Source organism: Benzoatithermus flavus, from assembly GCF_037908215.1.
Classification (GTDB): Bacteria; Pseudomonadota; Alphaproteobacteria; order Geminicoccales; family Geminicoccaceae; genus Benzoatithermus; species Benzoatithermus flavus.
Genome location: NZ_JBBLZC010000022.1, coordinates 1 through 55,956 on the forward strand (window position 1 = coordinate 1; position 55,956 = coordinate 55,956).

54 protein-coding genes and 1 pseudogene (1 of these 55 only partly in view) are annotated in these 55,956 nt (G+C 68.8%); 40 read left to right on the plus strand and 15 right to left on the minus strand.

All coding sequences use genetic code 11. The features are described from left to right. Nucleotides 1-424 precede the first annotated feature (424 nt). Nucleotides 425-1,438: a glycosyl transferase family protein gene (locus U1T56_RS18420; protein ID WP_418160959.1), complete on the minus strand. Its 1,014-nt coding sequence runs from the start codon at nucleotides 1,436-1,438 to the stop codon at nucleotides 425-427. Continuing rightward, complete coding sequence (locus U1T56_RS18425) at nucleotides 1,428-2,429, minus strand: TRAP transporter substrate-binding protein (RefSeq protein ID WP_418160960.1); 1,002 nt, start codon at nucleotides 2,427-2,429, stop codon at nucleotides 1,428-1,430. Before U1T56_RS18425 ends, U1T56_RS18420 begins: the two co-directional genes overlap by 11 nt. A gap of 153 nt (nucleotides 2,430-2,582) precedes the next feature. On the opposite strand from U1T56_RS18425, the gene U1T56_RS18430 reads away from it, so the two are divergent. From U1T56_RS18430 to U1T56_RS18450, 5 genes are read left to right on the plus strand one after another with little or no spacing between them, the layout of a single operon-like run. Further along, complete coding sequence (locus U1T56_RS18430; protein WP_418160961.1) at nucleotides 2,583-3,035, plus strand: c-type cytochrome; 453 nt, start codon at nucleotides 2,583-2,585, stop codon at nucleotides 3,033-3,035. 31 nt (nucleotides 3,036-3,066) lie between these two features. After that, entirely contained in the window at nucleotides 3,067-4,425 is a 1,359-nt protein-coding gene (locus U1T56_RS18435; protein WP_418160962.1) for a cbb3-type cytochrome c oxidase subunit I, read from the plus strand. 24 nt (nucleotides 4,426-4,449) lie between these two features. Continuing rightward, a complete protein-coding gene (locus tag U1T56_RS18440; protein ID WP_418160963.1) occupies nucleotides 4,450-5,259 on the plus strand; it encodes a CbbQ/NirQ/NorQ/GpvN family protein in 810 nt (269 codons plus the stop codon). Nucleotides 5,260-5,269: 10 nt separating this feature from the next. After that, nucleotides 5,270-7,183 carry a nitric oxide reductase activation protein NorD gene (locus U1T56_RS18445; RefSeq protein ID WP_418160964.1) on the plus strand — a complete coding sequence of 638 codons (1,914 nt, stop codon included), beginning with the start codon at nucleotides 5,270-5,272 and terminating at the stop codon, nucleotides 7,181-7,183. 26 nt (nucleotides 7,184-7,209) lie between these two features. Next, nucleotides 7,210-7,575 (plus strand): c-type cytochrome, encoded by a 366-nt coding sequence (locus U1T56_RS18450; protein ID WP_418160965.1) that lies wholly within the window; start codon nucleotides 7,210-7,212, stop codon nucleotides 7,573-7,575. Nucleotides 7,576-7,583: 8 nt separating this feature from the next. Here the strand turns inward: U1T56_RS18450 and U1T56_RS18455 are convergent, their stop codons facing one another. Continuing rightward, on the minus strand, nucleotides 7,584-8,513 hold the full coding sequence (locus U1T56_RS18455; protein ID WP_418160966.1) for an L-lactate dehydrogenase: 930 nt from the start codon (nucleotides 8,511-8,513) through the stop codon (nucleotides 7,584-7,586). Between the two features lie 167 nt (nucleotides 8,514-8,680). On the opposite strand from U1T56_RS18455, the gene U1T56_RS18460 reads away from it, so the two are divergent. From U1T56_RS18460 to U1T56_RS18560, 21 genes and pseudogenes are all read left to right on the plus strand, one after another. Next, nucleotides 8,681-8,893 (plus strand): hypothetical protein, encoded by a 213-nt coding sequence (locus U1T56_RS18460; RefSeq protein ID WP_418160967.1) that lies wholly within the window; start codon nucleotides 8,681-8,683, stop codon nucleotides 8,891-8,893. A gap of 87 nt (nucleotides 8,894-8,980) precedes the next feature. Continuing rightward, complete coding sequence (locus U1T56_RS18465) at nucleotides 8,981-13,870, plus strand: NAD-glutamate dehydrogenase (RefSeq protein WP_418160968.1); 4,890 nt, start codon at nucleotides 8,981-8,983, stop codon at nucleotides 13,868-13,870. A gap of 203 nt (nucleotides 13,871-14,073) precedes the next feature. After that, nucleotides 14,074-14,658: a class I SAM-dependent methyltransferase gene (locus tag U1T56_RS18470; protein ID WP_418160969.1), complete on the plus strand. Its 585-nt coding sequence runs from the start codon at nucleotides 14,074-14,076 to the stop codon at nucleotides 14,656-14,658. Nucleotides 14,659-14,982: 324 nt separating this feature from the next. After that, entirely contained in the window at nucleotides 14,983-16,911 is a 1,929-nt protein-coding gene (locus U1T56_RS18475) for an AMP-binding protein (RefSeq protein WP_418160970.1), read from the plus strand. Next, entirely contained in the window at nucleotides 16,911-17,726 is an 816-nt protein-coding gene (locus tag U1T56_RS18480; protein WP_418160971.1) for an ABC transporter ATP-binding protein, read from the plus strand. Before U1T56_RS18475 ends, U1T56_RS18480 begins: the two co-directional genes overlap by 1 nt. Nucleotides 17,727-17,737: 11 nt before the next feature. Continuing rightward, nucleotides 17,738-18,694, plus strand: a complete 957-nt coding sequence (locus tag U1T56_RS18485; protein ID WP_418160972.1) for a branched-chain amino acid ABC transporter permease — start codon at nucleotides 17,738-17,740, stop codon at nucleotides 18,692-18,694. Between the two features lie 8 nt (nucleotides 18,695-18,702). Further along, nucleotides 18,703-19,792 (plus strand): annotated as a pseudogene (locus U1T56_RS18490) (branched-chain amino acid ABC transporter permease). Nucleotides 19,793-19,826: 34 nt separating this feature from the next. Then, nucleotides 19,827-21,152: an ABC transporter substrate-binding protein gene (locus tag U1T56_RS18495; RefSeq protein WP_418160973.1), complete on the plus strand. Its 1,326-nt coding sequence runs from the start codon at nucleotides 19,827-19,829 to the stop codon at nucleotides 21,150-21,152. Nucleotides 21,153-21,233: 81 nt separating this feature from the next. Beyond that, a complete protein-coding gene (locus U1T56_RS18500) occupies nucleotides 21,234-22,052 on the plus strand; it encodes an ABC transporter ATP-binding protein (protein ID WP_418160974.1) in 819 nt (272 codons plus the stop codon). Between the two features lie 93 nt (nucleotides 22,053-22,145). Further along, complete coding sequence (locus U1T56_RS18505) at nucleotides 22,146-22,919, plus strand: hypothetical protein (RefSeq protein ID WP_418160975.1); 774 nt, start codon at nucleotides 22,146-22,148, stop codon at nucleotides 22,917-22,919. A 58-nt stretch (nucleotides 22,920-22,977) separates the two neighbouring features. After that, nucleotides 22,978-24,219 carry a phenylacetate--CoA ligase family protein gene (locus tag U1T56_RS18510; protein ID WP_418160976.1) on the plus strand — a complete coding sequence of 414 codons (1,242 nt, stop codon included), beginning with the start codon at nucleotides 22,978-22,980 and terminating at the stop codon, nucleotides 24,217-24,219. A gap of 19 nt (nucleotides 24,220-24,238) precedes the next feature. Then, nucleotides 24,239-24,844 carry a heme ABC exporter ATP-binding protein CcmA gene (gene ccmA / locus U1T56_RS18515; protein WP_418161026.1) on the plus strand — a complete coding sequence of 202 codons (606 nt, stop codon included), beginning with the start codon at nucleotides 24,239-24,241 and terminating at the stop codon, nucleotides 24,842-24,844. Between the two features lie 6 nt (nucleotides 24,845-24,850). Continuing rightward, nucleotides 24,851-25,516 (plus strand): heme exporter protein CcmB, encoded by a 666-nt coding sequence (ccmB, locus tag U1T56_RS18520; protein ID WP_418160977.1) that lies wholly within the window; start codon nucleotides 24,851-24,853, stop codon nucleotides 25,514-25,516. Between the two features lie 68 nt (nucleotides 25,517-25,584). After that, nucleotides 25,585-26,304, plus strand: a complete 720-nt coding sequence (locus U1T56_RS18525; RefSeq protein WP_418160978.1) for a heme ABC transporter permease — start codon at nucleotides 25,585-25,587, stop codon at nucleotides 26,302-26,304. A 220-nt stretch (nucleotides 26,305-26,524) separates the two neighbouring features. Next, on the plus strand, nucleotides 26,525-29,236 hold the full coding sequence (gene acnA / locus U1T56_RS18530; protein ID WP_418160979.1) for an aconitate hydratase AcnA: 2,712 nt from the start codon (nucleotides 26,525-26,527) through the stop codon (nucleotides 29,234-29,236). Nucleotides 29,237-29,441: 205 nt separating this feature from the next. Continuing rightward, nucleotides 29,442-30,026: a lipid-binding SYLF domain-containing protein gene (locus tag U1T56_RS18535; RefSeq protein WP_418160980.1), complete on the plus strand. Its 585-nt coding sequence runs from the start codon at nucleotides 29,442-29,444 to the stop codon at nucleotides 30,024-30,026. A gap of 294 nt (nucleotides 30,027-30,320) precedes the next feature. Next, nucleotides 30,321-30,488, plus strand: coding sequence for a NepR family anti-sigma factor (locus U1T56_RS18540; RefSeq protein WP_418160981.1), 168 nt, complete (start codon nucleotides 30,321-30,323; stop codon nucleotides 30,486-30,488). Nucleotides 30,489-30,551: 63 nt separating this feature from the next. Then, complete coding sequence (locus U1T56_RS18545) at nucleotides 30,552-31,343, plus strand: response regulator (RefSeq protein ID WP_418160982.1); 792 nt, start codon at nucleotides 30,552-30,554, stop codon at nucleotides 31,341-31,343. Between the two features lie 24 nt (nucleotides 31,344-31,367). After that, nucleotides 31,368-33,137 carry a sensor histidine kinase gene (locus U1T56_RS18550; RefSeq protein WP_418160983.1) on the plus strand — a complete coding sequence of 590 codons (1,770 nt, stop codon included), beginning with the start codon at nucleotides 31,368-31,370 and terminating at the stop codon, nucleotides 33,135-33,137. Nucleotides 33,138-33,377: 240 nt separating this feature from the next. After that, complete coding sequence (locus U1T56_RS18555) at nucleotides 33,378-33,578, plus strand: PLDc N-terminal domain-containing protein (protein WP_418160984.1); 201 nt, start codon at nucleotides 33,378-33,380, stop codon at nucleotides 33,576-33,578. A 93-nt stretch (nucleotides 33,579-33,671) separates the two neighbouring features. Beyond that, nucleotides 33,672-34,313, plus strand: a complete 642-nt coding sequence (locus U1T56_RS18560) for a sigma-70 family RNA polymerase sigma factor (protein ID WP_418160985.1) — start codon at nucleotides 33,672-33,674, stop codon at nucleotides 34,311-34,313. Nucleotides 34,314-34,435: 122 nt separating this feature from the next. On the opposite strand, the gene U1T56_RS18565 is transcribed toward U1T56_RS18560, so the two are convergent. The 3 genes from U1T56_RS18565 to U1T56_RS18575 all read right to left on the minus strand — a co-directional run bounded on the left by U1T56_RS18565 (nucleotide 34,436) and on the right by U1T56_RS18575 (nucleotide 36,704). After that, nucleotides 34,436-35,308, minus strand: a complete 873-nt coding sequence (locus tag U1T56_RS18565) for a lipid kinase (protein WP_418160986.1) — start codon at nucleotides 35,306-35,308, stop codon at nucleotides 34,436-34,438. Between the two features lie 172 nt (nucleotides 35,309-35,480). Next, entirely contained in the window at nucleotides 35,481-36,392 is a 912-nt protein-coding gene (locus U1T56_RS18570; protein WP_418160987.1) for a bifunctional 5,10-methylenetetrahydrofolate dehydrogenase/5,10-methenyltetrahydrofolate cyclohydrolase, read from the minus strand. Between the two features lie 120 nt (nucleotides 36,393-36,512). Further along, nucleotides 36,513-36,704 carry a hypothetical protein gene (locus U1T56_RS18575; RefSeq protein ID WP_418160988.1) on the minus strand — a complete coding sequence of 64 codons (192 nt, stop codon included), beginning with the start codon at nucleotides 36,702-36,704 and terminating at the stop codon, nucleotides 36,513-36,515. Nucleotides 36,705-37,172: 468 nt separating this feature from the next. Here U1T56_RS18575 and U1T56_RS18580 point away from each other — a divergent pair, with 468 nt between their 5' ends. The 11 genes from U1T56_RS18580 to otnC all read left to right on the plus strand — a co-directional run bounded on the left by U1T56_RS18580 (nucleotide 37,173) and on the right by otnC (nucleotide 47,601). Then, a complete protein-coding gene (locus U1T56_RS18580; protein WP_418160989.1) occupies nucleotides 37,173-37,919 on the plus strand; it encodes a transcriptional regulator NanR in 747 nt (248 codons plus the stop codon). A gap of 41 nt (nucleotides 37,920-37,960) precedes the next feature. Then, complete coding sequence (locus U1T56_RS18585; RefSeq protein ID WP_418160990.1) at nucleotides 37,961-38,257, plus strand: hypothetical protein; 297 nt, start codon at nucleotides 37,961-37,963, stop codon at nucleotides 38,255-38,257. Between the two features lie 117 nt (nucleotides 38,258-38,374). Beyond that, a complete protein-coding gene (locus tag U1T56_RS18590; RefSeq protein ID WP_418160991.1) occupies nucleotides 38,375-38,674 on the plus strand; it encodes a putative quinol monooxygenase in 300 nt (99 codons plus the stop codon). 33 nt (nucleotides 38,675-38,707) lie between these two features. After that, a complete protein-coding gene (locus U1T56_RS18595) occupies nucleotides 38,708-39,493 on the plus strand; it encodes an HpcH/HpaI aldolase family protein (protein WP_418160992.1) in 786 nt (261 codons plus the stop codon). After that, the gene (locus U1T56_RS18600) at nucleotides 39,490-40,539 is read left to right on the plus strand and encodes an NAD(P)-dependent oxidoreductase (protein ID WP_418160993.1); all 1,050 of its coding nucleotides are present in this window, start codon (nucleotides 39,490-39,492) and stop codon (nucleotides 40,537-40,539) included. Before U1T56_RS18595 ends, U1T56_RS18600 begins: the two co-directional genes overlap by 4 nt. Before the next feature lie 44 nt (nucleotides 40,540-40,583). Beyond that, on the plus strand, nucleotides 40,584-42,038 hold the full coding sequence (locus U1T56_RS18605) for an ABC transporter substrate-binding protein (RefSeq protein ID WP_418160994.1): 1,455 nt from the start codon (nucleotides 40,584-40,586) through the stop codon (nucleotides 42,036-42,038). A 37-nt stretch (nucleotides 42,039-42,075) separates the two neighbouring features. After that, nucleotides 42,076-43,005 (plus strand): carbohydrate ABC transporter permease, encoded by a 930-nt coding sequence (locus U1T56_RS18610; protein ID WP_418160995.1) that lies wholly within the window; start codon nucleotides 42,076-42,078, stop codon nucleotides 43,003-43,005. Continuing rightward, complete coding sequence (locus tag U1T56_RS18615; protein WP_418160996.1) at nucleotides 43,002-43,826, plus strand: carbohydrate ABC transporter permease; 825 nt, start codon at nucleotides 43,002-43,004, stop codon at nucleotides 43,824-43,826. The genes U1T56_RS18610 and U1T56_RS18615 overlap by 4 nt, the downstream gene beginning before the upstream one ends. A gap of 3 nt (nucleotides 43,827-43,829) precedes the next feature. Further along, complete coding sequence (locus U1T56_RS18620; protein WP_418160997.1) at nucleotides 43,830-44,930, plus strand: ABC transporter ATP-binding protein; 1,101 nt, start codon at nucleotides 43,830-43,832, stop codon at nucleotides 44,928-44,930. Nucleotides 44,931-44,950: 20 nt separating this feature from the next. Next, a complete protein-coding gene (locus U1T56_RS18625) occupies nucleotides 44,951-46,966 on the plus strand; it encodes a D-apionate lactonase family protein (protein ID WP_418160998.1) in 2,016 nt (671 codons plus the stop codon). Continuing rightward, nucleotides 46,963-47,601 (plus strand): 3-oxo-tetronate 4-phosphate decarboxylase, encoded by a 639-nt coding sequence (gene otnC / locus U1T56_RS18630; RefSeq protein WP_418160999.1) that lies wholly within the window; start codon nucleotides 46,963-46,965, stop codon nucleotides 47,599-47,601. The genes U1T56_RS18625 and otnC overlap by 4 nt, the downstream gene beginning before the upstream one ends. A gap of 113 nt (nucleotides 47,602-47,714) precedes the next feature. Here otnC and U1T56_RS18635 read toward each other — a convergent pair whose 3' ends face one another. The 6 genes from U1T56_RS18635 to U1T56_RS18660 form a co-directional block, all read right to left on the minus strand. Beyond that, complete coding sequence (locus U1T56_RS18635; RefSeq protein WP_418161000.1) at nucleotides 47,715-48,113, minus strand: single-stranded DNA-binding protein; 399 nt, start codon at nucleotides 48,111-48,113, stop codon at nucleotides 47,715-47,717. Beyond that, on the minus strand, nucleotides 48,110-48,922 hold the full coding sequence (locus U1T56_RS18640; RefSeq protein ID WP_418161001.1) for a hypothetical protein: 813 nt from the start codon (nucleotides 48,920-48,922) through the stop codon (nucleotides 48,110-48,112). The genes U1T56_RS18635 and U1T56_RS18640 overlap by 4 nt, the downstream gene beginning before the upstream one ends. Next, nucleotides 48,891-49,211 carry a hypothetical protein gene (locus U1T56_RS18645; protein WP_418161002.1) on the minus strand — a complete coding sequence of 107 codons (321 nt, stop codon included), beginning with the start codon at nucleotides 49,209-49,211 and terminating at the stop codon, nucleotides 48,891-48,893. Before U1T56_RS18645 ends, U1T56_RS18640 begins: the two co-directional genes overlap by 32 nt. Next, nucleotides 49,208-49,849 carry a hypothetical protein gene (locus U1T56_RS18650; protein ID WP_418161003.1) on the minus strand — a complete coding sequence of 214 codons (642 nt, stop codon included), beginning with the start codon at nucleotides 49,847-49,849 and terminating at the stop codon, nucleotides 49,208-49,210. Before U1T56_RS18650 ends, U1T56_RS18645 begins: the two co-directional genes overlap by 4 nt. A gap of 162 nt (nucleotides 49,850-50,011) precedes the next feature. Further along, a complete protein-coding gene (locus U1T56_RS18655; RefSeq protein WP_418161004.1) occupies nucleotides 50,012-50,155 on the minus strand; it encodes a hypothetical protein in 144 nt (47 codons plus the stop codon). A gap of 43 nt (nucleotides 50,156-50,198) precedes the next feature. Continuing rightward, nucleotides 50,199-51,011, minus strand: coding sequence for an oxygen-binding di-iron domain-containing protein (locus tag U1T56_RS18660; protein WP_418161005.1), 813 nt, complete (start codon nucleotides 51,009-51,011; stop codon nucleotides 50,199-50,201). Nucleotides 51,012-51,342: 331 nt separating this feature from the next. Here U1T56_RS18660 and U1T56_RS18665 point away from each other — a divergent pair, with 331 nt between their 5' ends. The 3 genes from U1T56_RS18665 to otnK all read left to right on the plus strand — a co-directional run bounded on the left by U1T56_RS18665 (nucleotide 51,343) and on the right by otnK (nucleotide 53,814). Then, complete coding sequence (locus U1T56_RS18665; RefSeq protein WP_418161006.1) at nucleotides 51,343-51,519, plus strand: PH domain-containing protein; 177 nt, start codon at nucleotides 51,343-51,345, stop codon at nucleotides 51,517-51,519. Nucleotides 51,520-51,633: 114 nt separating this feature from the next. Further along, nucleotides 51,634-52,533, plus strand: a complete 900-nt coding sequence (locus tag U1T56_RS18670; protein ID WP_418161007.1) for a dihydrodipicolinate synthase family protein — start codon at nucleotides 51,634-51,636, stop codon at nucleotides 52,531-52,533. A 12-nt stretch (nucleotides 52,534-52,545) separates the two neighbouring features. After that, nucleotides 52,546-53,814, plus strand: coding sequence for a 3-oxo-tetronate kinase (gene otnK, locus U1T56_RS18675; RefSeq protein ID WP_418161008.1), 1,269 nt, complete (start codon nucleotides 52,546-52,548; stop codon nucleotides 53,812-53,814). 9 nt (nucleotides 53,815-53,823) lie between these two features. Here the strand turns inward: otnK and U1T56_RS18680 are convergent, their stop codons facing one another. From U1T56_RS18680 to U1T56_RS18690, 3 genes are all read right to left on the minus strand, one after another. Next, nucleotides 53,824-54,834: a DUF3500 domain-containing protein gene (locus U1T56_RS18680; RefSeq protein ID WP_418161009.1), complete on the minus strand. Its 1,011-nt coding sequence runs from the start codon at nucleotides 54,832-54,834 to the stop codon at nucleotides 53,824-53,826. Between the two features lie 20 nt (nucleotides 54,835-54,854). Next, entirely contained in the window at nucleotides 54,855-55,640 is a 786-nt protein-coding gene (gene otnI, locus U1T56_RS18685; RefSeq protein ID WP_418161010.1) for a 2-oxo-tetronate isomerase, read from the minus strand. A gap of 107 nt (nucleotides 55,641-55,747) precedes the next feature. Further along, nucleotides 55,748-55,956, minus strand: partial view of a GNAT family N-acetyltransferase gene (locus tag U1T56_RS18690; protein WP_418161011.1) — the end only. The gene runs 313 nt beyond the window's last position; only the last 209 of its 522 coding nucleotides appear in the window; the start codon falls outside the window, past its right edge; the stop codon is at nucleotides 55,748-55,750.

The following is a 55,956-nucleotide window of genomic DNA, read 5'->3' on the forward strand; positions in this document are numbered from 1 at the left end:
CTCGCCCCTGCACGACGACGCGCTCATGGAGCGCCTGGTCGAGGCGCTGCAGGACGTCTGGAGCGAGCTCGGGATCCCGCGCGTGGGTCGGCCGGGAGGAATGACGATCGCAGCCGAGTAGAGGACGAGAACGACCCCGAGCCCGCCGACGGGACAGGCGACGAGCAGGTCGCACCGGCCCGGCGTCGAGGCGGCGCGCGAGCCGCTCGTCACCAGAACCAGCGTGTCGACCGCGCCGAGGATGCGGCCGGGCTCGGTCCGCCGCGCGGTGCGAAACAGCTCGGGCTGGGCGAGCCGGGCCCCGAGAAGGCGATGAAGAAGGCACCGCATGCGGCGAGCTCAGGGAGGATCGGGATCCAGATCATCGGGCCGCCGGGGAGCCGCGGCGATGCCCCGGCCACCGGCGGCGGCCTCCGGTCTCGTCTCAGGCGGCAAGGAGCAGCCGCCTTTCCCGCCACAGGCTTTCGGCCATGGTCTGCGCCTCCTCCATGGTGCGTGCCCGGCCGAGCAGCCTGAGGCACAAGGCCACCGTGCCGGTCACGGCGGCCGTGGGGCCGGGCTCGGCCCACGCCCCGGACCACAAGTCCGCGAGCTTGCGCGGCTCCAGCGCCTCGCCGCGCCAGGGATAAGGCTCGCCATAGGCCAGAGCCGGCCAGACCTCCTCGCCGGGGACGCCGTCGACGAGGGTGAGCGTGCGGCACGGCTTGTCCGGGTTGCGCTGGCCTTCGCCCCCGCCGCCTTTGAAGGTGACGGCGCGCTTCTGCCCGAGCAGGCGCTGTGTCGCCTGGTGCAGCTCGAGATAAGTCGGGTGGAACACGCCCTGGATCTGGCAGGGGGCGCCGAACGGGTTGAGCTCGCGCGCGGCCGTGTGGACGGGCGTGCGCAGGCCCAAGAACGGGCGGAGGGCGAACAGCTCGGCGAGACGGGGCGAGAGGATCGTGAGCGGCAGATAGGCGAAGCCGCCTTGGTCGAGCTTTCGCGCCGCGTCCTCGACGTCCGTAGCGGGCTCGATCCCCAGCGCGGCGAGGCAGACCGGCGTGGTCGCCGGGCCCTCGCCGGGAATGCCGTGCATGAGGACGCGCACCCCGTTCTGGGCCAGCAGCAGGGCAGCCAGGAGGAAATAAGGAAGCTGCTTGTGCCGGTCGGCATAGGACGGCCAGTCGAGATCGACGGCGGCGGCTTCGGGTCGTCGCAGCCGGGCGCGGACGGCGCGCACGAAGCCGGCGAGTTCGCTCGGGGCCTCGGTGCGGTAGCGCAGGACGAGGAGAAGGGCGCCGAGCTGCACGGGCTCGACGGCTCCGTCCAGGATCATGCCCATGGCAGCCTCGGCCTCGGCCTCGTCGAGCGGCCGGCCCAGCGTCGGGCCCCGTGCCACCGCGCGCAGGTAGGCCGCAAAGGCGTGGGGCCGGGCAGGATCCGCTGCGGGTTCAATCGGCATAAGCGAGCACCGTGTCCAGAATGTGCCGGTCGGCGTTCTGCAACGCGCGGACCACGGCATCCTTCACACGGGCGTGAGCGTCTTTCCGCTCCGCGTCGGGGATGGCCGTGATGGTGACCCCGCGCTGCTGCAACATGGCGAGCACCACCGCGTCGGTCTGATCGGCGCCGCCGAGCTGCCACGCCGAGACCTCGCTCGTCTTGGTCCGGATCGTCTCGCGAATGTCAAGCGGCTGATCGCCCAGCATGTCGCGGTTGGCCAGCACCACGACGAGATCGTGCGCGTGCGGCTCGGCGAGGGCGAGCTGCGGCCCTTGCGCCGCGATGCCGACGAGATCGTCGGTCCGCAACTCCATCAGGTCGTCGCCGGTCACCCGCTGCGGCTGGAGCGTGCCGGCCTGCAGCTTCAGGCCCAAGGCCTCGAACGCCACCTGCCGCAGGCTGCCCGGCCGGGCCGTGATCTGCCGGCTCTGGAGCTGGCCCAGGGAGGGGATCGTGGCGCCGGCGAGCCGTAGAGCGCCGCCGTCGAAGTAGGCGAACGGCTCGAGGCCGTGTTTTCGGAGCTGATCGTTGAGCAGAGGTCCGACCGTGGTCCGGTCGAGAAGGCTCAGGACCTTCGCCTGATCCATGAACAGGAACGGGACGGTGAGGGTCGCGAGCTCGGGTGCGAGATCGGTGAGCTCGGCCACGCGCACCCAGCCCATCAGGGCCTGGCCCTTGCGTACCTGATCGAGCGCCGTCCGATCGTCGGGCACGCCCTCGCGGTCGATGGTGACGGCGAGCCGCCCACGCAGGACATCCTCGAGGGTCCGGCGCAGCCGCTCCATGGCCGCGAGGCTGCTGTGCCGGGTATCGACGCTGCCGACCATTCGGATGTTGTAGGGGGCTGCCATGGCGGCTCGGCCCACGGCTAGCCCGAGACAGCCCGGCAGCAGCCCGAGCGCGACCCGCCGGCGGAGCCCGGCATGCAGGGGCTGGTGCGTTCCGCTCATCCTCCGTCTCCTCCCGGATGCGACCTCGGCAAGGCTCTCACTCTCCCTTGCCGGCCCGAAAGCCGCCTTGATCGCGATCAAGGATCGGGGGCAGCTCCGGGCCTATGGTTCCCCGCCTGGAGCTGGGCACGGCAAAGGGGGAAACCACGGGATATGGGCGAGGGTCTGACCAAGGCCGCTGCGCGCAACATCTTCTACGGCGGCTCGCTGTTCTTCTTCATCATCTTCGCGGCGCTGGTGGTGCACAGCCACTACTATGCCGCGACCACGTCGGTCGACGCGGCCGGACTCAACGACGGCGTCGTCAGGGGCAAGCGGGTGTGGGAGAAGAACGCCTGCATCGACTGCCACACGATCCTGGGCGAGGGCGCCTACTTCGCGCCGGAGCTCGGCAATGTCTGGGTGCGCTACGGGGGCAGAGACGATCCGCAGGGCGCGCGCGAGGCGCTGAAGGCCTGGATCCGGTCGATGCCGACCGGGATTCCCGGCCGCCGGCAGATGCCGCACTTCAACCTCACCGACCAGGAGCTCGACGACCTCGCGAGCTTCTTCGAGTGGACCAGCAAGATCAACACCCAGGGCTGGCCGCCGAACGAGGCCGGTTGAGCGGGACAGGCTGACGGAACCGAGACGGACGATGCGTTACCCGACACAAAAGCTCGCCAATCTCTACTTCATGGGTGCCACGGGCCTGTTCCTGGCACAGGTCCTGTTCGGCGTCCTGGCCGGCGCGGTCTATGTCTGGCCGAACTTCCTGGCCGTGCTCCTGCCGTTCAACATCCTGCGCATGATCCACACGAACGCGCTCATCGTGTGGCTGCTCCTGGGCTTTTTCGGCGCCACCTACTACCTCCTGCCGGAAGAGGCCGAGCGCGACATCCACAGCCCGTTCCTGGCCAAGCTCCAGTTCTGGATCTTCCTCGTCTCCGCGGCGGTCGCCGTCGTCGGCTATCTCTTCCGCATCCATGAGGGGCGCGAGTTCCTGGAGCAGCCGCTCTACGTCAAGATCGGCCTCGTCGTGGCCGTGCTGATCTTCCTCTACAACGTCAGCATGACCGTCCTGCGGGGCCGGAAGACCGCGGTCTCGACCGTGCTGCTCACGGGACTCTGGGGAGCGGGCATCTTCTTCCTGTTCGCCTTCTACAACCCCGGCAATCTCGTCATCGACAAGATCTACTGGTGGTGGGTGGTCCATATCTGGGTCGAGGGCGTGTGGGAGCTGATCATGGCCTCGATCCTCGCCTTCCTCCTGATCAAGCTGACGGGCGTGGACCGTGAGGTCGTCGAGAAGTGGCTCTACGTCATCGTGGCGCTGAGCCTGTTCAGCGGCCTTCTCGGCACCGGCCACCATTATCTGTGGATCGGCACGCCCGGCTACTGGCAGTGGATCGGCTCGATCTTCAGCACACTCGAGATAGCACCCTTCTTCGCCATGGTGGTCTGGGCCTTCTACCTGACCTACCAGGGCAGCCGGCAGCACAGCAACACCGCGGCACTGCTCTGGTGCCTGGGCTGCCCGGTGATGGCGTTCTTCGGCGCCGGCGTGTGGGGCTTCATGCACACGCTGCACCCGATCAACTTCTACACCCACGGCACGCAGGTGACGGCGGCGCACGGCCATCTCGCCTTCTTCGGCGCCTACGTCATGCTGAACCTCGCCGTCATGACCTACGCCATGCCGAGCCTCAGAGGTGTCCAGCCCTTCAACCAGGTGCTCAACATGTGGAGCTTTTGGATCATGACCTCGGCCATGGCGTTCATGACCTTCGTGCTCACCTTCGCCGGCGTGGTCCAGGTCCACATGCAGCGCGTCGTCGGCGGCTACAGCTACATGGACGTGCAGGATCAGCTCCGCCTGTTCTTCGCCATGCGCGAGGGAGCCGGCCTCGTCGTGGTGATCGGGGCGGTGCTCTTCGCCTACTCGATCTACGGGCCCGTGCGCGAGCAGCTCACGCGGGTTCCCGGAACCCGCCTGCAGCCGGAGCCGGCCGAGTAGCCCGAAGAAGGAATGGCTCCCGTCATGGACAATCTGGCGCAGCTCGGGGCGGCCATCGCCGCCCCGCCCTTCTATCTGCCGCAGGGCAAGGAGTGCGAGCTGTTCGAGCTGGCCTGGCGCCAGCGGCTCCCGCTTCTGCTCAAAGGACCCACGGGCTGCGGCAAGACCCGGTTCGTGGCCCACATGGCGGCACGGCTCGGCCTGCCGCTCCAGACCGTGGCCTGCCACGACGACCTGACGGCGGCCGACCTCACCGGCCGCTATCTCCTCAAGGGCGGCGAGACGGTCTGGGTCGACGGACCCTTGACCCATGCCGTGCGTGTCGGGGGCATCTGCTATCTCGACGAGGTGGTGGAGGCGAGAAAGGACGTGACGGTCGTTCTCCACCCGCTCACCGACGACCGGCGGCTCCTGCCACTCGAGCGCACGGGCGAGATCCTGGAAGCTCCACCCGAGTTCATGCTCGTGGTCTCCTACAATCCCGGCTACCAGAACATCCTGAAGTCCCTGAAGCCGAGCACGCGCCAGCGCTTCGTCGCGATCGAGCTCGACTTCCCCAGACCGGAGCTCGAGCTGCGGGTCGTCGCCGCCGAGAGCGGGCTCGATCCCGAGCGGGTGCGGCCCTTGATCAATCTCGCGAGCCGGGTGCGCTCGCTCAAGGGCCTCGATCTCGAGGAGGCTTGCTCGACGCGGCTTCTCGTCTATGCCGCGAGCCTGATGCAGGCGGGCTTCGATCCCGTGCTCGCGATCGAGCACGCCATCATCGAGCCGCTCTCGGACGATGCCGACGTGAAGGCGGGCCTGCGCGAGCTCGTGCGCGCCAGCATCGGCTGAGGCTGCCACGATGGGCCTCGCCTTTCTCGAGTTCGAGGAGCAGTTCGGCCGGCTCTGGCACCGGCTGGTCGGCGACCGGACGAGCCATCCCCGCTTTCCCGACGCGGCCGTGGCGCTGGAGGGCGAGCGTGCGCGGCTCGCCGTGCTGTTCCGGGGCCTGGGCGGCGATCCGGCGCTCGAGGTCGCGGCCGGCAGTGCCCGCACCTCGGGCCATCGCCTCTCCTTGCGCCAGCGGCTCGGCATGGACGAGGAGCGCCTCGCCCGTGCCGAGCGCACGAGCGAGCTCGTCCTCCTGCCGCCCGTCCTGGACTGTCTGCCGACGGCGGAGCTCAACCGCGATCTCTATGTCTGGCTCACGGCCTTTCTCGCCGCGGCCGAGCCGCTTCCCCGCGAGGACGATCCCTTGCGCCGGGACGTGGCCGCGCTGCGCGCCGTCGCCGCGACCACGGCGCGGGTGCTCGAGGCCTTTCCCGGACTCGCCGGCCGCCACGCGCGGCTCGCGGCGGCCCTGCTCGAGCTGCGGCCGGCGCGCCGCCTGACGGGAATCGAGGCGGAGATCGAGGTGGCGGTGCGTCGCCTCCACGGCGAGACCGGCGCACCGACCCCCATCCTCGATTCTGAAGTGCCGCTGGGCCGGCTCGTCGCCCCGCGCAGCTACCGCCCGTTCCTGCCGAGCCCGCTCTGGGGCGAGGTGCGCGGCGAAGCCGGGGCCGCCCGAGCCGAAGAGCGCGCCGACACCGAGGCCGGCGATGCCACCGCCGAGGACGAGGAGCGGCTGAAGAGGCGGGCCAAGCGCCAGAATCCCGAGGATCAGGAACGCAAGGATCCGCTGACGCTGATCAACAAGGGCGAGGTCCTCGCACTGCCGACCGAGATGACCGGTGTCAACCGGCCGGACGACGAGGAGGATCCCGATGCCGCGCGCGAGGCGGCGCAGGACATGGACGAGCTGACCTTGGGCCGCCCGGACCGGCGCTCGTCGAGCCGGGTGCGGATGGAGCTCGACATCACCGGCACGACCGCGGCTGCGGAGGCGCCCGTGACCGCGGCCTTGCGCTATCCCGAGTGGAACCATCGCCGTCGCGCCTATCTTCCGGCGCACTGCGCCGTCTTCGCCGGACCTGCCGGCGAGGAAGGCGAGGACTGGCGTCCCGATGCGCAGGCGCGCCGCCACATCCGCCTGGTCCGTCGCCAGTTCGAGGCGCTGCGGCCGCGGCGCGAGATCCTGCGCGCCCAGGTCGACGGCAACGAGTTCGACATGGATGCACTCGTCCGCTCGCGGGTCGATCTCCTGACCAGCGGCGTGGGCTCGGACCGGATCTGGCTCGACGCCCGCAACCGCGCACGCGACCTCGCGACCCTGCTTCTCGTCGACGGCTCGCTTTCGACCGACGCCTGGGTCGACGGCCGACGGGTGCTCGATGTCGAGAAGGAGGCGCTCACGGCTCTCGCCTTCGGGCTCGAGGCCTGCGGCGATCCGTTCGCGATCCTCACCTTCAGCTCGCGTACGCGGCGCGAGGTCCGGGTCGAGAGCATCAAGGGTTTCGACGAGCGGCTCGGCGAGCCGGTGCGGAAGCGGATCGCGGCTCTCCGGCCCGGTCACTATACCCGCATGGGTGCCGCACTCCGCCACGCCGCGAGCGAGCTTGCAAAGCGTCCCGAGCGCCATCGCCTTCTTCTCCTGCTCTCCGACGGCAAGCCCAACGATCTCGATCATTACGAGGGCCGCTACGGTGTCGAGGACACGAGGAAGGCGGTGCTCGAAGCGCGAGGCCAGGGGCTCTCGGTGTTCGCGGTCACGGTCGACCGGCGCGCCGAGAGCTACGTGCCCTTCATCTTCGGCCGCGGCGGCTATGCCATGGTCGGCCATCTCGGCCGCCTGCCGGAGGCGCTCGCCGGCATCTACCGGCAGCTCGTGAGCTGATCTCACCGTTCGAGGGAGGAAATTCCATGAAGCACGCGACAGTCTTCGTCCTGGGGATCGTCCTGTTGGCCGCGGGGCCGGCGCTCGCCGATACCGAGGCCGGCGAGAAGGTGTTCAAGAAGTGCCAGACCTGCCACGAGGTGAAGGCCGAGAAGAACAAGGTCGGCCCGCATCTGGTCGGGATCGTGGGCCGCCCGGCGGGCAGCGTCGCGGACTTCAAGTACTCGGACGCCATGAAGAGCTCCGGCATCACCTGGACCGAGGAGAACCTCGCCAAGTATCTGAAGGACCCGAAAGGCTTCATTCCCGGCAACAAGATGGCGTTCGCGGGCCTCAAGAAGGACGAGGAGATCGTGGACGTGATCGCCTATCTCAAGCAGCCCGAGAGCTGAGCGGCTACCTACCAGCGCCCGGCCATCGCCTCGCGCAGGATGGCCGCGCTGCGCTCGAGGAGGCGCTGCTCCTCCGGGCTCAGCCGGGGACGGAGCGTCTCCTCGACACCTCGCGCACCGATGATCCGGGGCATGGAGAGGGCGACGGGAGCGCCCTCGCCGACCTCTTCCGTGATGGCCGAGACCGAAAGCAGCGCCCGCTCGTCGCCGGCGATGGCGCGGACGATCCGGGCGAGGCCGCTCGCGATTCCATACCATGTGGCTCCCTTGCCGGCGATGATCCGATAGGCGGCACGGCGGACGTCCTCGTCGATCCTGGCCTTTACCTCGTCCGAGAGCGGCTTTTCGAGCTGCGCCGCGAAGTCGGCGATCGGGATCGTGCCGACGCTCGCCGCCGACCAGCACAAGACCTCGCTGTCGCCGTGCTCGCCCAGCACGTAGGCGTGCACCGAAGCCGCGGCGACGCCGAGATGGCCGGCGAGCCGGGCGCGAAAGCGGGCCGTGTCGAGGATGGTGCCCGAGCCCAGCACGCGCCCCGGCGGCAGACCGGCGAGCCGGGTCGCGATCTGGGTCATGATGTCGACCGGGTTGGTGGCGACGAGCAGGATCGCGTCGGGTGCCGCGCGCAAGGCCGCCGGGATCACGTCCGCGAACACGGCCGCATTGCGCTCGAGGAGCTGAAGGCGCGTCTCGCCCGGCCGCTGCCCGACGCCGGCCGCGAGGATCACCACCCCGGCCCCCGCGAGATCGTCGTGGCCGCCGCTCGCCACCCGTGCGCCGTGCGCGAAAGGCGTGGCGTGCAGGACGTCCTCCGCCTCGGCGGTGGCGCGGGCCGCGTTTCGGTCGACGAGCACGATCCTGTCGGCCGCACCCGTGAGCACCAACGCGTTCGCGGCCGCACCTCCCACCATGCCGGCCCCGACGATTCCCACTTTCATCGCTCGAGCCTCCAAGCAGTGCCGATCCTCGCTGATGACCGCACCCGCTCCCGAGGTCAACTCCCGATCGCGAGCAGGTGCATGCCGTGAGGCACGTTGCGCGCGGCTGAAGGCGAGCCGGCCTCGGCGATGGCCGGCGCCGGTCCATGCCGAAGAGCCGGGAAGCGGTGACGAAGAAGCTCGTGGCCGAGGCCCCGGCCGCTCGGTCCTCGCCATCGGCCGGACCCCGGGCGGCAGCGTTCGTCGGCCTCACGGGTGCCGTCTCCGCCGGCTTCTCGGGCGGGACGGCGCTGGACATGGCAACGCCGTTCCTTCCCTCCTCGATCGCTGCGGCCGTGATCGGCGGCACCTTCGTCGCCGGCAGACGCGAGGAGGGTTGATTCCACGGCCGGAGAACGGCCTTCTATCCGTCGTTGGGCTGTGGTCTGATAGGCGGGCTTCGGGCCTGAACGTCGGGAGAGGCGGGCATGCTGGCACGCGCCGAGGAACGCAAGGCCGAGATCATCGACGGTCTCGCGGCCCAGCTCAGCACGCGGCTCACGGGCGAGGAGGCAGCACTCGCCGAGCGGTTCGTGCGGGCCTACTTCCGGGACGTGGCACCCGAGGATCTCGCCGAGCGCGACCCGCTCGACCTCTACGGCGCAGCTTTGGCCCAGCTCCGCTTCAGCCAGGAGCGGCAGCCCGGACAGGTCAAGCTCCGGGTCTACAACCCGCGCCTCGAGCAGCACGGCTGGCAGTCGACTCACACCATCGTCGAGATCATCAACGACGACATGCCGTTCCTGGTCGACAGCGTCAGCATGGAGCTGAACCGCCACGGGCTCGGCATCCATCTCGTCATCCATCCCGTGCTCGCCGTGCGGCGCGATGAGCGTGGCCGGCTCCTCGACCTCGGTCTGCCGAGCGAGGTCGGCAACGGCCTGCGCGAGAGCTTCATGCACGTCGAGGTCGACCGGCAGAGCGATCCCGAGGTGCTGGCCGCGATCGAGCGGGACCTGTGCCGTGTTCTGGCTGACGTGCGCCACGCCGTCGAGGACTGGCGCGCCATGCGCGACAAGGTCGACGAGGTGATCCGGGAGCTCCGGACCGGCGCTGCCGGCGTGCCGGCCGAGGAGCTGGAGGAGATCGAGGCGTTCCTGCGCTGGATCGCCGACGACAACTTCACCTTCCTCGGCTACAGCGCCTATGCGCTCGAGCAGCACGGCTCGGACGTCCAGCTCCGCCGGGTGAAGGGGACGAGCCTCGGCATCATGCGCGGCAAGGACGACGGCGAGCTCTCGGCGAGCTTCGGCTCGCTGCCGTCCGAGGTGCGCGAGCGGGCGCGGCAGGCGACCTCACCGCTCATCATCACGAAGGCGAACACGCGGAGCACCGTCCATCGCTCCACCTATCTCGACTTCATCGGCATCAAGCGCTTCGCTCCCGACGGCACGGTGACGGGTGAGCACCGCTTCCTGGGCCTCCTCACTTCCGCCGCCTACAATACGAACCCGCGCCTGATCCCGCTTTTGCGGCGCAAGGTCGAGCGCATCCTCGCCCGCTCCGGCTTCTCCCGCACCGGCCATGCCGGCAAGGCGCTGCTCCACATTCTCGAGACCTACCCGCGCGACGAGCTCCTGCAGACTTCCGAGGACGAGCTGTTCAAGATCGTCATGGGCATCCTGCAGCTCCAGGACCGCCAGCGCTTGCGCCTCTTCATTCGCACGGACCCGTTCGGGCGCTTCGTCTCCTGCCTCGTGTTCGTGCCGCGCGACCGCTACAACACGCTGTTCCGCGAGCGCGTCCAGCACCTGCTCGAGCAGGCGTTCCGCGCATCCGAGAGCGAGTTTCAAGCACTCCTTTCGGAATCGAACCTCGCCCGCCTCCTGTTCACGCTGAAGACGCCACACGGCATTCCGGCCGACCTCGATACCGACGCGCTCGAGCGCCGTCTGATCGAGGCTTCCCGGAGCTGGGTCGACCGCCTGCGCGAAGCGCTGCTCGAGGCCGCGGGCGAGGAGACCGGCAACCGGCTGTTCGAGCTCTACGGCCGCGCCTTTCCCGCCTCCTACCAGGAGCGCGTCGACGCGCGTGCCGCCGTTCCCGACATCAGGAGCATCGACCGGCTGTCGCGCGCCGACGGGGCGGCACTCGCCCTCACCCTCTACCGGCGGCTCGAGGACCCGCCGGAAATGCTGCGCTTCAAGCTGATCCGGCGCGATCAGCCCGTGCTGCTCTCGGACGTGCTGCCCATCCTCGAGAACATGGGCCTGCGCGTGCTCACCGAGGAGCCCAGCACGATCCGGGCCGCCGACGGCCGGCTCTACGCGCTGCACGATTTCGGCCTCAGGCCGGTCGCGGGCGGAACCGTCGACGTCGATGCCGTACGCGAGCACTTCCAGGATCTGTTCCTCGCCGTCTGGTCGGACCGGCTCGAGAACGACGGCTTCAACCGTCTCGTGCTGGCGGCGGGCCTGGGCGTGCGCGAGATCGTCATCCTGCGCGCCTACTGCAAGTACATCCTCCAGATCGGCACCCCCTTCAGCCAGGCTTATATCGAGCAGACCCTGATCGCCAACCCGGCGCTCGCGCGCGATCTCGTCCGTCTGTTCGATCTCCGCTTCAACCCCTCGCCCGAGGTGGAGAACCGGCTCGAGCTGCAGCAGGAGCTGGAGGCGCTCGTCTTGGACCGGCTCAACCGGGTCTCGAGCCTCGATCAGGACCGGATCCTGCGCCGCTATCTCGAGCTGATCCGCTCCACGCTGCGCACCAATGCCTGGCAGCGTGATCCCGTCACCGGCCTTGCCAAGGACTACGTGTCCTTCAAGTTCGACCCGCGCCGTATTCCGGGCCTGCCGGCTCCCCGGCCGGCGTTCGAGATCTTCGTCTACGCTCCTTACGTCGAGGGCGTGCATCTCCGGGGCGGCAAGGTCGCACGCGGCGGCCTGCGCTGGTCCGACCGGCGCGAGGACTTCCGCACCGAGATCCTGGGCCTGATGAAGGCGCAGATGGTGAAGAACGCCGTGATCGTGCCGGTGGGAGCGAAGGGCGGCTTCGTCGTCAAGCGCCCGCCCGCGAGCGGCGACCGCGCGGCGCTGCAGGAGGAAGGGATCCGCTGCTACAAAACGCTGCTCCGGGGGCTCTTGGACATCACCGACAACCAGCTCCCGAGCGGCATCGTCCCGCCGCCCGAGGTGGTGCGCTACGACACGGACGATCCCTACCTCGTCGTCGCGGCCGACAAGGGGACGGCCACCTTCTCGGACATCGCCAACGGCATCTCGCGCGAGTACGGCTTCTGGCTCGACGACGCCTTCGCCTCTGGCGGCTCCGCCGGCTACGATCACAAGGCCATGGGCATCACCGCCAAGGGGGCCTGGGAATCGGTCAAGCGCCATTTCCGTGAGCTCGGGCTCGATCCGCAGCAAGATCCGTTCACGGTGATCGGCATCGGCGACATGTCGGGCGACGTGTTCGGCAACGGCATGCTGCTCTCGGACAGGATCAAGCTCGTCGCCGCCTTCGACCACCGTCACATCTTCGTCGATCCCGACCCCGACCCGGCGCGCTCGTACGAGGAGCGCAAGCGCCTGTTCGCGCTGCCGCGCTCGAGCTGGGACGACTACGACCGGAGCGTCATGAGCGCAGGCGGCGGGGTCTGGCCGCGCACGGCGAAGGCCATCCCGGTGAGCCCGGCGATGCGCAGAGCGCTCGGCATCGAGGGAGAAGCGGCGACGCTGACCCCCAACGAGCTGATGTCGGCTATCCTGAAGGCGCCGGTGGATCTGTTCTGGAACGGCGGCATCGGCACCTTTGTCAAGGCGGCGAGCGAGAGCCATGCCGACGCGCAGGATCGCCTCAACGATGCGATCCGGGTCAATGGCGAGGATCTCCGCTGCCGGGTCGTGGCCGAAGGCGGCAATCTCGGCTTCACCCAGAAGGGCCGGGTCGAGTTCGCGCTGAGGGGCGGGCGGATCAACACCGACTTCATCGACAACTCGGCCGGCGTCGACTGCTCCGACCACGAGGTCAACATCAAGATCCTCCTGGGCGAGGTCGTGCGCGCCGGCGATCTCACCATGAAGCAGCGCGACGAGCTGCTCGAGGCCATGACCGACGAGGTGGCGGAGCTCGTCCTGCGCGACAACGTGCTCCAGAACTTGGCACTCTCGATCACCGAGGCCCTGGGGCTCGATCTGCTCGACGCCGAGATCCGCCTCATGCGCCGGCTCGAGGCGCAAGGCCGGCTCGACCGCGAGCTCGAGCGCCTGCCGGGCGATGCCGAGCTCGCCGAGCGGCGTAAAATAGGCCGCGGCCTGACCCGGCCCGAGCAGGCGGTGCTTCTCGCCTATGCCAAGATGACCCTCTACGAGGACCTGCTCGGCACCGAGCTGCCGGACCGGGCCTATCTCGCCCAGGATATCGCCAAGTACTTCCCGCGGCCGCTGCGCCGGCGCTTCGCCGCCGAGATCGAGCGCCATCGCCTGAAACGCGAGATCGTCGCCACCTGGATCGCCAACAGCGTGGTCAATCGCGGCCTCGCCGTGTTCGTCGCGGAGCTCGAGGACGAGACCGGCGGCACGCTCGAGGACGTCATGCTGAGCTACGTCGCGGCACGCGACGCGTTCAACCTGCTGCAGGTGTGGGGCGCCATCGAGGCCGTGCCGGCTACCGTGCCCGCGGCACTCCAGACCCGGATGTTCGTGGCCGCTCGCGACGTGCTGCTGCGCGGCACGCGCTGGTTCATGACCCAGAGCAGTCGGCCCTTGCGGATCCGCGACACCGTCAGTCGTTTCCGGCCCGGCATCGCCGTGATCATGCGCCACCTCGATCGGGTCGTGAGCGGGTCGCACGCGAGCGGAATCGCGGCCGCGGCGGCGGATTACGTCGCCGCCGGGGTGGAGCCCGAGCTCGCGCGCACGATCGCGGGCCTGCCCCATCTGCTGTCCGCCTGCGACATCGTCTGGGTCTGCTGGCCCGAGGCCGAGGCGGTGCCGGCGGACGAGCGGCTGCTCGCGGCAGCGCGCGTCCATTTCGCGCTCGATGCCGCTCTCGATCTGCCGTGGCTCAAGCGCTGCATCCAGACCGCACCGCGGCGCGACCGCTGGGACCGGCTGGCCCTGACCGGCCTCGAGGACGATCTGTCCGGTGTCCTGCGTGGCCTCACCGCGGCGGCACTCGCGGCCGATGTGGCGCGTGAGGACGCTGCCGCGACCGCCGAGGGCGTCGGCCGGTGGCTCGAGGCGCATCTTCTAGGCCTCGCCCGCTACCGCGAGCTGGTGCGCGAGCTGCAGGAGACGCCGGCGCCGGATCTCGCCATGCTGACGGTGGCGGTCCGCAGCCTGGGCGAACTGTTGCCGCGCCGCGCGCCGGTGTGACGAGAACGACACGATGATTTCGGGAACAACCCCGGAGGCAGCGATGTTTGCCATCCCCGACGCGGAACGCTATGTTCCGCCGGCCCTTGTGACGGCTGAATGAAGCGTCGATGGCAAAGCCGTGGCAGGGTAGGACGTCAACCGGCAAGGCACAAGGGCGCGGGCAGGCGGGCAGCCGGCCTGGAGCCGTGGAGGTTCAGGGCATGCAGCCAAGCGAGCTGATGAAAGAGGGCGAGCTGTTTTTCCGGCAATGGCTACGCTCACCCAAATCCATGGGCTCGGTCATTCCGTCCTCGCGTGCCCTGGCACGGGCGGTGGCTGCCGAGGTCGCCTGGCAGCCTGGCCAGTACGTGGTCGAGCTCGGCGGCGGCACGGGCGCCATCTCGCAGGGACTGATCGAGCGAGGCATTCCCCGCGACCGTCTGATCGTGATCGAGCTCGACGGCGCTCTTTATGCGTACCTCAAGGAGCGTCTCACCGGCTGCCGCGTGATCCAGGGTGACGCGACCCGGCTCGACGAGATTCTCGCCCGGCAGGAGGTCGGCGAGATCGGCACCGTGATCTCCGGCCTGCCCATGGTCGGCATGCCGTTCGAGTTCCAGAAGGCCATCATCGAGCAGGGCTTCAAGGCGATGAAGCCCGGCCGCTTCATGCTGCAGTACAGCTATTCGCCGATCTGTCCGATTCCGGCGAAGAAGCTCGGGCTCGAGGCCAGAATCGCCCGCTACGTCCTGTGGAATTTCCCGCCGGCCGCGGTCTGGCGCTACACGAAGCTCGCCGGCGGGTAAGCGTTCGCCTTCTGCGAGAAAGGGGGCGCGAACGGGCGCGGCCCCCCTTCGGCTTTTCCGGTCGGATGCGCCGTTCTGTCGCACTGCGGTTGACCATTGCGGCACGAACCGCGACGCATGAGCGAGCGGCCGGTGGTCGCGACGGAGCGGCTCCGGCCGCCAAAGCCGCTGACACATGGCTGCATAGCCGCTATGTCTTCAGGGCATGGCAACGACGGGGAAGGCTGAACGGGTGATCCAGTGGGCGAGCTTGATGCTCCCCGACGTCGTGCGGCGTCGCATGCCGCCGCGACGGGGTCGAAGCGCTCTCGCGAGGGCCGGCGCATGGTGATGGAGCTGCCGGCGCTCGACGAGCTCGACACGTTTCCGAAGCTCCTTCTCCACAACGCCGCCAACTGGCCGAACGACGTCGCCATGCGCGAGAAGGAGTTCGGCATCTGGAACCAGTTCACCTGGGCCGAGTATCGCGACCGGGTCCGGCTCGTGGCGCTCGGCCTCGCGAGCCTCGGCGTGCGGCGCGGCGAGGTCGTCGCCATCATCGGCCGCAATCGCCCGAACTGGGTCTGGAGCGAGCTCGCGGCCCAGGCCCTGGGCTGCATGACCCTCGGCATCTACGAGGACGTGCTCGCCGCCGAGGCGGGCTATCTCGTCGACCACGCCGGGGCCGGCATCGTGATCTGCGAGGACGAGGAGCAGGTCGACAAGATGCTGGAGCTCGGCGAGGCCGGGCGCAGCCTCCGTCACATCGTCTACCACGACCCGCGCGGGATGCGGAAATACGACGACCCGCGGCTCGTGAGCTGGGAGCGGCTCTTGGAGCTGGGCCGCGAGCTCCTGGCAGCCCGCCCCGGCCTGTTCGAGGCCGAGATCGCGAAGGGCCGGGGCGAGGACGTCGCCGTCTTGTGCACGACCTCGGGCACGACGGCGCATCCCAAGCTCGCCATGCTGCAGGCGAAGCCGTTCCTCGGCCACATCGCCTCCTACCTGCGGGCGGACCCGCGCGCGGCTACCGACGAGTACGTCTCGATCCTGCCGCTGCCCTGGATCATGGAGCAGATCTACGTCGTCGCCATGCCGCTCCTGTGCCGCATCCGGATCAGCTTCCCGGAGAGCGTCGAGACGGCCATGCGCGATCTGCGCGAGATCGGTCCTACCCATATTCTGCTGGCTCCCCGGGTCTGGGAGCAGACCGCGGCCGACGTGCGCGCCCGCATCATGGACGCGGGTCCGCTCACGCGCCGCCTGTTCGACTGGGCGGTGCGGGTGGGCATCGATGCCGTCCAGCACCGCCGGCGGCACCGGCTCGCCGATGCGCTCGTGTTCTCGGCCCTGCGCGACCGGCTCGGCTTCTCGCGGCTGAAGTCGGCGGCGACGGGCGGGGCGGCGCTCGGTCCCGACACGTTCCGCTTCTTCCTCGCCATGGGCGTGCCGTTGAAGCAGCTCTACGGCCAGACCGAGGCCGCCGGCGCCTACACGCTCCAGCGCCACGACGAGATCGACTGCGACAGCTCGGGCGTGCCGTTCGACGATACCGAGCTGCGCATTCTGGATCCGGACGAGAGCGGCGTCGGCGAGATTCTCACCCGCCATGCCGGCATGTTCAGGGGTTACTTCGGGAACGAGGCCGCCACGCGCGAGACGCTGACCGAGGATGGCTGGCTCAGGACGGGCGACGCCGGCTATCTCGACGAGAAGGGGCGGCTCGTCGTGATCGATCGCGTCAAGGACATCGCGCGCACGAGCCTGGGTGTCAGGTTCAGCCCGCAGTTCATCGAGAACAAGCTCAAGTTCTCGCCGTTCGTCGGCGAGTGCGTCGTGCTCGGCAACGGCCGGCCTTATCTCACGGCGATCTTGTGCATCCGCTACTCGATGGTGGCGAAGTGGGCGGAGAGCAACCGGATCGGCTTCACCACCTACCAGAACCTGGCCGCGAACCCGAAAGTCTACGACCTGCTCGCGGCCGAGGTCGAGAAGGTCAACGCTGCCCTGCCGGAAGCGCAGCGGATCCGCCGCTTCCTCCTGCTCTACAAGGAGCTCGATCCCGACGACGGCGAGCTCACCCGCACGCGCAAGGTGCGCCGCGGCATCATCGACGAGCGCTACGGCGCTTTGATCGCAGCCATGTACGACGAGCGGGATCGGGTCCGGGTCGAAACCGAGGTCACGTTCGAGGACGGCAGGAAAGGGCGGATCGAGGCCGATCTCGTGATCCGCGACACGGCTGCCCACACCATGCTGCGGCGGGCAGCCTGATGATGTCGGCGGAAAGCGTTGCGCCGGTGCGGCGCAGACGGGCGATCGGCGAGGTGCTCCTCGCCGTCGACGACATCTCGCTGCGCTTCGGCGGCGTGCGGGCGCTGAGCCACGTGAGCTTCGACATCAGGCGCGGCGAGATCCGCGCCATCATCGGCCCGAACGGTGCCGGCAAATCGTCGATGCTCAACGTGATCAACGGCTTCTACGAGCCCCAGGAAGGGGCGATCTACTGGAAGGGCGAGAAGCGGCGCAAGATGACGCCTTATCTCGCCGCCGCCTCGGGCATCGCCCGCACCTTCCAGAACATCGCGCTGTTCAAGGGCATGTCCACGCTCGACAACATCATGTCGGGCCGTTCGCTTCAGATGAAGGTCGGATTCTTCTGGCAGATGATCCATTACGGCCCGGCGCGCCGCGAGGAGATCCGGCATCGGCGGCGGGTCGAAGAGATCATCGACTTTCTCGAGATCGAGCACATCCGCAAGACGCCCGTGGGCAGGCTGCCCTACGGCCTGCAGAAGCGCGTGGAGCTCGCCCGGGCGCTCGCCATGGAGCCCGAGCTCCTGCTCCTCGACGAGCCGATGGCGGGCATGAACCTCGAGGAGAAGGAGGACATGGCCCGCTACATCCTCGAGGTCAACGAGCAGTTCGGCACCACCATCGCCCTGATCGAGCACGACATCGGCGTGGTCATGGACCTCTCGGATCGCATCGTCGTCCTGGACTACGGGCGACTCATCGCCGACGGCACGCCCGAGGAGGTGGCGCGGAGCCAGGCCGTGATCGACGCCTATCTCGGCGTGGCGCACTGAAAGGACGGCCCATGGATCTGCTCCACGCCGTCCTCGTCGATCCCTTCGTGCAGATGGCGAGCCTGCCCGACTTCTTCGTCCAGGTCTTGTGGGAGGGGCTCGTCTCCGGGATCCTCTACGCGCTCATCGCCCTCGGCTTCGTCCTGATCTTCAAGGCCTCGGGCGTGTTCAACTTCGCCCAAGGCATCATGGTCGTGTTCGCGGCGCTCTCGCTCGTGGGCCTGCACGCGATCGGCGTTCCGGCCTACCTCGCCCTCGCCTTGTGCATCCTCGTCATGCTCGCCCTCGCCGTGGCGGTGGAGCGGCTGGTCCTGCGCCCGCTCGTCAACCAGCCCGACATCATCCTGTTCATGGCGACGATCGGGCTCACCTACTTCCTGATCGGGCTCGGCGAGCTGATCTTCGGCGGCGAGCCTAAGGTCATGATCACCGAGGAGCTGGGGCTGCCCACCGGCTCCTTCGAGTGGGAGACCCTGGGCGGGCGCGTGATCTTCCAGGCGATCGACATCGCGGCCGCGGTGATCGCCGCGGCGATGGTCGCCGGGCTCGCCCTCTTCTTCCAGAAGACCCGGATCGGCCGAGCGCTCCGCGCGGTCGCGGACGATCACCAGGCGGCGCTCTCGGTCGGCATCTCCTTGCAGCAGATCTGGGCCATCGTCTGGTTCGCGGCCGGGATCGTGGCCCTTGCCACCGGCATCATGTGGGGTGCCCGCTCGGACGTGAGCTTCGCGCTCCAGATCATCGCCCTCAAAGCCCTGCCGGTGCTGGTCCTGGGCGGGCTCACCTCGGTGCCGGGTGCCATCGTCGGCGGGCTCATCATCGGCATCGGCGAGAAGCTGGGCGAGATCTACTGGGGCCCGCTGCTCGGCGGCGGGATCGAGAGCTGGCTCGCCTATGTCATAGCGCTGGGCTTCCTCCTGTTCCGGCCGCAGGGGCTGTTCGGCGAGCGGATCATCGAGCGGGTGTGAGGGAAGCCTTGATCTACCGTGAGGCCGGCCAGTTCAAGACATCTTACGCGCAAGACCAGGCGCTGTTCCCGATCCGGCAGGACCGGTACGGCATGGCGGCGATCCTGGCGACCGCGTTCGTGCTCGTCCCGCTCTTCGGTAGCGCCTTCTTCCTCAACACCATCATGATCCCGTTCCTGGTGCTGGCGCTCGCCACTATCGGGCTCAACCTGCTCACGGGCTATGCCGGGCAGCTCTCACTGGGCACGGGCGGGTTCATGGGGGTGGGGGCTTACGCCTGCTACAAGCTCACGACCTTCTTCCCCGAGGCCAACATCCTCCTCCTGATCCTGACATCGGGCCTGTTCTCGGCGGCGCTGGGCGTCCTGTTCGGCCTGCCGTCCTTGCGGATCAAGGGCTTCTATCTCGTCGTGGCGACGCTGGCGTCCCAGTTCTTCCTGGAGTGGTGCTTCAACCGCATCCCCTGGCTCTACAACCACAATGCCAGCGGCGCGATCGAGGTGCCGGCGAGGAGCGCCTTCGGCGTGGTGCTCACCGGCCCCTCCGCCACGCCGCTCGCCCGCTATCTCGCCGTGCTCGCCGTGGTGACGCTCCTCACGCTCGTCGCGTCGAACCTCGTGCGCGGGCGCATCGGCCGCTCGTGGATGATGGTGCGCGACATGGACATCGCCGCCGAGCTCATGGGCGTGCGTCTCCTGCGCACCAAGCTCCTGGCTTTCGCCGTCGCCTCGTTCTACGCCGGTGTCGCCGGAGCGCTCATGGTGTTCCTGTGGCTGGGTGCGGCCGAGGCGTCGAGCTTCACGATCAACGTCTCGTTCCAGATCCTGTTCATGGCGATCATCGGCGGCTTGGGGAGCCTCGTCGGCTCGTTCATGGGAGCGGCGTTCATCTGGATCCTGCCGATGGATCCTGCCGATCCTGATCCGCGCGGCACCCGGCGCCTTCGGCCTCTCGCTCGGGGCCGCCACGGTCGAGCAGATCAGCTTCATGCTGATCGGCGCTCTGATCATCCTGATCCTCATTCTCGAGCCGCACGGCATGGCGCGGCTCTGGCAGATCGGCAAGCAACGGATGCGAACCTGGCCGTTCCCTTATTAGGCCAGGGAACGGCGATCGTCGGGGAGGCTCACGCATGAAGCTACGATCCTGGTTGACGGGCACTTGTCTTGCGGCCGCTCTGGCCACGACGGCCGCCTGGGCGCCGGCGCAGGCCGAGGATGCGCTCTATGTGCCGCTCATGACCTACCGCACCGGCCCGTTCGCGGGCTCCGGCATTCCGATCGCCGATGGGATGCACGACTATCTCGAGATGCTGAACCAGCGCGACGGCGGCATCGGCGGGGTCAGAATCGCGATCGAGGAGTGCGAGACCGGCTACGATGCGCAGAAAGGCGTGGAGTGCTACGAGAGCACCAAGGCCAAGCGCCCGCTCATGCACAACCCGTGGTCGACCGGAATCACGCTGCAGATCATCCCGAAGGCCGCCGTGGACAAGATCCCGGTCCTGTCCATGGCCTACGGCCTCTCGGCGGCGGCGGTGGGCAAGCAGTTCCCGTGGGTGTTCAACCCGCCCGACACCTACTGGGACGGCGCGTCGGTGGTCTTGCGCTACATCGGCGGACAGGAAGGCGGCCTCGAGAAGCTGAAGGGCAGGAAGATCGGCTTCATCTATCTCGATGCCGGCTACGGCCGCGAGCCTCTGCCGCTGCTCGAGCAGCTCGCGCAGAAATACGGCTTCGAGCTCCTGAAGTACCCGGTTCCCGCCAACCAGATGCAGAACCAGAGCTCGCAGTGGCTCAACGTGCGCCGCGACCGGCCGGACTGGATGGTGATGTGGGGCTGGGGAGCAATGAACCCGACCGCGGTCAAGGAGGCAGCCAAGATCCGCTACCCCATGGAGCGGTTCGTGGGCGTGTGGTGGTCGGGCGGCGAGGACGACGCACGGCCGGCGGGTGAGGGGGCCAAGGGCTATCGCACCTTGAACTTCAACGCGGTCGGCGCGGACTTCCCCGCCATAAGGGACATCAGGAAGCACGTGGTCGAGAAGGGGCTGAGCCGGGTGAGCTCGCCCGACAAGGTGGGCGAGAATCTCTACAACCGCGGCGTCATGAACTCGGTCCTGATCGCCGAGGCGATCCGGACGGCGCAAGCGCTCTCCGGCAAGAAGCTGGTCACGGCCGAGGACGTGCGCCGCGGCCTCGAGAACCTGGACATCGACGAGGCGCGGCTCGAGGCGCTGGGCCTCAAGGGCTTCATGCCGACGATCAGGCTCTCCTGCGAGGACCATTCCGGCGCTCATCCGGTCTATGTCCAGGAATGGGACGGCAAGGCCTGGAGGAAGGTGACCGACTGGATCCCGCCGATGACGGACGTGGTGCGGCCGATGCTGGAGCAGGCCGCGGCCGAGTACGTCAAGGCGAACCAGCCTTGGCCCGAGCGCACCGAGCCCTGCAGCTAGATCGAGCAATTCGTCTCGCCCCGGTCGTCTTTTCTCCGTCGGGAGGAGGGACGACCGGCGGCGGCTCCGGGAGGTACGAGCTTGAGCGCGAGCGCCGGTCGGGCAGCGTTGCTCGAGATCAACAACATCGAGGTGGTCTACGACCACGTCATCCTCGTCCTGAAGGGCGTCTCGCTCGCCGTGCCGAAGGGCGGCATCGTGGCGCTTCTGGGTGCCAACGGCGCCGGCAAGACCACCACCTTGAAGGCGGTCTCGAATCTGCTGCGCGTCGAGCGCGGCGAGGTCACCCGCGGCGGCATCGTCTTCGACGGCGAGGAGGTGCAGGCGCTGAGCCCGGCCGAGCTCGTCCGCCGCGGCTGCATCCAGGTCATGGAGGGCCGGCATTGCTTCGGCCATCTCACGATCGAGGAGAACCTGCTCACCGGCGCCTACACCCGAAAGGACGGGGCCGCCGCCATTCGGGACGACCTCGAGCGGGTCTATGCCTGCTTCCCGAGGCTCAAGGAGCGGCGCCGCTCGCAGGCGGGCTACACCTCCGGCGGCGAGCAGCAGATGTGCGCGATCGGTCGGGCGCTGATGGCGCGGCCACGCATGATCCTCCTCGACGAGCCCTCGATGGGCCTCGCCCCGCAGCTCGTCGAGGAGATCTTCGAGATCGTGGCGAAGCTCAACCGCGAGGCCGGCGTCACCTTCCTGCTCGCAGAACAGAACACGAACCTGGCGCTTCGTTACGCGAGCTACGGTTATATCCTCGAGAGTGGCCGTGTCGTCCTTGACGGCGACGCGGAAACCTTGAAGAAGAACGAGGACGTGAAAGAGTTCTACCTTGGGTTAAACCCGACCGGGCGGAAGAGCTTTCGCGACATAAAAAGCTACAAGCGGCGGAAACGGTGGTTATAAGTGGCACATGGAGAGCTTAGTCGGCGCGCTATAGTTGATTTTGCTTTCGGGGTCGAGCCCGTTTCTCTGGCGCAGCGCCTGCAGCAGGCGCTGGTGCGCCGGCTGCGGGAGCGCATCGGCCCGGACCGCTACAACGGCTACGGCCAGTTGGCCGACTGGCGCTCGGGCCTCGTTCCCGGCATCGAGCCCGAGCTGCTCGGCGATCGGGTGTTCGACCTGCGCGCGCGCCTGGCGCGGCCCGACAGTCCGGCGGCGCTCACGCTGAACTCGTTCCTGCCCTGGCTGCGCCACATGGAGCGCCTGCGGCTCGCCGGTATCGAAGGCTTCCGGGAGCTCCACTTCGATGCACGTTGCCCGACCGGCGTGCGCGGCACGCCGCCGCACATCGAGCTGATAGCCTCGGGATCCTCCGGCGTGGTCGGCGCCTCGATCCGGACATTCGACTATCTCGCCCGGCGGCAGAGCAAGTTGTCGCCGGCCTACGCCGCCCTCGCCGTGCCCGAGACGCTGAGGCCGTGGATCGAGCTCATGCGCGCGGTCGCCGAGCGGGCCGAGCGGTTCCGCTATGTCGACGTGCCGGCGCTGGCGAAGCTCGCGGTCGGCATGGGGCGGATCTTCGCCGGTCGTCCGATCCGGCTGCTCTACATCTTTCTCGAGCCCCTGGATGCCGCGAACACATCGCCTTTCGACGAGCACCGGGTGGAGCTCGCCCGTCTGATCGCCATGGTGGCGGAAAGCGGGGTCAAGCTGGTGGCGTGCAGCTTCCACGAGCTCTGGCAGGGATGGCGACGGGACGAGCCTTTCCCCGGCCTGCGCGAGATCGTCGCGGAGCTCGAGCAGCGCTACAGCGTGGCCATGCCCCGCTGACGTCCGCTATGCTCCGGACGGCGCAGCGTTTCCGGCCGACGCGCCGATTGGGGTGAGGATGCCTGAGACGGGTGCGACCTACTACGACCGGCAGGAGGTACGGAACCGGGACGAGCGGGAGGCGGCGATCTTCCACGCCCTGCCGGGGCTGATCCGTCACGCGCTCGACACCGCGCCTCATTTCGCCGATCTGTTCGGCGGCATCGATCCCGACGCGGTGACGAACCGCGCCGCGCTGGCGCGTCTGCCGCTCACCCGGAAATCGGATCTGATCGAGCTGCAGGCGCGGCACCGGCCGTTCGGCCGGCTCAACGCGACGCCGGTCACGCGGCTCGCCCGCATCTTCGCCTCGCCCGGGCCGATCTACGACCCGGAGGGTGCCCGCACGGACTATTGGCGCTTCGCCCGGGCGATGTACGCGGCCGGCTTCAGGTCCGGCGACATCGTCCACAACACCTTCTCCTACCATCTCACCCCGGCCGGCTCGATGGCCGAGGGCGGAGCCCGGGCGCTGGGCCTGCCGGTGATCCCGGCCGGCACCGGCCAGACCGAGCTGCAGCTTCGCGCCATTGCCGACCTCAAGCCTACCGCCTATGTCGGGACCCCGTCTTTCCTCTCGATCCTGCTCGAGAAGGGGAGGGAGCTGGGCCTCGACACCTCGTCCTTGAGGAAGGCTCTGGTCTCGGGCGAGGCGTTCCCGCCGGCGCTGCGGCAGAAGCTCGAGGGCGAGTTCGGGATCGTGGCGTTCCAGTGCTACGCCACGGCTGATCTCGGTCTCGTCGCCTACGAGAGCTCGGCGCGGGAGGGCCTCATCCTCGACGAGGCGGTGATCGTCGAGATCGTTCGGCCCGGAACGGGCGATCCGGTGCCGGACGGGGAGGTCGGCGAGGTCGTGGTCACGGTGTTCAACCCCGACTACCCGCTGATCCGCTTCGCCACGGGCGATCTTTCCGCGATCCTGCCGGGGATCAGCCCGTGCGGCCGGACCAATGCGCGGATCAGAGGCTGGCTCGGCCGTGCCGACCAGACCACCAAGGTGCGCGGCATGTTCGTTCATCCCCGGCAGGTGCACGAGGCCGTGCGGCGCTGCGGGATCGACGGGCGGGCCCGCCTCGTCGTCACGCAGACGGCTGGGCGGGACGAGATGCGGCTCTTGTGCGAGGCTGCGGGCAGCCCCGAAGGGCTCGCGGTGCGACTTGCCGAGTCGCTCCGTGCTGCGACCGGCCTCAGGGGCGAGGCCGAGCTGGTCCCGCCGGGCTCGCTGCCGAACGACGGCAAGGTGATCGACGATCAGCGCTGAGGTCGGCCTCTTGTCCCCGATGTGCTTCGCTGCCGACGAGCTCGCCTGCGTGCGCGGCGGGCGTCTCGTGTTCGAGGCCCTGAGCTTCCGGCTGGCCCCGGGCGATGCGCTCGTGCTGCGCGGGCCCAACGGCAGCGGCAAGTCGACCCTGCTCCGCCTGCTCGCGGGCTTTCTCCGGCCGGCTGCCGGCATCTTGCGCTGGGACGACGAGCCGGTTGCCGCCGCTTCGCCCGAGCACCGCGCCCGGCTGCATTTCGTCGGCCACGCCGATCCGGTGAAGCCCTTGCTGTCGGTCGCCGAGAACGTACGCTTCGCGAGCACCGTCGCGGGCGGGGCGGTAGCACTCGCCCAGGCCTTGCGCCACTTCGCCCTGGACGAACTCGCCACGACACCGGCGCGCTTCCTCTCCTCGGGCCAGAAGCGACGAACGACGCTGGCCCGCCTGCTCGCGAGCCCGCGGCCTTTGTGGCTGCTCGACGAGCCGGGTGTCGGCCTCGACCGTGCCAACCGCGACCGCCTCGAGCAGGCGATCGCGGATCACCGTGCGGGCGGCGGCATCTGCATCCTCGCCACCCACGGCGACGTCGCGGTGCGCGACGCCTATGTCCTCGATTTCGGGTCCTGACCGTCCGTGGCCGCCCTGAAAGCGCTCCTCGCCCGCGACCTTTCGCTCGCCTTCCGGCGCGGCGCCGACACCGCCATGGGGCTCGTCTTCTTCGTCGTCGCCCTCTCGCTGTTCCCCTTCGGTGTCGGCGCCTCGCCCGACATCCTGGCCCGGATCGGGGCGGGGGTGATCTGGGTCGTGGCCCTGCTGGCGGTTCTCTTGACCCTCGACCGTCTCTGGCAGGCCGACTTCGAGGACGGCTCGCTCGAGCTGATCCTACTCTCGCCGGCTCCCCTCGAGCTGCTCGTGGTCGTGAAATGCCTCGCCCACTGGCTCACGAGCGGGCTCCTTCTGGTCGTGGCCTCGCCGCTTCTGGCACTGCTCATGAACCTGCCGACGGAAGGCTGGTGGGCGCTGCCGCTCGCCCTTCTTCTGGGCACGCCCACGCTCACCCTCATCGGCTCGATCGGTGCTGCGCTGCTTTTGGGCAGCCGTCGGGGCAGCGTGCTGATCGCGCTCCTGGTCCTGCCGCTCTACGTCCCGGTCCTGATCTTCGGTGTGGCGGCGGTGGAAGGTGTCCTCATGGGGCTGAGCGGCGCCGCACCGCTCCTGATCCTGGGCGCTATCCTGCTCGCAGCGCTGGCGCTGACCCCTTTCGCCACCGCTGCGGCCTTGAGGCTGGCGCTGGAATAGATCTTGCATCTTGCTTTCGTCATCCGGCTGGCCGACATCAAGGCCAGCCTTCAGCGCTTGGCCGGATCATGCACGCTTACGCCAACCCCCTCCGCTTCCAGCGGATCGCCGATGCCGTCTTTCCTTGGACGGCCTGGGCCACCGTCCTGCTCGCACCCGTGGCCCTCTGGTTTGCCCTCGTCGTGGCGCCGGCCGACTACCAGCAGGGCGAGGCCTACCGGATCATCTACGTCCACGTCCCGGCCGCGTGGATGAGCATGTTCTGCTATCTCTTCGTCGCCGTGGGCAGTGCGGTGGGGTTGATCTGGCGCCATCCCCTGGCCGAGGTCGCGGCCCGCGCCGCGGCCCCTGTGGGCGCCGTGTTCACGGCGATCGCGCTCGTCACCGGCTCGCTCTGGGGCAAGCCGATGTGGGGCACCTGGTGGGTGTGGGACGCGCGGCTGACCTCGGTCCTGATCCTGTTCTTCCTCTATCTCGGCTATATCGCGCTGCACGACGCCTTCGAGGACCCGGCGCGTGGTGCCCGCGCCGCCTCGATCCTCGCGCTCGTGGGCGTGGTCAACATCCCGATCATCAAGTTCTCGGTCGACTGGTGGAACACGCTCCACCAGCCCTCGAGCATCCTGCGCATGGGCGGGCCGGCGCTCGATCCCTCGATGCTCTGGCCACTCCTCCTGATGGCGCTCGTGTTCAAGCTCTATTTCGTGACCGTCGTGATCCTGCGCATGCGCGCCCAGCTCACCGAGCGCCGGATCCGGAATCTCCGCCTCAGCGCCGCTGCCGCCTGAGGCGGCTTCGGAACCCGCTCTCTGCTGCCCGACCCGGCATCGGAAGGTGGAGCGGCCGAGGTCTTCCGGCAAGCGAGGGTGCGCGCGTCGGCGCGGTCCAGCGCGCTTTTTGCCGCGTTTGCCGCTTTTTCGGCTCGGGTCTATAAGCCTACGACCTTCCGCGAGATTGGGGCGCACCCCGCCGCGCGGCACCACGACCTCATGCCCTGGGAGGACGATCTTGCCCGTTACCGGTCATGACACCCTGCAGGTCCGCCGCTCGCTGCAGGTGGGCGACCTCGCCTACGACTATTTCTCGATTCCCGAGGCCGAGAAGGCTCTGGGCGACCTTTCGCGGCTGCCTTTCTCACTCAAGGTGCTGCTCGAGAACCTGCTCCGCTTCGAAGACGGCCGCAGTGTCACCGTCGAGCATCTGAAGGCCATGGCGGCCTGGCTCAAGGAGCGCAGCTCGCAGACCGAGATCGCGTACCGGCCCGCGCGCGTGCTGATGCAGGACTTCACCGGCGTGCCGGCGGTGGTCGATCTCGCCGCCATGCGCGACGCCATGGTGGCCTTGGGCGGCGATCCCAAGAAGATCAACCCGCTCGTCCCGGTCGATCTCGTCATCGACCACTCGGTCCAGGTCGATGCTTTCGCGAGCAGGCTCGCCTTCGAGCGCAACGTCGAGCTCGAGTATGAGCGCAACCGGGAGCGCTATGCCTTCCTGCGCTGGGGCTCGCAGGCGTTCGACAATTTTCGCGTCGTCCCGCCCGGCACCGGCATCTGCCACCAGGTCAACCTGGAGTACCTCGCCCAGGTGGTCTGGACCGCGAAGGAGGGCAACAAGGAGGTCGCCTATCCCGACACGCTGGTCGGCACCGACAGCCACACCACGATGGTGAACGGCCTCGCCGTGCTGGGCTGGGGCGTCGGCGGCATCGAGGCCGAGGCGGCGATGCTGGGCCAGCCCGTCTCTATGCTGATCCCCGAGGTTGTGGGCTTCAAGCTGACGGGGGCGCTGCCCGAGGGTGCGACCGCCACCGACCTCGTGCTGACCGTGACGCAGATGCTGCGCAAGAAGGGGGTCGTCGGCAAGTTCGTCGAGTTCTACGGTCCCGGCGTCGGCAAACTGCCGCTCGCCGACCGTGCCACGATCGCCAACATGGCGCCCGAATACGGTGCCACCTGCGGCTTCTTCCCGATCGACGAGGTGACGCTCGACTATATGCGCCTCACCGGCCGCACGCCGGAGCGCGTGGCGCTGGTCGAGGCCTATGCCAAGGCGCAGGGCATGTGGCGCCACGACGGGATGGCGGATCCCGTCTTCACCGACACGCTCGAGCTCGACCTCTCGACCGTCGAGCCTTCGCTCGCGGGTCCCAAGCGCCCGCAGGACCGTGTGCCGCTCAAGAGCGCCAAGCAGAGCTTCGAGGATGCGCTCCCGAGCCTCGCCGGCGACAGCCCGCGCGACGCCAGCGTCCCGGTCAAGGGGACGGACTACAGCCTGAAGCACGGCGACGTCGTGATCGCCGCCATCACGAGCTGCACCAATACCAGCAACCCCGGCGTCATGATCGCCGCCGGCCTCGTCGCCAAGAAGGCGGTCGAGAAGGGCTTGAACCGCAAGCCCTGGGTCAAGACCTCGCTGGCACCCGGCTCGCGCGTCGTCACCGACTATTACCGGAAGGCGGGCCTTCAGACCTATCTCGACCAGATCGGCTTCGATCTCGTCGGCTACGGCTGCACCACCTGCATCGGCAACTCCGGCCCGTTGCCTGATGCAATCGGCGACGCCGTCAACGAGGGCAAGCTGGTCGTCGCCGCCGTGCTTTCCGGCAACCGCAACTTCGAAGGCCGCGTCCACGCGCAGGTGAAGGCCAACTATCTGGCCTCGCCACCCTTGGTCGTCGCCTATGCCCTCGCCGGCTCGATGACCAGGGACATCACCACCGAGCCCTTGGGTATGGGCAAGGACGGCAAGCCCGTCTACCTCAAGGACGTCTGGCCGACGCCGCAGGAGGTGGACGCGGCGGTGCGCTCGGCCGTCACGGCCGAAGGTTTCAGGGCGTCCTACGCCGACGTCTTCGCGGGCGACGCGCGCTGGGCCGCGATCGGCGCCGACAAGGCGGCGATGACCTATAGCTGGGACCCGAACAGCACCTACATCCAGCTCCCGCCCTACTTCACGGGCATGAGCCGCGAGCCGGCGAAGAGCGTTTCCGACATCAAGGGGGCGCGCATCCTGGCGCTCTTGGGCGATTCGATCACGACCGACCACATCAGCCCGGCCGGCAACATCGCCAAGACCAGCCCTGCGGCCAAGTACCTGATGAGCCGCGGCGTCGAGCCCAAGGACTTCAACCAGTACGGTGCGCGCCGTGGCAGCCACGAGGTCATGATGCGGGGCACCTTCGCCAACATCCGCATCAAGAACGAGATGCTGGGCGGCAAGGAGGGCGGCTACACGAAGCTCTGGCCGGAAGGTACCGAGATGTCGATCTACGATGCCGCCATGGCCTACAAGGAGCGCGGCGTACCGCTCGTGGTGATCGGCGGCAAGGAATATGGCACCGGCTCCTCGCGCGACTGGGCGGCCAAGGGCACCAGCCTGCTCGGCGTGAAGGCGGTGATCGCCGAGAGCTTCGAGCGCATCCACCGCTCGAATCTGGTCGGCATGGGTGTCCTGCCCTTGTGCTTCTACGAGGGCACGGACCGCAAGACCCTGGGGCTCGATGGCAGCGAGACCATCGACATCCTGGGCCTTGAGGCGGGTCTCAAGCCCCGTATGCAGCTCACCTGCCGCATCACCCGGGCGGACGGCTCGGTGCAGGAGGTTCCGGTCCTGTGCCGCGTCGATACGCTGGACGAGGTCGACTACTACAGGAACGGCGGCATTCTGCAGTATGTGCTGCGCCAGCTCCTGGCTTCGAGCGAGCCCGTCGGCCGCGCCTGAGCCACGATCTCCATCGGTCGTCACGAGCGCCGGCCTTCGGGCCGGCGCTTTTTTGCGTGCGCGCGCCCGCCGTCGCGGTTTGCCGGTCCCGGCACGGAGACGAGCCTTGACCGATGCCTGGATCGGCGTTCAGTATCATAACGGGACCATATCGCCGATCGGGCCGATTTTGTCCCGCATTTCCAGACAACTGGGAGAAATGGCGATGATTCTGACCTCGCGCCGCTCCGTGCTCGCGACGGCCGGCCTGCTGGCCATGGGCCTCGCCGGCTGCAGCAACACGCAAGGCCCCGTCTCCGCCTCCACGAGCACCGGAGCCAAGCGGGCCGCGATCGACGCCGAGGTCGACGCGGCCCTGGCGGAGCTCTATCGCACGCGGCCGGGTGCGAGGCAGCTCGCCGACCGGGCCAAGGCCATTCTGGTGTTCCCGAGCATCACCCAGGCCGGCTTCGGCGTCGGCGGCCTCTACGGCACCGGCGCCATGCGCGAGGGCGGCAGGACCACCGGCTACTACAACATCGCCGGCGGCACGATCGGGTTCCAGATCGGCGGGCAGAGCTTCTCACAGGCCTACTTCTTCAACACCGCCGACGCGCTCGAGACCTTCCGCAAGACCAAGGGCTTCGAGCTCGGCGCCGGGCTCACCGCCGTCGCCGCCGACTTCGGCGCCAACGGCGAGATCACGACCTCGACCCTGCAGAAGCCGCTCGTGGTCGTGACTTGGGGTCAGTCCGGCCTCATGGCCGGCGCCACCATCGAAGGCGCCAAGATCACCGAGATCAATCCCTGACGGATGCTGACGCCGGAGGCACGGCGCCGCTCCCGCGCTGGAGCTTTCTTACCAAACGATCATAATCCTGTGCGCAAGTTACCCGAGATGGTGCTATATCGTTAAGCGAATGAAATCCGATTGCTGCGCGGAGGGGCATGCCTCGGCGCAGCAACGGATAATGGCTGTGAGGAAAGGAACCTTTCCGACCATGGGCGGTTCTGGGTTGGCACCGCGGCAGGGCGCGCACTGATAATCATGAGTCATCGAGACGATGAGAAAGGCCGAGGGAACCAGACGGAAACGGACGAGGCGATGCTGGATCGAGCTTTCGACCGATGGCTGAACCGTCAGTTGCATCGGCTTTACGATCCGGTGTTGGTCGAGGCTGTTCCCGACGAGATCATGCGTCTTCTCGAGCAGTTCGAGACTCGTGCCGACCCGGCGCCGGAGAAGCCGGATGAGGACGAAGGCAAGAGCTGACCTCCTGGCTGTGGTCTCCTTGCGGCAGGTTCTGCCGCCATCACCGACGTGGATACCACGAGCATGAGCAACGAACTGGCCCAGGATCTTGCGCGCCATCTTCCTTTCTTGCGACGCTACGCTCGCGCCCTGAGTAGGGATCAGCAATTCGGCGATCATCTGGTCCGCGCCTGCCTCGAGCATCTCCTGCAGAGTGGTCGTCTGCTCGAGCGCGATCGCCTCAAGCTCGAGCTCTACCGGAGCCTGACCCGGATCTGGTCGGAGGTGGCGAATGGCCAGCCATCCTCGGATGCCGGTACCACGATCGAGAATGCGCGCATCGTGGCGGAACGCATCGCGCATCTCGCGGGGCCGCGTCGCCAGATCCTGCTGCTCGCCACGCTCGAGGGCCTTTCGCCGTTCCAGGTGGCGACGGTGATGGACCTGCCGGAGGAGACGGTGCGCAGCGAGCTCGCCGCCGCCAAGCAGGAGCTCCGCTCGCAACCGCCGACGCGCATCCTGATCATCGAGGACGAGCCGGTGATAGCGCTCGACATCGCGCGCACCGTCGAGGACACCGGCCACACCGTCACCGGGATCGCCACCACCCACCGCGAGGCGGTCGAGCTGGCCCGGGCCGATCATCCGGGGCTGGTGCTGGCCGACATCCAGCTTTCCGACGACAGCTCCGGCATCGAGGCCGTCAAGGAGATCTTGAGCCATTACCAGGTGCCGGTGATCTTCATCACGGCGTTTCCCGATCGGCTGCTGACGGGCGAGCGGCCGGAGCCGACCTTCCTCATCACCAAACCCTTCGATCCGGAGATCTTGAACGTCGCCATTTCCCAGGCGCTCGCAACCGCAGACGACGCCTAGAGGCGGGCCGGCATGGAGCCGGGCATGAGCGCGCCGACACCGATCGGCCGCGAGCATCGCTGGCCGGCCGGCCTCAAGGCTCGCATGGCGTTCATCCTGGCCGTGGTCCTGATCCCGGCACTGCTCTACTCCTGCTGGCAGGCGGTCGAGGCCTATCGCGACCGTCGGGAGCAGCAGGCCGCGGCCGTCTCGACCATGCTCCGGATCATCGCGAGCTACGAGGCGGACCTGTTCGACAAGACCCGCATGCTGCTCCAGCGCCTGGCCATCGAGCCGGCCATCCAGCGGACCGAGCAGCCGGCCTGCACCGAGCGCCTGATCGAGGCCCGCAACCGCAGCCCGGAATATTTCGACTTCGTCGTGCTCGACGCGGACGGAACGGGCGTGTGCAGCAGCGCCCGGGAGCTGCTCGGACCTTCGAGCGACCAGGGCGGCTATTTTCGGCGGCTGCGCGACGGCGCCGGCTTCGCGATCAGCGATGTCTTCCCGCGTCGGACCGGCAGCGGCAAGACGATCGTGGCTGCCGTGCCGCTGCGCAGCCCTACGGCGAGCGGTCCCTTCTCGGGTGCGGTCGCGGTCTCCATCAACCCGCAGAGCTTCCAGCGTGCGGTCGACAGCATCGACCTGCCGCCGGGAGGCATCGCCTTTCTGGTCGACGGCAAGGGCGAGCCGCTGCTGCCGCTCACGCGGGAAAGGCAGGGCGTGCCTGCCCTGCCGAGCAGCGAGCTGTTCGCGGAGCTCGCGGGGCAGGGCGAGGGCGGGATCACCGCCGAAGGAGCGGACGGAATCCGCCGCGACTACTATCTCGCCAAGATCGCAGGCGACGACCTGTTCGTGGTCGTGGGCGTGCCTTCGCTCCCGCGCTTCGCCTGGCTGCAGCGCGAGCTCGTGATCGGCGTGTTCGCGCCGACCTTGATGCTGGCGCTGGCCGTCGTCACGATCTGGACCGCGAGCGACTATCTCGTCATCCGCCACGTGCGTACGCTGGGCGTGGCGGCGCGCGCCTACAGCCGTGGCGAGCTCGACCTCAGGCTCGATCTCGCTTCCGCGCCGCAGGAGTTCCAGGAGCTGGCGCGTACGCTCGCGCGGATGGCGAGCCGCATCCATCGCCGCGAGGAGGAGCTGCGCGCCTCGCTCGAGCAGAAAGAGCTGCTGCTGCGCGAGGTGCACCATCGGGTCAAGAACAATCTCCAGATCGTGCAGAGCCTCTTGAACTTGCACGCCCAGCGGCTCCAGTCGCCGCGGGCGCGCGATGCCGTCCGGCAGACGCAGATGCGGGTCGGCGCTCTGGTGCTGGTCCACCGCAATCTCTACGAGAACGACGACATTCAGGAGATCGATCTCGGTAGCTTCCTCCCCGAGCTGTGCAGCATGCTGGAGGAGGTCAACGCGGCCGACCATGCCGCGGTCCAGCTCTCGGTCGTCGCGGAATCGGTCCGGGTGCTCGCCGATCAGGCCATCCCGCTCGCTCTGCTCGTCACGGAGGCCGTGAGCAACGCGTTCAGGCATGCGTTCCGCGACGAGCAGGGCGGCCATGTCGAGGTCGGGCTCGCGAGGGAAGGCGAGCGCGTCCGGCTGGTCGTCGCCGACAACGGCAGCGGCTTCGCTGCGGCGGACGACGGCGGCGGCATGGGGATCACACTGATGCACATGCTGGCCAAGCAGCTCGGCGGCAGCCTCGTCGTGGCCGAAGCCACCGGCATCAGGTTGACACTCGACTTCCCGCTCCGGGAAGGAAGGACCCAATCCCGATCCGGGAAGATTCCGGCCACGGGTGAGGCGACCGCCGCCTGAGCCGTCGAGGCTTCCTTCGCAGGGCTTTGCCCTCGGCGCTTCCAGCCTCTGCCGTGACGTGCGGCATCAGGGAACTGCGCTGCATCACCGTTGGTTTGATCGGCGACGTGGCGGCTCTCGGCAGAGGCCGCCGAGACGGGAAACTCCAGCGGACCGACGGTTTTTCCGGATCGCGGCGGCGAGCCCCTTACGCGGGTTCCTCGCGGCGGCGGTCGAGGTCTGCCCGAAAGGAGCTGCCTCATGGGCTTCGAAATCGGCGGCCTGGTCGGCCTCCTCGTGCTGATCGCGGACATCTGGGCCATCCTCAACATCATCGGCAGCTCCGCATCGACCGGAGCAAAGCTGGTCTGGGTGCTCGTCATCCTGGTGCTGCCCGTTCTGGGCCTCCTGATCTGGCTCGCTGCCGGCCCGCGCGCGGCCCGCCTCGCCGAGCCGCGGTGATCGCGACGGGCCGTGCTTGGCGGGTGGTGGAACCTTGCCTTGTCCGGTCCGTTGTTAGGTCGAGACCAGGACGAGGCAGACAGAGAGAACGTGATGGGCGTGTTCAGAGAGGACGTTGCGGCGCTGGTTCCCCACCTGCGGGCGTTCGCGCGCAGTCTTACGGGCGGCGACGTTCAGCTTGCCGACGACATCGTGCAGGACACGATTGTGAACGCGCTCCAGGCGCAGCACCAGTTCACGCCTGGCACCAACCTGAAAGCTTGGCTGTTCACCATCCTCCGCAACCGCTTTCGCAGCGTCATCGCCAGGAAGCACGTCACGGCCGAGGTCCCCGACGACGATCTCGAGCGTCATTCCTGGGCGCCGGCCGAACAGGAGAGCCGGATCGAGGTCGCTGCCTTCAAGCGGGCGTTCCGGGCGCTCAGCGCCGCGCATCGCGAGGTTCTGGTCCTGGTCGCGGTCCACGGCCTGCCCTACGAGCAGGTGGCCGCGATCTGCGGCTGCGAGATCGGCACGGTGAAGAGTCGCGTCAACCGCGCCCGTGCCATGTTGAAGAAGATGCTCCTCGACGATGCCTTGCCGCTCGACCCCGAGCGGATGCCGGCGGTCGTGCACGCCGGCCGGCTGGCGGCGCCGGGCGAGGCCGATCTCGCCGAGGCCGGCCGGGCCAGCCGGTTGCACAGCGGCGCGGAGCATCGTCGTGCCGCGACCGTGCCGCGGCGCAGCCTGAACTGATCTTTTCCACTCGTTCCCCGCAGTCGACTGGGCGCCCGCAAGGGCGCCGTTTTTTGCTGCCGCAGGACGGGAAAGCCAGGAAGCGCGACGGCATTCCTCGTGGATCGCGGCGCACGTCGCGCTCACGCGGGCGCGAACACCTCGATCGCCTGCGGCAGGACGGTGAAGTGGACCGGGGTATGCGTGGTGAGCTCGCCGTCCGTGTTCACGGGCAGCATCCGGTCGGTCAGAACGTCGATCGCGGGTGCGGTGAGGGTGACCACGCCCGCGATGGCCGAGTGCCGGCCGCGCAGGAGCCAGGGCAGCTTGCGGAGGAGCTGCCAGGGACTGTGCGGCTCGAGGGCGTAGAGATGGAGAAGCTGATCGTCGATCGCCGCCTCCTCGTGCACGACGATGCCGCCGCCGTGATAGCGCCCGTTGCCGACCGCGATCTGGATCGCCTTCACCGCGACCGTCTCGCTGCCGGTGCGGATGGTGGCGTGGAACGGCTGCCCCAGGCCGATCCGGGCCAGCGTGATGGCATAGGCGAGCGCACCGAAGCGGCGCTTCGTCCGCCGGTCCATCGCCCGCGCCAGGCGGGCGCTCAGGCCCATCGTGGCGATGTTGAAGAACAGCTTGTCGTTGGCGCGGCCGAGGTCGATCCGCCGACGCTTGCCGACGACGACGATCCGCGCCGCCGCCACGGGATCGGGCGGAATCGCGAGCACGCGCGCCAGATCGTTCGCGGTCCCAAGCGGCAGGATGCCGAGCGGCAGCCCGGTCGCGAGCAGAGCCTCGGCGGCCGCGTTCATGGTTCCATCGCCGCCGCCGATCACGACGAGGTCGACGAGCGCGCGGTGCTCCCGGATCGCCGCCTCGACCTCGACCGGGCTGTCGAGCCGCAAGGCCAGGACCTCCATGCCGGAGGAGCGCAGGACCTCCAGCGCCGCCGTGACGTCGTTGCTGCCCCTGCGGCTGCGGGCATTGATCACCACGAGCGCTCTATGAGGTCTCACCGCCGCGCCGCCTCCTCGATCGGCCGGGGATGCAACCTGCCGGAAGAAGGCAGGTTCCGACCCCGCGAGGACGGCTCGGGCGGCCATGCGCCCGCTCGGCGCTGACGGCGCGAGGAGCCGGTCCGCCCCGTTGGCTTCGCTGCCGACCGCCCCAGACGGTCCCGACGGTGCCCTAGCGCGGTGCGGGCGATCCGGTGCGGCGCGTGCTCGCCTGCGCCGCGATCAACGTGTTGCGCAGGAGGCAGGCCACGGTCACCGGGCCGACCCCGCCCGGGACCGGGGTGATGGCGTCCGCGACCCGGATGGCCTCGGCGAAGGCGACGTCGCCGACGAGCCGGCTGCCGCCGTCGCCCGTGGCGACGCGGTTGATGCCGACGTCGATCACCACCGCACCGGGCTTGATCCAGTCGCCCCGGACCATCTCCGCCCGGCCGATGGCCGCGACCAGGATGTCGGCCCGGCGGCACAGCTCGGGCAGGTCGCGCGTGCGGGAATGGGCCACGGTCACCGTGCAGTCGGCGCCGAGCAGAAGGGCCGCCATCGGCTTGCCGACGATGTTGGAGCGGCCGATCACGACCGCATGGCATCCGGCGAGACCGTCGCTCCCGAGCGTCGTGCGCAGAAGGTGCAGGCAGCCCCAGGGCGTGCACGGCACCAGGAGATCCTCGGGCAGAGAGCGGCCGGCCGAGAACAGGCGGCCGACATTGAGCGGATGGAACCCGTCCACGTCTTTGCCCGGGTCGATGGCGCGGAGCACCGCCTCGGCGTCCATGTGCGCAGGCAAAGGAAGCTGGACCAGGATGCCGTGTGTCGCGGGATCGTCGTTGAGCCGCTCGATCCGTGACAGGAGCTCCACGGTGGTGCTCGTCTCGGGCAGCTCGATCAGCTCGCCCGCGATCCCGGCCTCGGCTGCCATCCGCGTCTTGGTCCGGACATAGGCGCGGCTCGCCGGATCGTCGCCGACGATGATCACCCGCAACCCCGGTGCCAGCCCGTGCCTGGTCGTGAAGGCGGCAGCCTCGTCGCGGACGGCCGCTCGCAGCCGGGCCGCCTCGGCCTTGCCGTCGATGATGCGTGCCGCCATGCGCTCCGTCTCCCTCGCTCGAGGCGTGCACCAGTCCCGCCGGGACTCGCTCCGCCCCGATCTCGGGCCGGGGCGGGATGGGGCCCGGATGCTGCCGGCCCGTGCCCGGGTCCGGCTTGGCTAGTCGGTCGGATCCGGATCGGCAAGGCCGAGCGCCGCGAGTTCGGCCAGGATCGCCTGCGAGGTCGGATCGGCGCGGCGCTGCGGGGGGATGTAGGTCTGAAGGTTGGAGCGCCGTGGCTCCATCACGATGCGGGTGCTGCCCACGGCGGTGCTGCGCGGCAGCGGCGCGCCATCGGTCGCGCCCGGCACGGACGGTCTCGTCGGGGTCCTCAGCCTGAGCGTCGTGGCGCGGTTACGGTCGGTCATCGTCGCTATACCGTTCTGGCGTTCCGTTGCAGGGAGGGGCTCGATCGGGGAGTAGGGGCAGGTCGGCTCGAGCCACAGCGGATCCGCGCCTGTCGACCGGGAAGGCGTCGCATTCCGTCGTCAGGACGAAGAAGGATCGCGTGTGCCGACAATCCGGGCTCTGGCTGTGCACTTCGGGGCTGCCACTCGCAGCCCGCGAAAGCTAGCCGTTTCGTGACCGGACCGCAATGGCGGCGGCCCGTGCGGGCGGCCGCCTGTGACGATGACGCGCGCCCCCGAGGAGTCGCATCCCGTTCTGGCGCCGGCCACGGTCGGGCCATCGGCCATCCGGCAGGTTTGCCCGTCGCGGGCAATGGTATTATGAGCATACGAGCAGGAAGGGCCAGGAGCGATCAACGGCGAGTGATTTCCATGGATAACGAACCGATCCGCCGCCGCAAGCTGTCGCACGAGGTGCTCGACCGTCTCCTCGCCCGGATCACCCGGGGTGAGTTCGCACCAGGCGAGCACCTGCCGTCCGAGCGCGATCTCATGAACCAGTACCAGGTCGGCCGGCCGGCCGTGCGCGAGGCCATGCAGGCGCTGGAGCGGATGGGTTTCATCACCATCACCCACGGCGAGCGGGCGCGCATCGTGGCGCCGACGGCCAGGACCATCATCGACCAGGTGGCGCACGCCGCCCGCCATCTGCTCGCGACCTCGCCCACGACGCTGCAGCAGCTCAAGGAGGCGCGGCTGTTCTTCGAGACCGGCATCGTCCGCATGGCCGCGGCCCGCGCCACCGACGCCGACATCGCCCGGCTGAAGGAGCGGCTCGACGAGCACCGCGCGGCTGCGGCCACGCAGAGCCTCGGACGCTCCGACTATTGGGACGAGTTCCTGCAGAAGGACATGGCATTCCATCGCGAGATCGCCGTCATCACCGGCAACTCGATCTATGTCGCGTTGAGCCAGGCGATCTTCGAGTGGCTGGCCGAGTTTCATGTCGGCCTCGTGCGACTCAAGGGTGCGGAGGCCCTGACCATCCAGGAGCACACGGCGATCTTCGAGCGCATCGCCGCACGGGACGTCGAGGGAGCGGCCGAGGCCATGACTCGTCATCTCAGCCGCGCCAACGAGCTCTACCGTCAGTTCGAGCGCACGGCCGAGACCGTGTGAACCCCTGTTGCGGTGACCGGCACGGTCGGTGTGACGAGCCCATGAGAACCTCGCTCGTGCGAGCGATCCCCGGATCGACAAAAGCCGCGATCCTGACCGCCGATCTTGGCGCTTCCAATGTCATCGGCCGGCGGACGGCAGCTTCGGCGTGGCCGGATCGGCCTTCGCACCGTCCGCAGCGCTTCATCATCGCCGATCTCGGCATCCCCCTGGACCTTGCCCGCTTCTTCTTCGGCGAGAACGCGCGTCTGCCGCACGCGGGGCGGAAATCCCGGACGCGGACAGTCTCGAGACTCCTCATCGAGCAGTCGTACACGGCAGTGGCTGCTAGCGCTTGACTTTCACTGGTATGATGACATGATGTGACGCAGGCATGCACCCACCAACGATCCGGCGGCATCCGGCAGGTGCCGTCGGCCAAAGCACGAAGGGACATGTCAGGGAGGTTGTGCTGCATGGACCGGCGACACGTGATCCTGGTCGAGTTCACGCTGGCCCCCGCGACGCGTGATGCGTTCCGCGCTCTCGTCCTGGAGAACGCCGCCGCGTCCATGCAGCGCGAGCCGGGCTGCCGGCGGTTCGACGTCCTCGTCCCCGAGGGCGATCCCGGCGATCGGGTGATCCTCTACGAGATCTACGACGATGCGGCGGCGTTCGAGGCGCATCTCGCGAGCGAGCACTATCGGCGCTTCGCCGAGGCCGCGGGTCCGCTCGTCCTGACCAAGGCCGTGACCAGGCTCGGCTTCGCCGCCTGAGCGGCGACCCATTCCAAGGAGACGGCAGCCATCATGGCAGCGGACAGCCTCAAGGCCCAGGCACAGAGCCGGGAGCTCAAGGTCGGCCACTTCATCGTCGAGTTCGCGACTCCCGGCATCGGCTACATGCTGAAGAACGCCGGCTGCGACTTCGTCCTGTTCGACACCGAGCATTCGGGCTTCGGCTTCGAGACCATCAAGAGCGTGCTGCGCTACTTCGAGGCCGCCCGCTTGCCCGCCATCGTGCGCGTGCCGTCCAAGGAGTACCACCACATCGCCCGCGCCGCCGACATGGGGGCCGAGGGCATCATGCTGCCGATGGTGAACGACGCCGCCGAGGCGCGGCACATCCTGAACTGCATGAAGTACACGCCCATGGGCCAGCGCGGCGTGGCGCTCGGGGTCGCGCACGACCTCTACCAGGGCGGTGCGGTCATGGACAAGCTGAGCGGCGCCAACACCCGCACCACCTTCTTCGCCCAGATCGAGACCAGAGCCGGGGTCGAGAACGCCGACGCCATCGCCGCCCTCGACGGTGTCGACTGCCTCTGGGTCGGCCATTTCGATCTCTCGGCCTCGCTCGGCATTCCGGGCCAGTTCGAGCACAAGGATTTCCTGGACGCGATCGACGCCGTGACCCGCGCCTGCCGGCGTCACGGCAAGGCCACGGGCCGGCTCGTGCCCGATGTCGCGACCGGTGCTGCCTATCATGCCAAGGGCTTCGACTTCATCTGCTATTCCGGCGACGTCTGGGCCTACCAAGCGGCGGTGAAAGCCGGTGTGGACGGCATCCGCAAGGCCTGCGGGGGTGGGGCATGAGCCGGCTCAAGGTGGCGCTGAGTGGCGACTTCAAGCGCCCCGACGGCAGCCCGACCTACCCCAGCTTCGACCTCTCGCCGCTCCTGGACGACCCGGACGTCGAGGTGGTGTTCGTCGATCCCGTGGACGGCGTCATGCCGGCGACTGGGCTCGCCGGCTGCGATGCCCTGATCCTGCTGATGCCGAGGTTCACCGCCGCGAGCGTGCCGGCCGACGGCAGGCTCGCGGTCGTCGCCCGCTTCGGCGTCGGCTACGACAGCGTGGACGTGAAGGCCTGCACCGACAACGGCATCGCCCTCGTCATCACGCCCGACGGCGTGCGCCGGCCGGTGGCGGTCTCGATCCTGACCTTCGTCCTCGCCCTCTCGCAGCGGCTCCTGATCAAGGACCGGCTGTGCCGGCAAGGCCCCGAGGGCTGGGCGAGACGGTCCGACTACATGGGTGAGGGGCTCGTCGGCAAGACGCTCGGCCAGCTCGGCATGGGCAATATCGGTGCGGAGGTGTTCCGCCTCGCCCAGCCCTTCGGCATGAAGTTCCTCGCGCACGATCCCTACCAGGATCCGACGGTCGCGGCCGAGCTCGGCGTCGAGCTCGTCGGTCTCGAGGAGCTGTTCCGCCGCGCCGACTTCCTCTCGGTGAGCGTGCCGCTCAGCGACGCCACCCGGCATCTCGTGAGCGACCACCTCCTCGGCCTGATGAAGCCCACCGCTTGGCTGATCAATACCGCACGCGGGCCGATCGTCGACCAGAAGGCGCTCTACCGGGCGCTCCGCGACGGCTGGATCGCCGGGGCCGGGCTCGACGTGTTCGAGGTCGAGCCGTGCCCTGCCGACGAGCCCATCTTGGCGCTCGACAACGTCATCGTGACGCCGCACTCCTTGTGCTGGACCGACGAGTGTTTCGCCGGCAACGGCGCGGCCGACGTGCGTGCGGTGCTGGACGTGATGCACGGGCGCATACCGCGGGGCATCGTGAATCGCGAGGTGATCGATTCCACGGCCTGGCGGAGCAAGCTCGCGGCGCTGCAGGCCCGCTTCGGCGGCTGACGGTTCGCGCGAAGGCGCGATCCTTGGGGGAGGCGAGAACGATCATGCGCAGACGTGACTTCGTGTGGACCGGTGCCGCGCTCGGCGGCTGGGCCGCTCTCGGCTTGCCGCGGCCGGCCTGGGCGGCCTCCGCGGCGGAGATCGCGGTCGAGGAGGCCAGGCGCTTCAAGGGCACCGAGATCAGCATCGTCTGGGAGGCCGGGCTCCAGTCGCTCGATCCTCTGAACTTCTCGGGGCCGAGGTGGAAGGAGCTCACCGGCATCTCGGTCAAGGTGATCGAGGTGCCGACCGCCGAGATGTTCACGAAGATCCTGCAGGAGCACCGGGCCGGAACCGGCGCTTACGACGCGCTCAACGTCATCCCGTCCTGGATGCCCGATCTCGTGCGCGCCGGCGCCCTCGAGCCGCTCGATCCTTACGTGGACAAGTACGGCTACCGCGAGGAGCTGAAGGAGATCGCCCCCGTCTACCGCGACAACCAGATGACGGTGGACGGCAAGATCTATGGCTTCCCCGACGACGGCGACGTGTTCGTCCTCTACTATAGGAAGGACGTCCTGAGCAATCCCGAGATCCGGGCCGCCTACAAGGCGAAGCATGGCACGGACCTGCCCGTGCCGCCCAAGACCTGGAAAGAGTTCGACCAGGTGGCGGCGCTGATCACCGAAGCGACCGGCGGCAAGCCCTACGGCGCCGCGTTCTTCCGCGATGCGCCCTATGCCCAGTTCATGTTCCAGGAGCGGTTCCGCAACGAAGGCGGCCGCTTCTTCGATCCCGCCACCATGAAGGCCGCGGTGAACAGCGAGGCCGGGGTCAAGGTCTTCACCGACTGGCTCGCCGAGAACAAGGTGATGCCGAAGGGGGTCGAGACCTGGGGCTTCGTCGAGAATCTCGCCGCGTTCCTGAAAGGCGACACGGCGATGACCATCTCCTGGCCGCCTTACGGCCGCTGGGCCGCGGGTTACGGCACCGACCAGCAGGCGCTCTCCTGGGTGCCGAAGAGCCAGATCGCCGGCAAGGTCGGCTACGCCATGCCGCCCGGCGGCCATCCGCAGCTCGCCGCCGGCTTCGCGCTCAGCGTCGCCGCGGGCTCCAAGAACAAGCTGCCGGCCTATCTCTTCATCCAGTGGCTCAACAGCAAGGACGTGAGCCTCGAGCGGGTGCAGCTCCCCTACGCGCTCCGCGATCCGTTCCGCGACAGCCACTTCGCGTCCGAGGAATATAAGAAGCGCTGGCCCGAGGCGCCGGAATATCTGGAAGCGCTCCACGCGGGCGCCGTGAACGGGCTGCTCGACCTCTCGATCATCCAGACCGACAAGTACGAGGAGGCGCTGCGCCAGGGCATTTCGAAGCTCTGGGCCGGCCAGGACCCGAAGGCGATCCTGGACGAGGTCGCGGCGCAGTGGGACGCGATCACCCAGCGGATCGGCGTCGACAAGCAGCGCGCCGCCTACGAGCAGTGGGCGGCGAAGCCCAACGCCTACCCGTCCAAGGCCTGAGGCGGGTGAGCGCCGGTCGGGCCGGAGCCTCGGCAGCGTGCACGACGCCCTGACATCGCGCGCCAGCCCGAGAGGCGGCCGGGTCGACGGCCGCCTCTCCCGGCTCGCCGACCGACAGTTCAAGTATCTCGCCATCACACCGGCCGTGGTGGTGATGCTGCTGATCGGCCTGTTCCCGATCGTCTACACGGCGATCGTGAGCTTCCAGAACATCAACATGCTGGAGGAGGACACGAGTTTCAGCGGGCTGCTCAACTACGGGCGGCTTCTGAACGACCTGCGCTTCTGGCAGGCCCTCCTCCACACCTTCGCCTTCCTCGTGGTGGCGCTTCCCGTCGAGCTGATCCTGGGTCTGTTCCTGGCCTTCCTGTTTCTGGAGCGGATGCCCGGCCGGCAGGTGTTCATCGCCCTTCTGGTCCTGCCCGTGGTGATCTCGCCCATCATCAGCGGCGCCACCTGGCGGCTTCTTCTCGACAACCGCTACGGGCCGATCAACCATCTCCTGAGCCTGATCACGGGCCACGAGGTCACGATCCTGTGGGCCGTGAACCCGGACTTCGTCTACCCGGCGATCCTCATGGCCGAGATCTGGCAGTGGACGCCGTTCATGTTCCTCCTGCTGCTGGCGGCGCTCGCCAACGTCGACAAATCGCAGCTCGAGGCGGCCGAAATCGACGGCGCCGGCTTCTGGACCACCTTCCGCAAGATCGTCCTGCCGGCGATCAAGCCTGTGCTCGCGATCGCCGTCCTGATCCGCGCGCTGGACCTGTTTCGTCTCTTCGACATCGTCTGGGCGCTCACCAAGGGCGGGCCCGGCACCATGACCGAGACGGTCTCGATCTACGCCTACGTCCAGGGCTTCCAGCAGTTCGAGACCAGCTACACCGCCGCCATGGCGTTCGTGATCCTGATCATCGTCAATGTACTGGTGGTGCTCGCCTTGAAGCACGTGGAGATCGCGCGATGAGGGCCGATCGCGGGCTCGGCCTCGCCTTGCGCTATGCGGCAGCGCTTCTCGTGCTGGTCGTGTTCCTGTTCCCGCTCTACTGGCTGTTCACGATCTCCTTCAAGACGCCCGAGGAGATCTTCGCCTACCCGCCGGTCTGGTGGCCGGCCTCGCTCCAGCTCGGCAACTACGCCGTGCTGTTCAAGGACGGGGACGCCTGGACGGTCTGGAACAGCCTCCTCATCGCGAGCGTGAGCACGGCCGCCGCCATGCTGCTCGGAACCTTGTGCGCCTACTCGATCGCACGCTTCGAGACCGGCGGCGACAACTTCGCCATGTGGGTGCTTTCCAACCGCATGGTGCCGCCGATCGTCATCGTCTTCCCGGTGTTCCTCCTCTACGTGAGGCTCGGCTGGGTCGACAGTTTCCTCGGCCTCATCGTCCTCTACACCGCGTTCAATCTGCCCTACGTGATCTGGATGATGCGCGGCTACATCCAGGACATCCCGCTCGAGCTCGAGGAATCGGCGCTGGTCGACGGCTGCACGCGCTGGGGCGTGTTCCGCAAGGTCGTGCTGCCGATGGCGCGCACCGGTATCTTCGCCACCGCCGTCTTCACCTTCGTCTTCGCCTGGAACGAGTTCCTGTTCGCGCTCGTGCTGACGCGCAGCGCCGTCACCACCTTCCCCGTCCAGGTCACCCATTACTTCGGCGGCCAGTCCAATTTCTGGGCCAAGATCGCCGCCATGAGCGTGCTCGGCACCATCCCGATCTTCGTCGCCGTGGCGGCTCTCCAGCGCTTCCTCGTCCGCGGCATCTCCATGGGCGCGGTGAAAGGCTAGGCCATGGCACGCCTTCGGATTCGCGGACTCACCAAGAACTACGGCCGGGTGCAGGCGCTGCGTGGCATCGATCTCGACATCGCCGAGGGCGAGTTCTGCGTCTTCGTCGGCCCCTCGGGCTGCGGCAAGTCCACGCTGCTTCGCACCATCGCCGGCCTCGAGGACATCGACGGCGGCACCATCGACATCGACGGCGAGGTCGTGAACGGGATGCGTCCGCGCGACCGCAACATCGCCATGGTGTTCCAGAACTACGCCCTCTACCCCTATCTGAACGTCTTCGAGAACATCGCCTTCGGCCTGCGCGCCCGGCGCTTCGGCGAGGCCGAGATCAGGCGCCGCGTGGAGCGCGCCGCCGAGATGCTCGGCATTTCGCACCTCCTCGACCGCCTGCCGCGTGCGCTTTCGGGCGGGCAGCGCCAGCGGGTCGCGATCGGCCGTGCCATCGTGCGCGACGCCCGCCTGTTCCTGTTCGACGAGCCGCTCTCGAACCTCGACGCCCAGCTCCGCGAAGGCATGCGCGCCGAGATCAAGCGCCTGCACCAGGAGATCGGCAAGACCACGATCTACGTGACGCACGACCAGGTCGAGGCGATGACGCTGGCCGACCGGATCGTGCTCCTGAAGGATGGCCGGATCGAGCAGCAGGGCGCACCCTTGGATCTCTTCGAGCGTCCGGCGACCCGGTTCGTCGCCGGCTTCCTCGGCTCGCCGCAGATGAACTTCGTGCCCTGCCGGCTGGAGCCTGCGAACGGTGGCCTCGTCGCCCGCTTCACCGACGGCCGTTTCCTGCCGCTGCCGCACGAGCGGATCGGGCGCTACGCCCCCTGGCGCGGTCGCGAGCTGATCTTGGGCGTGCGTCCCGAGCATCTGAGCCGTCCGGACGGAGCCGCCCACCGACCCGGCCAGGCGCCCTTGCGCGTTCTGATCGATCTCGTCCAGCCCACGGGTACCCGCACCTACGCCGCCTTTCGCCTCGGCGGGGTCGAGGTCACGGCCGAGCTGCCGGCGCATCTCGTCGAGCGGGCCGGGACCGAGCTCGAGCTTCTGGTCGACACGCAGCGGGTGATCCTCATCGACCCCGAGACCGAGCGGGTCATCTGACGAACAGGGAGGAGAGGGCCATGACGACGAGCGGGCCTTCGCGCGCGATCCGGCTGTTCGGCACCGAGGAGCCGGTGCCCGAGACCCCGACCTTGCGGGCCGGGCCGCTGGAAGCAAGCCTCGATGCCGGCAACTTGCGCCACGTCAAGCTCGCCGGCCGCGAGGCGATCCGCGCCATCAGCTACATCGTGCGCGATAAGAACTGGGGCACCTACAATCCGAGGATCTCGAATCTCAGGATCGAGCAGGATGCGGACGGCTTTCGCGTGACCTATGATGCCGTCTGCGAGGACGCGCAGCAGTCCTTCGCCTACAGCGCCCGCATCGAGGCCGACCGGCACGGCAATCTCTCCTTCACCGCCGACGGCGAGGCGCGCACCGATTTCCTCACCAACCGCACCGGCTTCGTCGTCCTGCACGGGGTCGAGGGGGTCAGCGGCGCGCCGGTCGAGGTCGAGCACGTCGACGGCACGATCGAGAAGAGCCGCTTTCCCGAGCTGATCGACCCGATGTGCCCGTTCAAGGACATCCGCGCGCTGACGCACGAGGTCTTCCCGGGTGCGCGCGTCACCTGCCGCATGGAGGGCGACACCTTCGAGATGGAGGACCAGCGCAACTGGACCGATGCCTCCTACAAGACCTACGTTCGCCCCCTGGCGCTGCCCTGGCCCTACACGATCAAAAAGGGCGATCGCTTCACGCAGAAGGTGACACTCACCGTCGAAGGCCGTCTGCCCGCCGGCGGCGGCGCTGCCGCCGCAGGCCCGGTCACGGTGACCGTGGGTACGGACGAGGTGGCGACGATGCCGGCCGTGGGCCTCGCCGTGCCGGCCGAGCACGTCGCGGCCGCCCTCGAGCGCACGAGCCTGCTCCGGCCGGCAGCGCCGGCCTTCCTGGTCGGCGCCTTCGACGCACGGCAGGGCCACGATGCCGGGCTGCTCCGGGCTTATGGCGAGCTGGCACGAGCGCTCGGCGCCGAACTGGTGCTGGAAGCCGTGCTGCCCTGCGTGGACGCGGAAGGACGGCCGACCGACGATCTCGCGACCTTGCGGCGCGACCTCGATCACGTCCGCCGCGCCGTCGGGCAGTCGGGCGTGAAGCTCGGCCGGATCGCCGTCAGCCCGGCCTGCGATCTCAAATGCACGCTGCCCGGCAGCATCTGGCCGAAGGCGCCCGCCTGGGCCGATCTCATCGCGGCCACACGCGCGGCCTTCCCGGACATCGCGGTGGGTGGCGGCATGTTCAGCTACTTCACCGAGCTCAACCGCAAGCGCCCGCCGGTCGGGCTTCTGGACTTCATCGTCCACACGACCTGCCCGCTCGTCCATGCCGGCGACGATCTCTCGCTCACCGAGGGTCTGGAATCGCTGCCCTACGTCTTCAGGAGCACGCAAGCCTTCGCGGGCGGCAAGCCCTACTGGCTGTTCCCGACCGCGATCTCGATGCGCGCCAACCCCTACGGCGCCGCGCCGGCCGAGAACCCGGATCAGGGCCGGGTCGCGATGGCCCGGGTCGATCCGCGCGAGCGCGGGCTGATCGGGGCCGCGTGGTACGCGGGCTACCTCGCGCATGCCGCCCGCGCCGGGCTCGCGGCCGTGACGCTCGCGGCCGTGACGGGGCCGTCCGGCATCGTCCACACGCCGCAGGACCATCCCCAGCCCTGGTTCGACGACCACCCCGACGCCGTGCTCCGCCCGAGCTACCACGTGCTCCGCGGTGCCACGGTCCTGCGTGGCGGCGCCGTGCTCGGGACCGAGAGCAGCGCGCCTCGCGACGTGCAGGTCCTGGCCGTCCGCTCGCGGACCGGTGTCACCTTGTGGCTCGCGAACCTCACCGGTGCGCAGCAGGAGGTCCGGCTGGCGGGCGACGATGTCGCCGGCACGGGTACGCTGGCCCTTCTCGACGAGGGCAGCTTCGAGGCCGCGTGCCGCGATCCCGACGCGCTCGATCGGATCGCGCGGCCCGCCAGCACGGAAGCGCTGACGCTCCCGGCCTACGCCGTCGCCCGGCTCGTGCTCGCGGGCCGCGCCGGATGAGCGAGGAGGCGAGGCTCGGGGAGGCGATCTGCCGCTTCGGCGATCTCCTCTACCGGCGCGGCTACGCGCACGGCAGCACCGGCAACATCAGCGCGCGCCTCGACGACGGCTCGTTCCTGATCTCGCCCACCAACTCCTGCCTCGGTCTCCTCGACCCGGCCCGGCTCGCCAGGGTGACCCCGGACGGCCGGCACATCGGCGGCGACCCGCCCTCCAAGGAGGCCTTCCTCCATCTCGCCATGTACGAGGAGCGGGCAGGGGCGAGGGGCATCGTCCACCTTCACTCCACCCATGCCGTCGCGGTGTCCTGCCTGCGCCACGACGATCCCACGGACGTCCTGCCGCCGATCACGGCCTACCACGTGATGCGGATCGGCCGGCTGCCGCTGATCCCCTACTACCGCCCCGGCGATCGCAGCCTCACCGAGGCGGTGCGGGCGGCAGCGCGCCGGCACCACGCCGTGCTGCTCGCGAACCACGGGCCCGTGGTCGCCGGCAAGAGCCTCGAGGATGCGGTGTTCAACGCCGAGGAGCTGGAGGAGACGGCGAAGCTCCGCCTCCTTCTCGAAGGCCGCCCGACCCGGTTCCTGGATGCCGCCCAGATCGCAGCGCTCGCGGCCGCGTTCCCGAGCTGATCCCCCGGACGGCGCCGGGAGCGCGCCCGGCTGGCCGCGCCATCGGCCATGGGCAAAGAAAAAGCCCCGTTCCGGAGAAACGGGGCCGTTCGCGCTCGGGAGGGCGCCTCCGCTCAGAACGGGATCTCCTCGTCGAGGTGGTCGTCCGTCCGGCCGTTGCGGCCGCCGTTCCTGCCGTCCTCGGCATGGGTACCCTTGCTGGCGAAGGTGATGTTGCTCGCCACCACTTCCGTGGTCCAGCGCTTCCCACCGGTCTGGTCCTCCCACTCGCGGGTGCGCAGGCGGCCTTCGACCAGGATCTCGCGCCCCTTGCTCAGGTACTGCTCGCAGTTCTCCGCGGTGCGGCCGAAGGCGACGACGCGGTGCCACTCGGTCCCCTCCTGCCACTCGCCGTTCTTGTCCTTGAAGCGTTCGGTGGTGGCGAGATTGATGTGGCAGACCTTGATGTTGTCGGCCGTGACCCGGATCTCCGGATCGCGGCCGAGCCGGCCGAACAGAAGGACCTTGTTCATGCGGCCTCCTTCAGGCTGATGCCGAGCTCGGTAGCGCGCCGGTTCATGGCACTCGCGAGCTCGTCGCGGAGATCACGGTCGACCTGGCCCAAGAGCGTCCAGCGGCTGGGCTTGACACCGTCGGGTGACATGCGCAGCCAGTTGCGCGCCTCGCGCAACGTGGCGCCGTCCATGCCCCGCACGGCCATGAGATGGCTGCGCGCCTCGGCAACGAGGCTCTCGTCCTCGACCGCCCGGGCGCGCGGCGGCGGCAGGTCAGACGCTTGCATCGTCTGACCGTCCTCGGGCTCGCCCTGCGCCTCGCCGGTTGCCGGCGGCACGTATTTGTTGCCGTCGAAGCGGCCGAGCCAGATGTCGGCGGAAGCGCCGAGGCTCACCATGATCTTGGAGAGCGCGTCGGTCACCGACTTCTTGGCGTACTCGTCGTCCACCATGAAGCGGCGCTGGCTGCCGCGGCCGACATAGCGTGCGGCGATCGTCGAGCCCACGTGCTCGACCTCGCGCGTCGAGCCGTCCTCCTGCCTGAACCAGGCGCGTACGACGCAGTTGTGGATCCAGGTCGGCTCCGCACCGTCGTCGAACTTGACGAGCTCGTCCTTGACGATGTGCCAGCCCCAGGCGAAGCCGACGGGGCCTAGCTGCTCGGTGATGCGCTTGATGTTGTAGATCGCATCGACCGCCGTGCCCTTGAAGTTGCCCTTGTCGAACCGCTTCGTGTAGGCGGCGTCGGTCAGCTCGAGCTTGTTCCAGAGATCGAGACCCTTCACGCCCGTCCCCTCACGCTGCCGCTTCGTCGCGGGTGGTGCCATCTTCGTGCTCGTCGTCGATGCGCTCGATGTGGATGTTCGCGACATTGATCGTATCCGGAAGGTCCATGCCGTAGAGGAACTTGCGCAAGGCCGCGCGCTCGCTGGTCTCGAAGATCTCGTCGACGAGCGTCCTTCTCGCTTCGAGCAGGTATTTGCCGTCCTCGGTGCGGTGCACCCGCCAGTCGTTGAGGTCGGCGGGGTCGAACGCGGTCGAGAACGACAGATCGCGGATCGCCTTGCGGATCGCGTCCTCGTCCCCGGCGAACTGATCGGTGAAGCTGTAGCTCACGCGAAAGCGAGGCACTTCTGGAGCCCTTTCAGGTTGGTGTGGACCGCAGGGAGCGTGATCCGGCTCATGGCCGGGATCTCCTCGCCGTCCGGTGGAATCCCGAGCTCGACATGGGCCAGGAAAGCCTGGACCTCGCGCTCGATGCTCGCCCAGTAGGCCTCGTCCCACGCGACGAAATAGGCGGTGTGGCGGGCCAGCCCGTAGAAGACGGAGAGAACACCGAGCTTCAGGCCGCAGACGTGCATGGTCACGAAGAGCTGCGGCAGATACTCGGCCTGGATCTGGCCGGCGAGCCGGCCTTCCGAGACGTGCTTCGCCTCGACCACCATGGGCCCGAGCTCCGGCACCACGAGAAACCCGTCGGCCTTCGCCCGGTAGCGGTCGCGTGCGACGATGCAATCCCGCCCGACGGTCTCGACCTCGCCCGCCACCATGCCGGGCCGTGGCAGCCGGTAGAGCGAGCTGCCCTCGATCCGGCGATGCAGCCAGTCCAGGTTCAGCCGCTCGGTCTCCCGACCGATCTGCACGCTCAGCACCCCGGAGAGATCCGGCGTCCCGCCCGCCCCGGTGAGGCGGTCGTAAACCGAGCGTGCGCGACCGGCCAGGATGTGGCGGACATCCGTGGCGGTGAGGTTCATCGTGTGCCGTTCGGGAGCTGTGTTCTCGGAATGTTCTATATATGGTGCGCGCGGCACCGATCACAAATGAACATTCGTTCAGAAAGCCTGCCGGTCAGTCGGGAGAAAAGAACGCCTGACCGCTTCTGGTCGCGCGACCCGGTCCAGCGGACGATGCTGTCGTCAGATGGCGACAGCGAGCGAAATTTCAAGGATCCGGCCCATGAAAACGGCTGCGGAAACGTGCTGGCGGACAGGCATGCGGGCACGATGTCCGCCGGCAGAATTCATGAACCTTCTCTCACATTCGACGAGAACATCGGTCATCCAAAAAGTTTCCAGGTTGTTTGGCGTGAAAGACCGATCGCTTTCAGATCGTATCCTCGGCCCTGCTCGGGACCTGCAAGCCATGCCCGTCTGCCGCCCCGGAAGGCTGTAACGGTGCCGGACCTCGGGCGAGCGCCGCCCGGATGCGGCGGTCGTAGTCGTCGGCCAGCGCCGCCAGCGCCGTCGCTCCGTCGCCGGCGAAGGACGGGCCGTGCATCAAGGCGAGCGTGCGGGGCGAGAGCCCGGCGAGGCGGCGGATCGTGGCCCCCATGCCGGGGCTCAGGCTGGAATAGCGGAACAGCTCCTCGGCGGCGATCGCCGGCCCGACCACGTCGCCCTCCGTCAGGGCGGGGCCGTCGCCGAGCTGGGTGAACAGGTCGCCGCAGAGAAGCGTGCCGCTGCCTTCCTCCAGCATCAACCCCGCGTCCCAGCCGTGCGGAACGTGCGGCGTGTCGAGATAGCGCACGCGTCGGCCGCCCCCGAGCTCGATCACCTCGCCGTCGGCGAGGATCCGCGGCGCGCGATCGGCTATATCGTTGAGCGAGACGAGGCAGGCGGTCTGTCCGTGCGCCACCTGCGTCTGCGGCGCCACCGCGAGCCACTCGTTCATGGCGCCGCACTCGTCGGCCTCGTAGTGGCCGAAGGCGATCCAGCGCAGCCGCTCCGGCGGAAGGATCCGGGCCACGGCATCCCGCACCAGCGGGAACATGCGCCGCAGCCCGGTGTGGAACAGCAGCGGTTCGTCCCCGAGCACGAGGAACTGGTTGAAGGTGAACCCCGCGGGCGGGGCGATCTCCGGCACGAAGGTCGAGAGCCGGTAGATGCCATCGGCGATCTCGGCGATCCGGGTGTCCATGAACTCCTCCCTGCTGCGGTGCTGACAGCGTCGGCCTTCATATTTGACAGAACATCATCGTGGCCCGCTACGAGAAGAACGCCAGCTCCTTCATGGGCGTCTCTGCCTCGCGGCAACATTCGCTCGGCTCGGGCTCTGGCAAGCCCTTGGCGCTCTGGAAATGTTCGGCCGCTGTCCGGAGAGCGGATCGGCAAGAACCCGGACCGGAGTACGCCGCGGGCTGCGTATCCCGATATTCGGCTCGCGGCCTCGGCAGCCAGGGTCGGGCGATCGTCATCCAAGGTAGATCGCAGGCTCCGTGACGGAGCGCGGCGATAGGGATGTCGCGGCGATGGTGACCGAGCTTTCCATCTACCGGAACGATCGGGGCGAGCTGTTCTTCCGTTTGTCCCCGACCCAGGGTCGGACCGGGTCCTACCGGGTCCAGGCCGAGAGCGAGCACCACCTCGAGCGCTGGCTCGCGGCCAACGGCTTTCGCCCCGTGATGCAGGATCGGGCCGGCGACTGAGCATCGGGGCAGAAGGCGGCGCCCGATCTGTTGACAGGCCCGGCAATCCTGCAACTCTCCGCCGGCGGCACGCGAACGTGCCGCCTCGTGCGAGCCGGAGAGGGAGGCGAGATCATGCAGGTGAGCTGGCAGGGCGTGTTCCCGGCGCTGATGACCGAGTTCACGGAAACGGGCGCTCTCGATCTCGAGGGCACGCAGCGTCACGTCGAGCTCTGTCTCGACGCCGGCTGCAGCGGCCTGATCATGCTGGGGACGCTCGGCGAGAACACCTCGCTCGCTCCCGAGGAGAAGGAGCAGGTGCTGCGCGCCGCGGTCGAGGCGGTGGCCGGGCGCGTGCCGGTGATCTCGGGTGTCGCCGAGTACACGACCGAACTCGGCATCGCCCATGCCCGCCGGGCCGAGCGCGCCGGCTGCGCCGGGCTGATGGCGCTGCCCTGCATGGTCTACGAGCAGGACGAGCGCGAGCTCGTGCACCATTTCCGCACGCTCGCCGCCGCCACCGGCCTGCCGATCATGATCTACAACAACCCCGTGGCCTACAAGGCGGACCTCAAGCCCGAGGGCTTCAAGGCGCTCGCCGCGTGCACCAACATCGTCGCGATCAAGGAATCCTCGCACGACAGCCGCCGCATGACCGATAGCTGGAACGTGCTCGGCGACCGCTTCCTGATGTTCTGCGGGGTGGACGATCTGATCCTCGAGAACGTGGTCTGCGGTGCCGTGGGCTGGGTGTCGGGGCTGGTCAACAGCTTCCCCAAGGAGGCCGTGCGCCTGTTCGAGCTGGCGCGGGACGGCCGCATCGAGGAGGCGAGGGCGCTCTATCGCTGGTTCATGCCGCTCCTGCACCTCGACGTGCACAAGAAACTGGTCCAGTACATCAAGCTCGCCAACCGGATCACCGGCACGGGTGCGGAATGGGTGCGTGCCCCCCGACTGCCGCTCGTCGGCGAGGAGCGGGCCAGGGTCGAGGCGATCGTGCGGCGGGCGCTCGAGACCCGGCCGGCGCTGGGCTGAGGCTTCTGTGCCATGCCCATCCTGCTCGGCGCCATCGCCGACGACTTCACCGGGGCGACCGACCTCTGCAGCATGCTCGTGCGCAACGGCATGCGCGCGGTCCAGCTCATCGGCGTGCCCGAGGCCGGGCTCGTTCTCCCCGACACCGATGCCGTGGTGATCGCCCTCAAGTCCCGCACCGCACCGGTCGAGGAGGCGGTGGCGCGCTCGCTCGCCGCCCTCGACTGGCTCGGCCGGCAGGGAGCGCGCCAGTTCCTGTTCAAGTACTGCTCGACCTTCGACAGCACCGAAAAGGGCAATATCGGCCCGGTGGCGGATGCGCTCATGGATGCGCTCGGGTGCGATTTCACCATCGCCTGCCCGGCCTTCCCCGAGACGGGGCGGACGATCTTCAAGGGTCATCTGTTCGTCGGCGATCTGCTGCTCTCCGATACCCACATGCGGCACCATCCGCTCACGCCGATGACGGACGCCAACCTCGTCCGGGTCCTGCAGCGCCAGACCCGCCGCAAGGTGGGCCTGGTGCCGTTCGACGTGGTGCGGCAGGGGCCGGATGCGATCCGCGCGCGCTTCGTGCACTTGCGGGCGGAAGGCTGCGGCTATGCCATCACCGATGCCATTCTGGACGAGGATCTGCGCCGGCTCGGGGCCGCCTGTAGCGACGCCACGCTGATCACCGGTGGTTCCGGCATCGCCATGGGCCTGCCGGAGAACTTCCGGCGCGCCGGGCTGCTGCGGGCGACCGCGGCCGCCGACGCGCTACCTTCGATCCGGGGTCCCGAAGCCGTCCTCGCCGGCTCCTGCTCCGCGGCCACCCTGGACCAGATCGAGGCTTTCCAGGAGGTGCGCCCGGCGCTTCGCCTCGATCCCCTGCGCCTCGCCGACGGGTTCGATCCGGCCGAGGCCGTCGCCTGGGCGCGCGCACGGACGGGCGAGGGGCCGGTCCTGATCTATGCCAGCGCACCGCCCGAGCAGGTCCGCGCGATCCAGGACCGGCTCGGCCGCGAGCAGGCCGGAACCCTGGTCGAGACGGCGATGGCCGCCATCGCCCGCGGCCTGGTCGAGGCCGGTGTCCGGCGGCTCGTCGTCGCCGGCGGCGAGACCAGCGGCGCGGTGGTCGAGGCTCTGGGCGTGAAGGGGCTCGTGATCGGACCCGTGATCGACCCCGGCGTGCCGGCCACGGTCTCGATCGGCCGCGAGCCGCCGCTGGCGCTGGCGCTGAAATCCGGCAATTTCGGTGCCCGCGACTTCTTCACGAAGGCCTTTCGCGTCATGCCGTGAGGGCGGGGATCAGTGCCCCGCGTGCGCCGTTCGACGATGGTGGCGCAGATGATCCTCGCCGAACAGGTTGGTCGGGTCGTGCCAGACCGAATGGGCATGGTCGCGGTCGGTCTTGTCGTACTCGACGATCAGCGTCGGCCCGTGCAGGCGGTAATAGTGCAGGCCCGAAGGATCGGTGGCGCCCGCCCAGGCGAAGCGGAGCCGGTCGATCCCGGCCTCCCGTACCCGGTCCATGACGGGGCGGGCCAGCTCCGGCGCGAGGTGGCCGAAAAAGGTCTCGAGCAGGGCGAGCGCGCGGTTGCGCTGCTCGGCCGGCATGACATCCAGCGGCAGGCCCTGCGGCTCGCGCAGATGCAGCTCGCGCCCCGGTCCGCCGACGATGTCGGCCGGGCTGTCCACGGCGATGACCGCCCGGCGCAAGGCGTCGTCGTCGAGGCCGTTCACAATCGCGAAGGCGAGCGCCGATTCCTGCTCGAGCACCCGCACCAGCCGGCCGTGCGACGGGTCCGGCACGACCGCGCCGGAGAACGGGTTGGCGCCGAGGAAATGCGGCGTCACGGCGATGCCGACATTCGGGACGAGCGTGAGGTTCAAGGAAAGATGGTGCCCCTCGAAGCGCCAGCCCCAAGGGCCTCGCCCCGGCTCGCCGAAGAGGGCGATGGCGTAGTTCTCGGGATCGCGGTAGGCCTTGTCGCTCGTCCGCGCGTGCAGGATCGCCTCCAGCGCCAGCACGCCCCGCGCTTTCGCCGCGCCCTCGACGCCGAGCGCCGCGTCCACCAGCGCCCAGACCAGCTTCTTCTGCGGCGCGCGCATGGCGCGCAAGGGTAGGCCGGGCCGGGTGCGCGGGACATAGTGCCAGTCGCGGCGCGCAGCCGACGTGAACGGATGGAGCGTCCGCGCACGCTGCCCGTCGTCCAGCGCCTCGATCAGCGCCACGGCGGCGCGCGCCATCCGCTCGCCGAGCGCGCCCGCCGTCGCCCACGGCACCGCGGGAACGGCCGCCATCTCCTGCTGCGCCATCCGCTGCTCCTCCACCCCGTTCATCCGTGGCGCCGATAGGGCGCGAACCAGCCGAGCCCGTCCTCGGTCCGGCCGTGCGGCCGGTACTCGCAGCCGACCCAGCCAGCATAGCCCAGCTCGTCGAGGAGATCGAACAGGTAGCGGTAGTTGACCTCGCCGCGGTCGGGCTCGTGCCGCTCCGGCACGCCCGCGATCTGGACGTGGCCCGTGATCGGCAGGTATTCGCGGATGTGCCGCGCGAGATCGCCTTCCATGATCTGGCAGTGGTAGAGATCGAGCTGGAGGCGCAGGTTGGGTGCTCCCACCGCCTCGATCAGCCGGCGCGCCTGGCCTTGATAGTTGAGCAGGTAGCCCGGCATGTCGCGCGTGTTGATCGGCTCGATCAGGAGCGTGAGGCCGGCCTCCCCGCAGGCCCGGGCGGCATGGCGCAGGTTCTCGACATAGAGCCGCTCGCGCGTGGCGCGCTCGCCCTCGTCGGGCAGGAGGCCCGCCATGCAGTGGACGGTCCGGCAGCCCAGCGCCCGCGCATAGCCGATCGCGCGCTCGACGCTCCGGCGGAACTCCTCCTCCCGCCCCGGCAGGCTCGCGAGGCCCCGCTCGCCCGCGGCCCAGTCGCCGGGCGGCAGATTGAACAGGGCCTGGGTCAGCCCGTGCCGCTGCAACCGCTCGGCGATGGCTCCGGCCGGATGATCGTAAGGGAACAGGAACTCGACCCCGGCGAAGCCCGCGGCCGCCGCGGCCGCGAACCGGTCGAGGAACGGATGCTCCTGGAACATCATGCTGAGATTGGCCGCGAAGCGCGGCATGTCCGGCCTCCCATCGGTCTCCTCGGTCCGGCAGGGTGCCGGACTTCCCGGAGAATAATCGCGCCGGGTGCGGGCGCGAAGCCGGGCTCGACGCCCGCGGTCGGCGATCAGTCGGGCCAGACATAGGCGACCTCGCGCAGCCGCTCGCCGCCGACCGCAACGATGCTCTCGCCGGCGAGCGTGCCGCCCAGCCGCTCGTAGAAGCCGCGCGCCGGGTTGTCGGCCAGGACCCACACGATCATGCCGCGGTGCCCGCGGCGGGCCAGCTCGTAATGGCAGGCGTCGAACAGGGCGCGGCCGATGCCGCGCTGGTGGC

Coding starts and splice junctions, on each gene's coding strand:
- U1T56_RS18480 (WP_418160971.1), top strand. CDS start 16,911: ATGATGTCGGCGGAAAGCGTTGCGCCGGTGCGGCGCAGACGGGCGATC.
- U1T56_RS18545 (WP_418160982.1), top strand. CDS start 30,552: ATGAGCAACGAACTGGCCCAGGATCTTGCGCGCCATCTTCCTTTCTTG.
- otnI (WP_418161010.1), bottom strand. CDS start 55,640: ATGCCGCGCTTCGCGGCCAATCTCAGCATGATGTTCCAGGAGCATCCG.
- U1T56_RS18510 (WP_418160976.1), top strand. CDS start 22,978: ATGCCTGAGACGGGTGCGACCTACTACGACCGGCAGGAGGTACGGAAC.
- U1T56_RS18430 (WP_418160961.1), top strand. CDS start 2,583: ATGGGCGAGGGTCTGACCAAGGCCGCTGCGCGCAACATCTTCTACGGC.
- U1T56_RS18535 (WP_418160980.1), top strand. CDS start 29,442: ATGATTCTGACCTCGCGCCGCTCCGTGCTCGCGACGGCCGGCCTGCTG.
- U1T56_RS18555 (WP_418160984.1), top strand. CDS start 33,378: ATGGGCTTCGAAATCGGCGGCCTGGTCGGCCTCCTCGTGCTGATCGCG.
- U1T56_RS18665 (WP_418161006.1), top strand. CDS start 51,343: ATGGTGACCGAGCTTTCCATCTACCGGAACGATCGGGGCGAGCTGTTC.
- U1T56_RS18420 (WP_418160959.1), bottom strand. CDS start 1,438: ATGCCGATTGAACCCGCAGCGGATCCTGCCCGGCCCCACGCCTTTGCG.
- U1T56_RS18485 (WP_418160972.1), top strand. CDS start 17,738: ATGGATCTGCTCCACGCCGTCCTCGTCGATCCCTTCGTGCAGATGGCG.
- U1T56_RS18445 (WP_418160964.1), top strand. CDS start 5,270: ATGGGCCTCGCCTTTCTCGAGTTCGAGGAGCAGTTCGGCCGGCTCTGG.
- U1T56_RS18590 (WP_418160991.1), top strand. CDS start 38,375: ATGGACCGGCGACACGTGATCCTGGTCGAGTTCACGCTGGCCCCCGCG.
- U1T56_RS18660 (WP_418161005.1), bottom strand. CDS start 51,011: ATGGACACCCGGATCGCCGAGATCGCCGATGGCATCTACCGGCTCTCG.
- U1T56_RS18640 (WP_418161001.1), bottom strand. CDS start 48,922: ATGGCACCACCCGCGACGAAGCGGCAGCGTGAGGGGACGGGCGTGAAG.
- U1T56_RS18560 (WP_418160985.1), top strand. CDS start 33,672: ATGGGCGTGTTCAGAGAGGACGTTGCGGCGCTGGTTCCCCACCTGCGG.
- U1T56_RS18540 (WP_418160981.1), top strand. CDS start 30,321: ATGCTGGATCGAGCTTTCGACCGATGGCTGAACCGTCAGTTGCATCGG.
- U1T56_RS18455 (WP_418160966.1), bottom strand. CDS start 8,513: ATGAAAGTGGGAATCGTCGGGGCCGGCATGGTGGGAGGTGCGGCCGCG.
- U1T56_RS18470 (WP_418160969.1), top strand. CDS start 14,074: ATGCAGCCAAGCGAGCTGATGAAAGAGGGCGAGCTGTTTTTCCGGCAA.
- U1T56_RS18440 (WP_418160963.1), top strand. CDS start 4,450: ATGGACAATCTGGCGCAGCTCGGGGCGGCCATCGCCGCCCCGCCCTTC.
- U1T56_RS18435 (WP_418160962.1), top strand. CDS start 3,067: ATGCGTTACCCGACACAAAAGCTCGCCAATCTCTACTTCATGGGTGCC.
- U1T56_RS18615 (WP_418160996.1), top strand. CDS start 43,002: ATGAGGGCCGATCGCGGGCTCGGCCTCGCCTTGCGCTATGCGGCAGCG.
- U1T56_RS18635 (WP_418161000.1), bottom strand. CDS start 48,113: ATGAACAAGGTCCTTCTGTTCGGCCGGCTCGGCCGCGATCCGGAGATC.
- U1T56_RS18605 (WP_418160994.1), top strand. CDS start 40,584: ATGCGCAGACGTGACTTCGTGTGGACCGGTGCCGCGCTCGGCGGCTGG.
- U1T56_RS18600 (WP_418160993.1), top strand. CDS start 39,490: ATGAGCCGGCTCAAGGTGGCGCTGAGTGGCGACTTCAAGCGCCCCGAC.
- U1T56_RS18475 (WP_418160970.1), top strand. CDS start 14,983: ATGGTGATGGAGCTGCCGGCGCTCGACGAGCTCGACACGTTTCCGAAG.
- U1T56_RS18585 (WP_418160990.1), top strand. CDS start 37,961: ATGAGAACCTCGCTCGTGCGAGCGATCCCCGGATCGACAAAAGCCGCG.
- U1T56_RS18580 (WP_418160989.1), top strand. CDS start 37,173: ATGGATAACGAACCGATCCGCCGCCGCAAGCTGTCGCACGAGGTGCTC.
- otnK (WP_418161008.1), top strand. CDS start 52,546: ATGCCCATCCTGCTCGGCGCCATCGCCGACGACTTCACCGGGGCGACC.
- U1T56_RS18495 (WP_418160973.1), top strand. CDS start 19,827: ATGAAGCTACGATCCTGGTTGACGGGCACTTGTCTTGCGGCCGCTCTG.
- U1T56_RS18595 (WP_418160992.1), top strand. CDS start 38,708: ATGGCAGCGGACAGCCTCAAGGCCCAGGCACAGAGCCGGGAGCTCAAG.
- U1T56_RS18570 (WP_418160987.1), bottom strand. CDS start 36,392: ATGGCGGCACGCATCATCGACGGCAAGGCCGAGGCGGCCCGGCTGCGA.
- U1T56_RS18620 (WP_418160997.1), top strand. CDS start 43,830: ATGGCACGCCTTCGGATTCGCGGACTCACCAAGAACTACGGCCGGGTG.
- U1T56_RS18670 (WP_418161007.1), top strand. CDS start 51,634: ATGCAGGTGAGCTGGCAGGGCGTGTTCCCGGCGCTGATGACCGAGTTC.
- ccmA (WP_418161026.1), top strand. CDS start 24,239: ATGTGCTTCGCTGCCGACGAGCTCGCCTGCGTGCGCGGCGGGCGTCTC.
- U1T56_RS18450 (WP_418160965.1), top strand. CDS start 7,210: ATGAAGCACGCGACAGTCTTCGTCCTGGGGATCGTCCTGTTGGCCGCG.
- U1T56_RS18550 (WP_418160983.1), top strand. CDS start 31,368: ATGAGCGCGCCGACACCGATCGGCCGCGAGCATCGCTGGCCGGCCGGC.
- U1T56_RS18680 (WP_418161009.1), bottom strand. CDS start 54,834: ATGGCGCAGCAGGAGATGGCGGCCGTTCCCGCGGTGCCGTGGGCGACG.
- U1T56_RS18525 (WP_418160978.1), top strand. CDS start 25,585: ATGCACGCTTACGCCAACCCCCTCCGCTTCCAGCGGATCGCCGATGCC.
- otnC (WP_418160999.1), top strand. CDS start 46,963: ATGAGCGAGGAGGCGAGGCTCGGGGAGGCGATCTGCCGCTTCGGCGAT.
- U1T56_RS18465 (WP_418160968.1), top strand. CDS start 8,981: ATGCTGGCACGCGCCGAGGAACGCAAGGCCGAGATCATCGACGGTCTC.
- U1T56_RS18425 (WP_418160960.1), bottom strand. CDS start 2,429: ATGAGCGGAACGCACCAGCCCCTGCATGCCGGGCTCCGCCGGCGGGTC.
- U1T56_RS18655 (WP_418161004.1), bottom strand. CDS start 50,155: ATGACCGATGTTCTCGTCGAATGTGAGAGAAGGTTCATGAATTCTGCC.
- U1T56_RS18650 (WP_418161003.1), bottom strand. CDS start 49,849: ATGAACCTCACCGCCACGGATGTCCGCCACATCCTGGCCGGTCGCGCA.
- U1T56_RS18625 (WP_418160998.1), top strand. CDS start 44,951: ATGACGACGAGCGGGCCTTCGCGCGCGATCCGGCTGTTCGGCACCGAG.